37 protein-coding genes and 1 pseudogene (1 of these 38 running past the window's edge) are annotated in these 57,671 nt (G+C 62.4%); 18 read left to right on the top strand and 20 right to left on the bottom strand.

Going from position 1 to position 57,671, the window contains the following annotated elements; all coding sequences use genetic code 11:
- A protein-coding gene (locus B9Z31_RS02425; RefSeq protein WP_100117987.1) for an ABC transporter permease crosses the window boundary here: on the top strand, positions 1-799 show its 3' portion. Its footprint begins 8 nt before the window's first position; the window shows 799 of its 807 coding nt (coding positions 9-807); the start codon falls outside the window, past its left edge; its stop codon occupies positions 797-799.
- 131 nt (positions 800-930) lie between these two features.
- On the opposite strand, the gene B9Z31_RS02420 is transcribed toward B9Z31_RS02425, so the two are convergent.
- A complete protein-coding gene (locus tag B9Z31_RS02420; RefSeq protein WP_100117986.1) occupies positions 931-1,650 on the bottom strand; it encodes an outer membrane protein in 720 nt (239 codons plus the stop codon).
- A 637-nt stretch (positions 1,651-2,287) separates the two neighbouring features.
- On the opposite strand from B9Z31_RS02420, the pseudogene B9Z31_RS02415 reads away from it, so the two are divergent.
- From B9Z31_RS02415 to B9Z31_RS02405, 3 genes and pseudogenes are all read left to right on the top strand, one after another.
- Positions 2,288-3,148 (top strand): annotated as a pseudogene (locus B9Z31_RS02415) (3-hydroxybutyryl-CoA dehydrogenase); the annotation flags it as partial.
- Positions 3,149-3,279: 131 nt separating this feature from the next.
- The gene (locus tag B9Z31_RS02410; protein ID WP_100117984.1) at positions 3,280-4,086 is read left to right on the top strand and encodes a crotonase/enoyl-CoA hydratase family protein; all 807 of its coding nucleotides are present in this window, start codon (positions 3,280-3,282) and stop codon (positions 4,084-4,086) included.
- Between the two features lie 31 nt (positions 4,087-4,117).
- Positions 4,118-5,137: a serine/threonine protein kinase gene (locus tag B9Z31_RS02405; RefSeq protein ID WP_100117983.1), complete on the top strand. Its 1,020-nt coding sequence runs from the start codon at positions 4,118-4,120 to the stop codon at positions 5,135-5,137.
- A 2-nt stretch (positions 5,138-5,139) separates the two neighbouring features.
- Here B9Z31_RS02405 and B9Z31_RS02400 read toward each other — a convergent pair whose 3' ends face one another.
- The 3 genes from B9Z31_RS02400 to B9Z31_RS02390 are packed head-to-tail and all read right to left on the bottom strand — an operon-like array spanning position 5,140 to position 8,324.
- Positions 5,140-6,123: a glucokinase gene (locus tag B9Z31_RS02400; RefSeq protein ID WP_100117982.1), complete on the bottom strand. Its 984-nt coding sequence runs from the start codon at positions 6,121-6,123 to the stop codon at positions 5,140-5,142.
- An 11-nt stretch (positions 6,124-6,134) separates the two neighbouring features.
- Positions 6,135-7,625: a sensor histidine kinase gene (locus B9Z31_RS02395; protein WP_100117981.1), complete on the bottom strand. Its 1,491-nt coding sequence runs from the start codon at positions 7,623-7,625 to the stop codon at positions 6,135-6,137.
- A gap of 30 nt (positions 7,626-7,655) precedes the next feature.
- Positions 7,656-8,324 carry a response regulator transcription factor gene (locus B9Z31_RS02390; RefSeq protein ID WP_100117980.1) on the bottom strand — a complete coding sequence of 223 codons (669 nt, stop codon included), beginning with the start codon at positions 8,322-8,324 and terminating at the stop codon, positions 7,656-7,658.
- Positions 8,325-8,515: 191 nt separating this feature from the next.
- On the opposite strand from B9Z31_RS02390, the gene B9Z31_RS02385 reads away from it, so the two are divergent.
- The 4 genes from B9Z31_RS02385 to B9Z31_RS02370 all read left to right on the top strand — a co-directional run bounded on the left by B9Z31_RS02385 (position 8,516) and on the right by B9Z31_RS02370 (position 12,687).
- Positions 8,516-9,760, top strand: coding sequence for an ABC transporter substrate-binding protein (locus tag B9Z31_RS02385; RefSeq protein ID WP_100117979.1), 1,245 nt, complete (start codon positions 8,516-8,518; stop codon positions 9,758-9,760).
- A 117-nt stretch (positions 9,761-9,877) separates the two neighbouring features.
- Entirely contained in the window at positions 9,878-10,756 is an 879-nt protein-coding gene (locus tag B9Z31_RS02380; RefSeq protein WP_100117978.1) for a carbohydrate ABC transporter permease, read from the top strand.
- Positions 10,753-11,607, top strand: a complete 855-nt coding sequence (locus tag B9Z31_RS02375) for a carbohydrate ABC transporter permease (protein ID WP_100117977.1) — start codon at positions 10,753-10,755, stop codon at positions 11,605-11,607. The genes B9Z31_RS02380 and B9Z31_RS02375 overlap by 4 nt, the downstream gene beginning before the upstream one ends.
- 12 nt (positions 11,608-11,619) lie before the next feature.
- The gene (locus tag B9Z31_RS02370; protein ID WP_100117976.1) at positions 11,620-12,687 is read left to right on the top strand and encodes an ABC transporter ATP-binding protein; all 1,068 of its coding nucleotides are present in this window, start codon (positions 11,620-11,622) and stop codon (positions 12,685-12,687) included.
- A gap of 55 nt (positions 12,688-12,742) precedes the next feature.
- Here the strand turns inward: B9Z31_RS02370 and B9Z31_RS02365 are convergent, their stop codons facing one another.
- Positions 12,743-13,981: an MFS transporter gene (locus B9Z31_RS02365; protein ID WP_100117975.1), complete on the bottom strand. Its 1,239-nt coding sequence runs from the start codon at positions 13,979-13,981 to the stop codon at positions 12,743-12,745.
- A 150-nt stretch (positions 13,982-14,131) separates the two neighbouring features.
- Between B9Z31_RS02365 and B9Z31_RS02360 the strand changes: the two genes are divergently transcribed.
- A complete protein-coding gene (locus tag B9Z31_RS02360) occupies positions 14,132-14,710 on the top strand; it encodes an HD domain-containing protein (RefSeq protein ID WP_100117974.1) in 579 nt (192 codons plus the stop codon).
- Positions 14,711-14,779: 69 nt separating this feature from the next.
- Here the strand turns inward: B9Z31_RS02360 and htpG are convergent, their stop codons facing one another.
- The 3 genes from htpG to B9Z31_RS02345 all read right to left on the bottom strand — a co-directional run bounded on the left by htpG (position 14,780) and on the right by B9Z31_RS02345 (position 18,612).
- Positions 14,780-16,747 carry a molecular chaperone HtpG gene (gene htpG, locus B9Z31_RS02355; RefSeq protein WP_100117973.1) on the bottom strand — a complete coding sequence of 656 codons (1,968 nt, stop codon included), beginning with the start codon at positions 16,745-16,747 and terminating at the stop codon, positions 14,780-14,782.
- An 84-nt stretch (positions 16,748-16,831) separates the two neighbouring features.
- Positions 16,832-17,740 carry a pseudouridine synthase gene (locus B9Z31_RS02350; protein ID WP_100117972.1) on the bottom strand — a complete coding sequence of 303 codons (909 nt, stop codon included), beginning with the start codon at positions 17,738-17,740 and terminating at the stop codon, positions 16,832-16,834.
- 161 nt (positions 17,741-17,901) lie between these two features.
- Positions 17,902-18,612, bottom strand: coding sequence for a Crp/Fnr family transcriptional regulator (locus B9Z31_RS02345; RefSeq protein ID WP_100117971.1), 711 nt, complete (start codon positions 18,610-18,612; stop codon positions 17,902-17,904).
- A 146-nt stretch (positions 18,613-18,758) separates the two neighbouring features.
- On the opposite strand from B9Z31_RS02345, the gene B9Z31_RS02340 reads away from it, so the two are divergent.
- The 8 genes from B9Z31_RS02340 (at position 18,759) to B9Z31_RS02305 (ending at position 28,435) form a co-directional block, all read left to right on the top strand.
- Positions 18,759-20,705, top strand: a complete 1,947-nt coding sequence (locus B9Z31_RS02340; protein ID WP_100117970.1) for a long-chain fatty acid--CoA ligase — start codon at positions 18,759-18,761, stop codon at positions 20,703-20,705.
- Positions 20,706-20,784: 79 nt separating this feature from the next.
- A complete protein-coding gene (locus tag B9Z31_RS02335; RefSeq protein WP_100117969.1) occupies positions 20,785-21,567 on the top strand; it encodes an ABC transporter ATP-binding protein in 783 nt (260 codons plus the stop codon).
- A gap of 12 nt (positions 21,568-21,579) precedes the next feature.
- The gene (locus B9Z31_RS02330) at positions 21,580-22,509 is read left to right on the top strand and encodes a branched-chain amino acid ABC transporter permease (RefSeq protein WP_100117968.1); all 930 of its coding nucleotides are present in this window, start codon (positions 21,580-21,582) and stop codon (positions 22,507-22,509) included.
- An 11-nt stretch (positions 22,510-22,520) separates the two neighbouring features.
- Entirely contained in the window at positions 22,521-23,597 is a 1,077-nt protein-coding gene (locus B9Z31_RS02325; RefSeq protein WP_100117967.1) for a branched-chain amino acid ABC transporter permease, read from the top strand.
- A gap of 62 nt (positions 23,598-23,659) precedes the next feature.
- Positions 23,660-24,997, top strand: coding sequence for an ABC transporter substrate-binding protein (locus tag B9Z31_RS02320; protein WP_100117966.1), 1,338 nt, complete (start codon positions 23,660-23,662; stop codon positions 24,995-24,997).
- Positions 24,998-25,133: 136 nt separating this feature from the next.
- The gene (locus B9Z31_RS02315; protein WP_100117965.1) at positions 25,134-25,943 is read left to right on the top strand and encodes an ABC transporter ATP-binding protein; all 810 of its coding nucleotides are present in this window, start codon (positions 25,134-25,136) and stop codon (positions 25,941-25,943) included.
- A gap of 117 nt (positions 25,944-26,060) precedes the next feature.
- The gene (locus B9Z31_RS02310) at positions 26,061-27,314 is read left to right on the top strand and encodes a phenylacetate--CoA ligase family protein (RefSeq protein WP_100117964.1); all 1,254 of its coding nucleotides are present in this window, start codon (positions 26,061-26,063) and stop codon (positions 27,312-27,314) included.
- A gap of 134 nt (positions 27,315-27,448) precedes the next feature.
- Complete coding sequence (locus tag B9Z31_RS02305; RefSeq protein WP_100117963.1) at positions 27,449-28,435, top strand: tripartite tricarboxylate transporter substrate-binding protein; 987 nt, start codon at positions 27,449-27,451, stop codon at positions 28,433-28,435.
- A gap of 112 nt (positions 28,436-28,547) precedes the next feature.
- Here B9Z31_RS02305 and B9Z31_RS02300 read toward each other — a convergent pair whose 3' ends face one another.
- The 10 genes from B9Z31_RS02300 to B9Z31_RS02255 form a co-directional block, all read right to left on the bottom strand.
- Positions 28,548-30,242 (bottom strand): hybrid sensor histidine kinase/response regulator, encoded by a 1,695-nt coding sequence (locus B9Z31_RS02300; protein ID WP_158235647.1) that lies wholly within the window; start codon positions 30,240-30,242, stop codon positions 28,548-28,550.
- An 88-nt stretch (positions 30,243-30,330) separates the two neighbouring features.
- Positions 30,331-30,981: a LuxR C-terminal-related transcriptional regulator gene (locus B9Z31_RS02295; RefSeq protein ID WP_100117961.1), complete on the bottom strand. Its 651-nt coding sequence runs from the start codon at positions 30,979-30,981 to the stop codon at positions 30,331-30,333.
- 51 nt (positions 30,982-31,032) lie between these two features.
- On the bottom strand, positions 31,033-31,473 hold the full coding sequence (locus tag B9Z31_RS02290; RefSeq protein WP_199174417.1) for a biopolymer transporter ExbD: 441 nt from the start codon (positions 31,471-31,473) through the stop codon (positions 31,033-31,035).
- Between the two features lie 22 nt (positions 31,474-31,495).
- Complete coding sequence (locus B9Z31_RS02285) at positions 31,496-31,924, bottom strand: biopolymer transporter ExbD (RefSeq protein ID WP_100117960.1); 429 nt, start codon at positions 31,922-31,924, stop codon at positions 31,496-31,498.
- Complete coding sequence (locus B9Z31_RS02280) at positions 31,921-32,730, bottom strand: MotA/TolQ/ExbB proton channel family protein (protein ID WP_100117959.1); 810 nt, start codon at positions 32,728-32,730, stop codon at positions 31,921-31,923. Before B9Z31_RS02280 ends, B9Z31_RS02285 begins: the two co-directional genes overlap by 4 nt.
- Positions 32,731-32,806: 76 nt before the next feature.
- On the bottom strand, positions 32,807-33,502 hold the full coding sequence (locus B9Z31_RS02275; RefSeq protein WP_100117958.1) for an energy transducer TonB: 696 nt from the start codon (positions 33,500-33,502) through the stop codon (positions 32,807-32,809).
- Positions 33,503-33,625: 123 nt separating this feature from the next.
- Entirely contained in the window at positions 33,626-34,063 is a 438-nt protein-coding gene (locus B9Z31_RS02270) for a hypothetical protein (RefSeq protein WP_199174416.1), read from the bottom strand.
- Positions 34,060-36,147, bottom strand: coding sequence for an ATP-dependent helicase (locus B9Z31_RS02265; RefSeq protein ID WP_100117957.1), 2,088 nt, complete (start codon positions 36,145-36,147; stop codon positions 34,060-34,062). The genes B9Z31_RS02270 and B9Z31_RS02265 overlap by 4 nt, the downstream gene beginning before the upstream one ends.
- Positions 36,148-36,349: 202 nt before the next feature.
- Positions 36,350-51,466 carry a YDG domain-containing protein gene (locus B9Z31_RS02260; RefSeq protein WP_158235646.1) on the bottom strand — a complete coding sequence of 5,039 codons (15,117 nt, stop codon included), beginning with the start codon at positions 51,464-51,466 and terminating at the stop codon, positions 36,350-36,352.
- 11 nt (positions 51,467-51,477) lie between these two features.
- Entirely contained in the window at positions 51,478-53,079 is a 1,602-nt protein-coding gene (locus tag B9Z31_RS02255) for a ShlB/FhaC/HecB family hemolysin secretion/activation protein (protein WP_158235645.1), read from the bottom strand.
- A gap of 517 nt (positions 53,080-53,596) precedes the next feature.
- Between B9Z31_RS02255 and B9Z31_RS02250 the strand changes: the two genes are divergently transcribed.
- Positions 53,597-54,565: an AEC family transporter gene (locus B9Z31_RS02250; RefSeq protein ID WP_100117954.1), complete on the top strand. Its 969-nt coding sequence runs from the start codon at positions 53,597-53,599 to the stop codon at positions 54,563-54,565.
- Between the two features lie 297 nt (positions 54,566-54,862).
- On the opposite strand, the gene priA is transcribed toward B9Z31_RS02250, so the two are convergent.
- Both priA and B9Z31_RS02240 read right to left on the bottom strand, forming a co-directional pair.
- Positions 54,863-56,968 (bottom strand): primosomal protein N', encoded by a 2,106-nt coding sequence (gene priA / locus B9Z31_RS02245; RefSeq protein ID WP_100117953.1) that lies wholly within the window; start codon positions 56,966-56,968, stop codon positions 54,863-54,865.
- A 398-nt stretch (positions 56,969-57,366) separates the two neighbouring features.
- The coding region (locus B9Z31_RS02240; RefSeq protein WP_304441702.1) for a uroporphyrinogen decarboxylase family protein at positions 57,367-57,671 on the bottom strand (305 nt) is incomplete at its 5' end.

Below are 57,671 nucleotides of genomic sequence, written 5' to 3'. Positions count from 1 at the left end.
AATTCAAAACAACATCTGGGCCGCGCCCCGTCTGTCCATGCGCTGGTGGCCGGTGTTTCTGCGCAATTGGCTGGTCTGGAAAAAGCTCGCCATCCCCAGTTTGGTGGGCAACATCGCCGAGCCGCTCATGTGGCTGGTGGCCTTTGGTTATGGCCTTGGTGCCTTGGTCGGGCAGATCGAGCTGGGCGGCGAAAAAGTGCCTTACATCCTGTACTTGGCCAGCGGCAGCATCTGCATGAGCGCCATGAACGCGGCCACGTTTGAGGCGCTGTACTCCGCGTTCTCGCGCATGCATGTGCAAAAAACCTGGGACGGCATCATGAACGCCCCGGTGCGCCTCGATGACGTGGTGCTGGCCGAAATGCTCTGGGCGGCGTTCAAGGCGCTGTTCACCGTCACGGCCATTTTGGGGGTGATGCTGGCGCTGGGTATCAGCCACAGCTGGAAGCTCTTGGTGGCCTGGCCCGTGTTGCTGGGCGTGGGCATCACCTTCAGCTGCATGGCGCTGATCTTCAACGCGCTGGCCAAAGGCTACGACTTCTTCACTTATTACTTCACCCTGTTCCTCACGCCCATGATGTTCCTCTCGGGCATCTTCTTCCCGCGAGAGCAGTTGCCCAGTTGGGTGCGCGTGATCGCCGATTGGTTGCCGCTGTCGGTGGCGGTAGATTTGGTGCGCCCGCTGTTTTTGGACCGCTGGCCTGACCAAGCGCTGCAGCATGTGCTGGTGCTGGCGGGGTTTGCCGTGGTGTCGTTCTGGATTGCGTTGGCGTTGACGAGGAAGCGGTTCAGGAGTTGAGAGTCAAGATTAGGCTGGAAGCAGACCTTGCAAAAATTCTGCCGACTGGCAGCAGCCGACCCAAAGCAGCCCTTCACAGGTAACAAAAAACCACCCGAAGGTGGTTTGGGAGTGAAGATAAAAGTAGTGAGTTAGAATTTATAAACCAATCCAAGAGTCGCGATTGGATTTAATTGTCCATTAAATTTGTATGGAGCAATGACCTCATTATTATTACGCGTTGTGCCAGATGAAAAGTTACCAGTATTAATTAATCCGACACCTAAGTCTAAAATTAATTCTTGAGAAATATCATACATGAGGCCTATATCAAATTTGTATGCAAGAGCTAACTGTGTACCCCCCTTTGGAGAGTTATAGTTACCCTCATTTACTGTCCCCATAGAGTTAATTGACGGACCAATTCCAGCTCCAATATAAGGATTTAAACCATTATTAAGTGGTAGTGTGTAGTAAACGCTTGCTAAAAAAGTATCTGATTTTAAAGATGCTGAAAATGGTGTTGCATTTGATTGGTTATATGTACCATTGAAACTGTTAAAATCAGTTCCCCATGTTGTTTTGCCAAAATTCACTCTGTAATAGCTTAAATCAGACCTGATGCTATCTGAAAATTTATATCCAATCTTTGCTCCAAATGTCATTTGAGAGTTAGTAGCCACGTTACCCATCTTGCCTGTTGGACAATTACTGCAAACATAACCTGAAGCTCCAGCATAGTCAGAACTTGGAGATGGCTTATTAGCCTGAGTTCCCAAAAAACCTTCTATGTAAAAACCTTTAAAGACACTTTGGGAAAATAACGGACATGTGAATACAGAAAATAGAGCACCAAGTAGAATTTTTTTCATATTATTCCAAAGAATTGAACTGTGTTCGAAATCTAGGGAGATAGGCCTAACAGGATGCAAGGTCAGCTCGAAGAGATGTTCGGATAATCTTACCGAAAATAGCCTGTAGTTTTTAATAGTGGTTTTCCCACCCCTGATTCGTCAACTGAATCCAATAAAACAAGATTTCTTGGAGTAATCTCACGGGCTAATTGGGTGTTTGGCCTGCCCAGCACGATTTGAATGTGCAGCTTAGCCTTTAGAGGGATGCTACCTCTAATAGCCCAAAGTCTCTTACTGGCCGACAGCTGCACCTCCGCTTGCGACGATCGCTGACAACAATCGCTGCAAAGCAGACACCGCCATCTTTAACTGCTGGCCAGCTACTCAACCCACGCCATCTGCCTCAGCAAGCACTGTGTTTCCAAATCGTAGTGCTCCATCGCAAACGCCCACGCCTGAACTCCCAACCTTGCACGCTCAACAGGGTCTTCGCAAAGCGCAACCACTTGCCGTGCCAGCCCTGCCGGGACAAAGAATCCACAAGTTGATGTTCATGGTACGTGGCTTGGTTTTGAACCATCGCATGTCCACCGGGTGTCAGGGAGCTGAGACCTCGCCCCGTTAAGATGGTTATTGAACCCTTTTATCTCGTTTTGAAGGAAAGAACATGAGCATCCAGACCGTAGGCATCATTGGCGCAGGCACCATGGGCAATGGCATCGCACAGGCGTGCGCCGTTTCGGGCATCCAAGTGGTGATGGTCGACATTTCGGACGCGGCCGTGGCCAAAGGCGTGGCCACCGTCGCCAGCAGCCTGGACCGTCTGGTCAAGAAAGAAAAGATCAGCGAAGCCGACAAGGCCGCTGCGCTGGGCCGCATCAAGGGCAGCTCAAGCTACGACGACCTCCAGGGTGCCCAGCTGGTGATCGAAGCCGCCACCGAAAACCACGAACTCAAGGTCAAGATCTTGAAGCAGCTCGACGGCATGCTGGCCCCCAAGGTGCTGATCGCGTCCAACACCTCGTCGATCTCGATCACGCAACTGGCCGCCGCCACGCAGCGTGCGGACCGTTTCATCGGCATGCACTTTTTCAACCCCGTGCCCATGATGGCGCTGGTCGAGATCATCCGTGGCCTGCAAACCAGCGACGCCACGCACGACGCGGTGCACGAGCTGGCGCTGGCGCTGGGCAAGACGCCGATCACGGTGAAGAACGCCCCCGGTTTTGTGGTCAACCGCATCCTGGTGCCCATGATCAACGAAGCCTTCTTCGTGTTGGGCGAAGGCCTGGCCGAAGCCGAAGCCATCGACGCGGGCATGAAGCTCGGCTGCAACCAACCCATTGGCCCGCTGGCGCTGGCCGACATGATCGGCCTCGATGTGTGCCTGGCCGTGATGGAGGTTTACCTCAAGGAGTACGGCGACAGCAAATACCGCCCCAGCCCCTTGCTCAAAGAAATGGTCGCCGCAGGCCGCCTGGGCCGCAAGACTGGGCAGGGCGTTTACAGGTACTGAGCTGTTGACTGCTGGGGCTGGGTGAGCGCGAGCCCCTGCTCGCGAATGTGGGTGCCCTGCTCACCCCTTCGACCACACCAGCATTCGGCTGCAGGGGCAGCCTCCTACAGAAATCCATCAGAGCGAGCGCGATGAACACCACGCACCACCCCGAAGGCCAGATCGACTGCACCGTGCACGGTGCAGTCCTTCAGATTTGCATCAACCGCCCGGCCAAGCGCAACGGCTTCACGCCCAAGATGTACCGCGAGCTGGGCGAGGCCTACACCCGGCTGGACGACGACCCCGCGCTGCGCGTGGGCGTGCTGTGTGCGGCGGGCGACCATTTCACGGCCGGACTCGATTTGCCCACCATTGCGCCGCTGATGCAACGCGGCGAAAAGGCCGTGCCACTGGGCCTGGTGGACCCGCTCAACCTGGGCATGGAGGGCTACCGCCGCCGCACCAAGCCCATGGTGGTGGCGGTGCAGGGCATCACCTACACGCTGGGCATTGAACTCATGCTGGCCGCCGACATCGTGGTGGCGGCCGACGACTGCCGGTTTTCCCAGTTGGAGGTGCAGCGCGGCATCATGGCCACGGGCGGCGCCACGCTGCGCATGGCCGAGCGTGCGGGCTCGGGCAATGCGCTTTTGCATTTGCTGACGGCCGATGTGTTCGACAGCGCCGAGGCGCTGCGCCTGAACTTTGTGCAAAAGGTGGTGCCTGCGGCAGGCTTGCTGGCCGAGGCCCTGCGCATTGCGGGGCAAATTGCCGCGCAAGCGCCTCTGGCAGTGGTGGCCACGCGCCAGAACGTCCTCAAGGCCGTGGAGCACGGCCCACTGGTGGCGATGCACGATTTCATTTCGGTGCAGAAAACGCTGTCCAACAGCGAGGATGCGGCCGAGGGTGTGCGCTCGTTCGTCGAAAAACGGCCGGCCCGCTTCACCGGAAGCTGAGTCGGATCAAGCGCTCGGTCACAATCGACGCATGACCGAACCGAACGCTTTGCACCCCTACGCCGAACTCACCCCGGACCGGGTGATGGACGCTTTGACCGACCTCGGGCTGTGGCCCGATGGCCGCTTGTTGGCGCTCAGTTCTTACGAAAACCGCGTGTACCGTGCCCACCTGGATGAACCGGTCCAAGGGGCATCGGCGGTGGTGCTCAAGTTTTACCGGCCCGGACGCTGGCGCCGAGACCAAATTCAGGAAGAACACGACTTTGCTGCGGAGCTGGTGGCCGCCGAAGTGCCCGTGGTCGCGCCCATGGCCTTGAACGGGCAAACCTTGCACCACACGCCAGGGTTTGACTTTTCGGTCAGCCCTTTGCGCGGCGGCCGAGCGCCTGAGTTGGATGATTTTGACGTGCTGGAGTGGATTGGCCGCTTTCTGGCCCGCATCCACACCGTGGGGGCAGCCAAGCCCTTTGTGCACAGGCCCACGCTCGATGTGCAGACCTTCGCGCTCGAGCCTGCCGAGTGGCTTCAAAAAAACCAAATGATTCCTCTGGAGGTGGAACGCGAATGGCGCGAGGCATTGTTGCCTGCGCTGGCTTTGATCCAAGAAGCCTTTGCCCAGGGCGCAGCAGATAGCCGCCTGATTCGTCTGCATGGCGACTGCCACCCCGGCAACATTTTGTGGACCCCCGCTGAGCTGCCCGGCGGCGGCCCGCACTTTGTGGACCTGGACGACGCCCGCATGGGGCCTGCCGTGCAGGATGTGTGGATGCTGCTCTCGGGTGACCGCGGGCAGCGCACGCAGCAGCTGTCGGCCTTGCTGGACGGCTACGAGCAGGTGCGCGACTTTGACCGCGCTGAGCTGCGCCTGATCGAGCCGCTGCGCACCTTGCGGCTGATCCACTACAGCGCCTGGCTGGCGCGGCGTTGGGAAGACCCGATTTTCCCGATCAACTTTCCGTGGTTTGGCACGCCCGACTATTGGCGCGGTCAGGTGCTCATGCTGCAAGAGCAGGTCGAGCAGATGCAGGAAGCGCCGCTCAGCGTGTGAGCTCAGCGCCTTGCCGGTTGCACGCCCAGCGCCATCGCGCAGCCGATCAAGGCCGGTTGTTCGGCGCGGATGACGTAGGTCGGGATGCGCTTCATGTAGTTCTCGAAGCGGCCTTTGGCTTCAAACGCCGCCCTGAAGCCTGACTGCGCAAAGTAGTCGCCCAAGCGCCCGATCACGCCGCCACCCATGTAAATGCCCCCGCGTGCGCCCAGCGTCACGGCCAGGTTGGCCGCTGCGTTGCCCAGCATGCGGCACATGCGGTCCAGCGCTTCTTCGCAAGCTGCATCTTGCGCGGCCAGCGCGCGTTCGGTCACTTGCGCCGCCACCAGGTTTTCGGCCTCGGTGCCATTGAGTTCACAAATGGCGCGGTACAAGTTCTCAAGACCCATGCCCGAGACCACGCGCTCAACAGAAACATGGGGGTAGCTGCGCCACAAAATGCGCAGGATGTCGGCCTCGCGCGCGCAGGTGGGGGACAGGCTGACATGCCCGCCTTCGCCGGCAATCGGCACCCAGTCACCCCGGCGTGAGCGCACCAGCGAGGACACACCCAGCCCGGTGCCCGGACCGATCAGGCCTTTGGGCGCATCGGGCACCGGCTCGCCCGCGCCGATTTGTTGCAGGTCACTGCCCTGCAAGGCCGGCGCCGCCATGGCCATGGCTTCCCAGTCGTTGAGCATCAAGAGGCTGTCCAGCCCCAACGCCTGACGCGTGGCCTCGATGGAGAACTGCCAGTGGTTGTTGGTCATCTTCAGCGCATCGCCGTCGATGGGGTTGGCAATGGCGATGCAGGCTTGGCGCACCCCGCGCTGGCCCACCTGCTGCAGATAGCTGCTGGCGGCCTCCGCCAAATCGGGGAACTGCCCGGTGGGCAAGGTGACTTCATGCGTGATGGCGGAGCCGTCGCCGTGGACCAAGGCAAAGCGGGCATTGGTGCCGCCGATGTCGCCCAAAAGGCGTGGGCTGGGTGTGGGGTGTGCGTTCATGTGAGAAGGTCTCAAGCAGCAGGGGTTGGCGACAGGGGCCATCGGATGGACACGCACAGGCCGTGGGGCAGCACCTCATCCAGCTGGACCTGACCCTGATGGCGTTCCACGATTTCCTTGACGATGGCCAGGCCCAAGCCGCAGCCCTGTCCGACATCGCTGGCGCGGACAAAGCGCTCAAAGACCCGTTCGCGTTCTGCGCTTGTCAGGCCCGGCCCGGTGTCAGAGACTTGCAACAAGGCATGCGGTGGGGTCTGGGCATTCTCAGCGCGCACTCTGACGGTGACTTGGCTGCCGGTGCCCGCGTATTGCAGTGCGTTGTCGATGAGGTTGCTCAGGGCCTCGCGCACCAGCAGCTCATTGGCTTCGATCCAGACCGGTGCGGTGGCGCTGTCGTCCAGACCCAAGTCGATGTGGGCGCGCAGTGCGCGAGGCACCCATTCGGCGGTCAGTGATTGCGCCATGCGTTGCAGGTCAAATCGTTGGCGGTCGTGTGCCAACACAGATTCGGGCTCTGCCCGCGCCAGTGTCAGCAGCTGGTTGACCAAATGGGCGCTGCGGGTGGCGCTGTCGTGCACGCGCTGCAAGCGCGCCCGCAACTCGGGGTCAGTGGCCAATTGCAGGGCTATTTCGGTTTGGCTCTTCAAGCCGGCCAAAGGCGTGCGCAATTGGTGGGCCGCGTCGCCGATGAAACGCTTTTGTGTGGCCACGGTGTTTTGCACCGCCGCCAACAAGGTGTTGATGGCGGTGGCCAATGACCACAACTCGCGCGGCGCCGAGGCCAGCTGCAAAGGGGCCAGATCGGTGGGCGCGCGGCCTTCCACTTGCTGGCGCAGCCGCGCCAATGGCGACAAGCCCGCGCGAATGCCCAGCCAAACGATCAGCGTCATCAGCAGCACCAAGCTCGACATGGGCAGCAGCATGTCCACCAAAATTCGGCGTGCCAGCTCCTCGCGGTTGGCACTGCTTCTGGCGACTTGCACCAGCATGGTTTGTGGTTTGGCCGCGTCTTCGCCAAAGCGCAGGTAAATGCCCACCAGCCGCAGAGCCTGCCCCTTGGGGGCGTGCAATGCGGCGCGGCCATTCACCGGCATGGTGCCGTCGTAAAAATAGGGGGTGTTCAGCAGAATCTCTTCTTGTTTGTCCTGGACGGGGGGCAGAGGCAGTGACTGGTTACCCAAAATGAACTGGCCGGGAGGCGAGCTGACCATGTACAACTGGCGGTCTGTCGGATCGGCTTCCAGGACATCTTGTGCCGCACGGGGAAAGTCGATCAGCAAGCCATTGCCAATGGGCTTGAGCTGTCTGGCCAAAGACCGGCCCGCCTGCAAAAGGCTGGCATCGATGGCTTGGTTGGCATAACCGGCGGCAAACCGGTAGGTGGCAAAGCCGCCGGCCATCCACAGCACCAACTGGGGCAGCAGCAGCCAGAGCAAAAGCTGGCGCACCAGGGATGCGCCCACTTGCCCTGTGGGCAGGCTGGCTGTGGCGGATGCTGTCATGCCCGGTGTCTCAAGAGGGGTCCCGGCGGGTCACGATGGGGCTTCCATCAAATAGCCCAAGCCCCGCACCGTGCGGATAACCAGTCCCGCGTCTTCGAGTTTGCGGCGCAGCCGGTGGATGTAGACCTCGATCGAATTGCCGCCGCTGGTTTCGCCCCCTTCGGCACTCCAAGCCTGGGTGATTTGCTCTTTGGTCACCACCTGGTCACGTTGGTTGGCCAAAAGTGCCAACAGGGTCCACTCGCGACCACTCAGCTCCAGTGCCATACCCGACACCATGGCGCGGCGTGAGGTGTGGTCCAGCGAGAGTTGTCCCAGCAAGGCCGAGGGCGTGTTGGGTTGGCTGCGCCTGAGCAAGGCCTGCAAACGAGCGACCAACTCTGGAAAGTCAAAGGGCTTGGTCACGTAATCGTCCGCACCGGCTTGCAGTCCCGCCACCCGGTCATCCAGCGCATCTCGCGCAGACAGCAAAAGCACCGGCAAGGCGGGTTGTGTTTGGCGCACATGTTGCAACACGGCCAGGCCATCCATCATGGGCAAGCCAATGTCGAGCACAGCGATGTCAAACCTTTGTTTTTGCAGCAAATAGTCGGCCACGGCCCCATTGGGCGCGTGCTCCACCTCAAAACCAACCCCGCTCAATTGGGTCTGCAGCGCGTCAGCCAGCATGGCATCGTCTTCGGCAAGCAACAATTTCATGCCCGCAAGCTTAATGGATGGTTCAGGCTTTGGCCCTGATTGGGCTTGCTTTGTCATTGGGGTTTAACCTAGTGTTAATTTATTAATGAAATATTAATAATCTGTCTGTCGAGGTCCAAACAGGCCATACCGCCACCTCGCACATTCAAACAGGCCTTATCGGCCACAACCGGGAGACTCTCTTGAAAGCGATGAAATTATTCCAGCGTTCGATCTTGGCCACAGCCGCTGTGTTGGCATTGGCAGCCCATGCCGGTGAAGTCGAAGTTCTGCACTATTGGACCAGTGGTGGCGAAGCCAAATCGGCCGCCGCGCTCAAAGCCACCCTGCAAGCCAAAGGCCATGTCTGGAAAGACTTCGCCGTGGCCGGCGGCGGCGGTGACAACGCCATGACCGTGCTCAAGTCGCGCGTGGTCTCGGGCAATGCCCCGGCTGCCGCCCAGATCAAGGGCCCCGCTTTGCAAGAGTGGGCGGGCGAAGGCGTTTTGGCCAACATCGACGATGTGGCCAAGGCTGAGAAATGGGACAGCTTGCTGCCCCCCGTGGTCGCTAACGTGATGAAGTACAAGGGCAACTACATTGCCGCGCCCGTGAACGTGCACCGTGTGAACTGGCTCTGGGCCAGCAACGCTGCGTTCAAGAAGGCTGGCGCCAAAGTGCCGACCAACTGGGACGAGTTCTTTGTCGCCGCTGAAGCCCTGAAAAAAGCCGGCATCATTCCCGTGGCACACGGGGGCCAAAATTGGCAAGATTTCACCACCTTTGAGAGTGTGGCTTTGGGTGTCGGCGGCGCCGACTTCTACAAAAAGGCTTTGGTCCAGTTGGACCCAGCCACATTGACCGGTGCCACCATGACCAAGGTGCTCGACACCTTCAAAAAGGTCAAGACCTACACCGACAAGAACGCCCCTGGCCGTGACTGGAACCTGGCCACCGCCATGGTCATCAAGGGTGAGGCAGGCATGCAGTTGATGGGGGACTGGGCCAAAGGAGAATTTGTGGCCGCTGGCAAAAAGCCCGGTGCTGACTTCACTTGCGCAGCCGCCCCGGGCACCGCCAAGTCCTTCACGTTCAACGTGGACTCGTTTGCCATGTTCAAGCTGAAGAAAGACGACAACACCAAGGCCCAAAAAGACTTGGCCTCGGCCATCATGTCCACCGACTTCCAGGAAGTGTTCAACCTCAACAAGGGCTCTATCCCGGTTCGCCTGAACATGAATTTGGCCAAGTTTGACGACTGCGCCAAGTTGAGCTCCAACGATTTCGTGGCCACAGCCAAGAGCGGGGGCTTGGTGCCATCGGTGGCGCACGGCATGGCCATTGGTTCGGCCACATCGGGCGCGATCCAAGATGCGGTCAGCCAGTTCTGGAACGACGACAAGATGAGCACGAAAGACGCTCAAACCAAGATCGCTTCGGCCGCCAAGGTCAAGTGAGTCTTTGAGCCGACCCAGGGGTCGGCTCACGCAAGCCACCCGAGTTTGCTGTTCATTGAGCCATCGGGCTGCAGGTCACAAGCTTGCAGCCCGCACGGCCTCCCGATCGGATCACCCATGACTTCATCCTCCCCACAGCAAGCCGCTTGGCTGCCCAAACTGGTCATTGCGCCCAGCTTTTTATTGTCACTGTTGTTCATCTACGGCCTGATGGCCTGGAACGGCTACCTCTCCGTTTCCGCTTCTCGTTTGCTGCCCAACTATGAATTCGTGGGCTTGCAGCACTACAGCGCGTTGCTGGACAGTGACCGCTTTCGCGTGGCCATGACGAACATGGCGGTTTTTGGTTTGTTGTTCATCGGTGGTGCGATGGGGCTGGGCGTCTGGCTCGCCATCTTGCTCGACCAAAAAGTGCGCGGCGAAGGCGTTTTGCGCACGATTTATTTGTACCCCATGGCCATCTTGTTCATCGTGACGGGTACGGCGTGGAAATGGATGCTCAACCCTGGCTTGGGTTTGCAACACCTGATGCACAGCTGGGGTTTCACCGATTTCAAATTTGAATGGCTGGTCGATCAGGACATGGCCATTTACTGTGTGGTCATTGCCGGTGTGTGGCAAAGCGCGGGCTTTGTCATGGCGCTGTTTTTGGCGGCACTGCGCGGCATCGACGACGCCATCATCAAGGCCGCTCAGGTCGATGGCGCGAGTTTGCCCACGATTTACTGGCGCATCATTTTGCCCAGCCTGGGACCGGTGTTTTTCAGTACCTTGCTGGTGGTCGCGCACCTGGCCATCAAGAGCTTTGACCTGGTCATGGCGCTGACGGCTGGCGGCCCCGGCTATGCCACCGATTTGCCCGCCACGTTCATGTATGCCACCGCCTTCACACGCGGGCAGATCGGTGTGGGTGCGGCCAGTGCCACCGTCATGCTGGCCACTGTGGCGGCCATCGTGGTGCCTTACCTGTATTCTGAATTGCGGAGCAAACGATGAACCGCTTGAACTTTCATCGCCTCGTTCTGTGGGCCATGCTGCTGCTGTTCGCTGCTTGGTTTTTGGTGCCGCTGTACGTGATGCTGACCACTTCACTCAAAGACGCCGAACAATTGCGCACAGGCAACTTGTTGAGCTTGCCCACCGCGCCCACGCTGGATGCCTGGTTCAAGGCCTGGGGCAGCGCGTGCACGGGTGTGCAGTGCGAGGGCCTCAAGCCCTTCTTTTGGAATTCGATCGTCATGGTGGTGCCTGCGGTGCTGCTGTCTACCCTGATCGGTTCCCTCAACGGCTATGTGCTCTCCAAGTGGAAGTTTCGTGGCAGCGAAACCCTGTTTGCCTTCATGCTGTTTGGCGTTTTCATGCCCATGCAGGTGGTGCTGCTGCCCATGAGCCAGGTGCTGGGTTGGCTGGGCGTGGCCAGCTCGGTGTGGGGCCTGATGCTGGTGCACGTCGTGGCCGGCATTCCGTCGACCACGCTGTTTTTCCGCAATTACTACATCGGCCTGCCGGACGAGTTGATCAAGGCTGCGCAGTTGGATGGTGCAGGTTTTTGGATGATTTTTCGCCGCATCGTACTGCCGCTGTCGCTGCCCATCTTGGTGGTCACGCTGATCTGGCAGTTCACCAACATCTGGAACGACTTTCTGTACGGTGTGGTGTTCTCGGGTGCGGACAGCAAGCCGATCACCGTGGGCCTGAACAATCTGGCCAACACATCGAGCGCCGTCAAGGAATACAACGTGGACATGGCCGCGGCCTTGATCGCGGCATTGCCCACCCTTTTTGTGTATGTGGTGGCCGGTCAATATTTTGTGCGCGGCCTCACGGCTGGCGCCGTCAAAGGCTAAAGGTAAAACACCATGGGCGCACTCGCCATTCGCAACATCCACAAGACCTACAAGGGGAACGTCCACATCCTCAAAGGCATTGATCTGGAGATCGCTGCCGGTGAATTCTTGATTTTGGTCGGTCCATCTGGCTGCGGCAAATCGACCTTGTTGTCGATGATCGCCGGGCTGGACCACCCCACCAGCGGCAGCATCCACATCGGTGAGCGCGATGTGACCCACTTGCCCAGCAAGGACCGCGACATCGCCATGGTGTTCCAAAGCTATGCGCTCTACCCCAACATGACCGTGGCACAAAACATCGCTTTTGGCCTGGAGATCCGCAAGGTGCCCAAGGCCGAGCGCAAAGCGGCGGTGGATCGCGTCTCGGCCATGCTGCAAATCGGTCACCTGCTCGACCGCAAGCCCGGGCAACTCTCGGGCGGGCAGCGCCAACGCGTGGCCATGGGCCGCGCCCTCGCGCGTGACCCCAAGCTGTTCTTGTTTGACGAGCCGCTGTCCAACCTGGATGCCAAGCTGCGTGTCGAAATGCGCGCCGAAATCAAGCTGCTGCACCAGCGCACCCAAACCACCACGGTGTACGTGACGCACGATCAGGTCGAAGCCATGACCTTGGGTGACCGCATCGCGGTGATGAAAGACGGTTGGGTGCAACAGTTTGGGACGCCCGCCGAAATCTACAACCGCCCTGCCAATCGCTTTGTGGCCGAGTTCATTGGCTCACCCGCCATGAACATGCTGGATGCTCAAAGGGTCGGCACAGCATTGACGGCGCATGGTGTGGAACTGCCCATCACCGATGTGCAAAGCGCCGCTGTGCAAGCGCACGGCCGTGCTGAGCTGGTTTACGGCCTGCGGCCCGAGAGCATTGGATTTGCTGCGCAAGGCTTGCCTGGCAAGCTGTGCATGATCGAGCCCACCGGTCCTGAAACTTATGCCACCGTGGACACCGCCGCGGGCAAGCTGACGGCCCGTGTGCCGGGCGTGCTGCAAGCCGCAGTGGGTGACGCAGTGCACCTGCAGTGGTCGGCAGAGCAGTCGCATGTGTTTGACCGCGCCAGTGGCGTGCGTGTAGGCTGAAGGGCTGGCGGGCTTGAGAGGCCCGCCAGCGCGGCTTGAAACCGCGCCAGCCTGATCAGGGCGCGCCGAGGCGTTCGGCCTTGCGCACCCGCCAAAACAGCCAACTGGCGATGCACAGGTTGAGCAGGTTCCATGCGATGCCGTTCAAAAAGGCGGCATGGTAACTGCCTGTCACATCAAACACCCAGCCCGACATCCAGCCGCCCAAGGCCATGCCCAGCAAAGTGGCCATGATCACCGAGCCCACGCGCGCGCCGGCTTCTTTGGGGTCAAAGTGTTCGCGGATGATGATGGCGTAGGCCGGCACGATGCCGCCTTGAAACAGCCCGAACATGGCCGAGACGATGTACAGCGGCACCATGCCGTCAAATGGCAAAAACATCAGCAGCGCCACGCCCTGCAAAAACGAACCCAGCAGCAAAGTGCGGATGCCCCCGATGCGGTCGCTGATCACACCAAACACCAGCCGACTGACGATGCCGCTGGCCAGCATGAGCGAGAGCATTTCGGCCCCGCGTGCTGCGCCAAAGCCCAGGTCGGAGCAATAGGCCACGATGTGGACTTGCGGCATGGACATGGCCACGCAACAAGCCACGCCCGCAACAAACAACAGGCCTTGGGCGTGCGCGGGCTGCAGACCAAAGGGGCGGCTGCGGTCTACGGGCGAAGCCTTGGCGTTGGCGGGTGCGAGGGTCACCAAGGGCGGGCGTTGGCGCATGCGCGTGGCCAACAGCAGCATGCCCACACCGCAAAAAACACCCAACAAGACATAGGTCTGGCGCCAGCCCAAAGTTTCCACGCCGTGCTGAACAATAGGTGGCCAAATCGTGCCCGCGATGTAGTTGCCGCTGGCACAAATGGCCACGGCAATGCCGCGCCGTCGGTTCCACCACAAGGCGGTGTCGGCCATCAAGGGCGCAAAGGTCGACGAGCTGCCAATCAGGCCCATCAAGCCGTGGGCCAGGCCAAAGGCCCAAATGCTGCCCGACATGCCTGCCCACACAAAGCCCCCACACACCGCCAATGCGCCGACCCACAGCACCGGCATCAGGCCATGGCGGTCCGCCAAACGGCCGGTGATGAGGCCGCCCAGCCCCAGGCAAATCATCATCAGGGTGTAGGGCAGCGACGCATCCGCCCGGCCCACCCCAAACTCGGTTTGCACGGCCGGCAGCACCACCGAGACGATGTACATGCTGCTGTTGCCCAGCACCACCAGGCCCAGCGTGGCCAGCAAGCGCCAAGCGGCCTGGCGGGAATCGATGAGGGAGGGGTCGGCGGGAAGGGTGTGCATGTCTGCAATCTAGCCGATGCGGGGGCCCCCGCTTGTCTTGTGGGTTACTGCATCCGTGCCTGCCTTGGGGGGAGGGGGCTGCAGTCATCTACTCGACAGTTCGCACGCAGCAGGCCCTGTACGCTGGCGCTTTCAGTTGCAGGAGCGACCATGAACGACCGTGCCCAATTCACCCGCATGCAGGACAGCACCCAGCAGGACTGGCAGCTGATCGCTGGCGAGTTCATGCAGTTCACCCAGACGCTGCCCGACAGGGTGATGGCGCACCTGAAGCTGCTGGACGGCGACTACGGCGGCTTTCCGGTGGACCGTTACACCCACTGCCTGCAAACCGCCACCCGGGCTCTGCGCGATGGGCGCGATGACGAGTATGTGGTGTGCGCTTTGCTGCACGACATCGGTGACACTTTAGGCAGCTTCAACCACCCGGACATCGCTGCCGCCATCCTCAAGCCCTTTGTGTCTGAAGCCAATCTTTGGATGGTGCAGAACCACGAGATTTTTCAGGGCTATCACTTCTTTCACCACATCGGCATGGACCGGAACATGCGCGACATGTTCAAAGACCACCCACACTACGCCCGCACCGAAGCGTTCATCGCGCTCTACGACGAACCGGCATTTGATTCGAACTACGACACTTTGCCCATTGAAAGCTTTGAGCCCATGCTGCGCAAGGTGATGGCGCAGCCGGTGAACTCGGTCTACAAGGACGCCTTGAAGGCCTGAATTCAAAGCAGCAAAAAAAGGGGCGGCACCCACAGGTGCCGCCCCTTTTTTTCTGGAGGTGAGCGCCGATCAGCTCAGCAGCGCGTTCACCCGCTTCACATAAGCCGCCGGGTCAGCCGGCAAGCCGCCTTCGGCCAGCAGGGCTTGGTCAAACAGGATGTGGGCCAGGTCGTGGAAGTGGACCGAGCCGTCGAGCTTCTTGACCAGTGCGTGCTCGGGGTTGACCTCGAGCACAGGCTTGACTTCAGGCGCTTGTTGACCGGCTTGCTTGAGCATGCGGGCCAGTTGCATGCTCATGCCGTCGTCGGTCACCACCAAGCAGGCGGGGCTGTCCACCAGGCGGCTGGTCACGCGCACGTCTTCGGCTTTGTCTTTCAGCGCTTCTTTGAGCTTGGCCAGCACGGGCTTGAAGGTTTCGGCCGCGTCTTCGGCGGCTTTCTTTTCTTCGTCGTCTTGCAGCTTGCCCAGGTCAAACGCGCCTTTGGCCACGCTTTGCAGCGGGGTGCCGTCGAACTCGTGCACAAAGTTCAGTGCCCACTCGTCGACACGGTCGGTCATCAGCAGCACCTCGATGCCTTTTTTCTTGAAGACTTCGAGCTGCGGGCTGTTTTTGGCGGCGGCCAGGGTGTCGGCGGTGATGTAGTAAATCGCGTCCTGGCCTTCTTTCATGCGGGCTTTGTAATCGGCAAAGCTCACGCTCACGGTGTCGCTGGTGGTGGACGCGAAACGCAGCAGCTTGGACAAGCGGTCTTTGTTGGCAAAGTCTTCGCCCAGGCCTTCTTTGAGCACCGCGCCGAACTCGGCGTAGAACTTGGCATATTGGCCCAGCTTGGCTTTGTCCTCGTCGCTCAAGACATCGGTGACGCCTTCAGCGCTTTCAGGGGCCTTGTCGTGTTTGGCCAAGTCTTCCAACATCGACAGCACGCGTTTGGTGCAACCTTCGCGGATGGCTTTGACGTCGCGGCTTTCTTGCAGCAGCTCGCGGCTCACGTTCAGGGGCAGGTCGGCAGAGTCCACCACGCCTTTGACAAAGCGCAGGTAGCTGGGCATCAGCGCTTCGGCTTCGTCCATGATGAACACGCGCTTCACATAGAGCTTGATGCCGGCCTTCTTGTCGCGGTTCCACAGGTCTTGCGGGGCTTTGGATGGGATGTAGAGCAGCTGGGTGTATTCGGTGCTGCCTTCCACCCGGTTGTGGGTCCAGGTCAGCGGGGCTTCAAAGTCGCGGCTGATCTGTTTGTAGAAGTCGGCGTACTGCTCGTCGCTGATGTCTTTCTTGGGACGGGTCCACAAGGCACTGGCTTTGTTGATGGTTTCCCACTCGCCGGTCTTGACCATGCCGCCGGGTTTGCGGCCACCGTTTTCGTCGTTCGGGTCGATCAGCTCGCCGTCTTGCCACTCTTCCTTTTCCATCAAGATGGGCAGGCTGATGTGGTCGGAGTATTTACCGACGATTTCCTTGAGCTTCCAGGTGTTGGCGTAGTCCAGCGCCTCTTCGCGCAGGTGCAAGATCACGCTGGTGCCGCGCTCGGCGCGTTGGATGGTCTCGACCTCGAAGTCGCCCGTGCCGCCGCTGATCCAGCGCACGCCTTCGGCCGCGGCCGCGCCTGCACGGCGGGTTTCGACCGTGATTTTTTCGGCCACGATGAAGCCCGAGTAAAAGCCCACGCCGAACTGGCCGATGAGTTGGGCGTCGGATTTTTGGTCGCCGCTCAGCTTGCTCATGAAGTCCTTGGTGCCACTCTTGGCGATCGTGCCCAGGTGGTCAATCGCTTCTTGCGCCGTCATGCCGATGCCGTTGTCGGTGATGGTCAGTGTCTTGGCGGCTTTGTCGAAGGACAGGCGCACTTGCAAATCGGGTGCGTCTTCGTAGAGGGCCGTGTTGTTCAGCGCTTCAAAGCGCAGCTTGTCGCAAGCGTCCGAGGCGTTGGAGATCAGCTCGCGCAGAAAAATCTCTTGGTTGGAGTACAGCGAGTGGGTGACCAGGTGCAGCAGCTGCGCGACTTCGGCCTGAAAGGCATGGGTTTGTTTGCTCATATCGGTTCAACAGGTAAAAAAACAAAAGATCAAGAAACCAAAACGCCCCACAGTTGGGGGCGTCTGGCGGGGTTTCAAGGGGTGTCAGAACGATTCGTTCGGCCCCAGATACCGCCAAGTGCCCGGGGGCATCTGGCCCAGTTGCACGCCGCCCATGCGGATGCGTTTGAGGCCCACCACCTTCAGTCCGACTTGCTCGCACATGCGGCGGATTTGGCGCTTTTTGCCTTCGGTCAGCACAAAGCGCAGCTGCTCGGGGTTTTGCCAGTCCACCTTGGCGGGCTTGAGGGCTTTGCCGTCCAGACTCAGGCCGTGGCGCAGACGATCCAGTTGGGCTTTGGGGAAGACGGCTTGCACGTTGGCGCTGACGCGGTCGAACTCGCCAATGGCAGTGAGCTGGTTGGCCTTGCCCCCATAGGTGGCCGATGCGGCGGCGGCGGCGGCGGTGTTTTCGTGGCCGGTATAGGCCACGCGCACCAAATACTCTTTTTCCATCTCGGAGTCTTCGCCAATCAGCTGACGCGCCACACGGCCGTCTTGCGTCAGCACCAGCAGACCGGTGGAGTCGATGTCCAGCCGTCCTGCGGGGGCCAGGCCTCTCAGGTGGGGCGGCGTGAAGCGCAGTTTGGACGGGTCTCCGCCCCAGTGGCTGCGTGGGTTGATCAGGGTGATGGCCGGTTCATGGCCATCTTCGGCCTGGCCGCTCACATAACCCATGGGCTTGTGCAGCAAGATGGTGACTTGCCGGTCCTGCTGTTGCTCAGCCGCTTTGTCGATGGTGATGCGGTCCGAGAGCGTGACTTGTTGGCCCATGCTGGCAGGCAGGCCGTTGACCATCACCCAGCCTTGCTCGATCCAGGCGTCGGCTTCGCGCCGCGAGCACATGCGCAGCTCGGCCATGCGCTTGTTCAGGCGCGAGGTGCCGCTGGGAGCGGCGGCGTCGCCTTTGCCTTCGGGTCGGGGGGCGCGTTGGAATGCGGGGGGCTGGGTCATGGGTCTGAATGGGCACTGAATGGGCCAAATCGGCCGAGGGCCAATTGTCCCTCTTTTGTGGGAGGCCGCTCCTGCGGCCGAATCGCCAATAGGGCATGGGCTTGGGCGCACTGACTTGAGAGGGCAAACCTTCGCGAGCAGGGGCTCGCTCCCACAGCGGGTTACTGAAATTGCGCGGTGCGCAGCCCTTGCAGGTCCAAAATCCGCAGGCCGCCATATTCGATGCGGATGAGGTGGCGCGCCTGCAAGACCTTGAGGGCCTCGTTCACCCGCTGGCGAGACAGGCCCACCAGGTAGGCCAGCTCTTGCTGCGTGATGCGCAGGACTTCGCCAACGCCTGAGAACAACACCGGATTGAACAAGGCCGCCAGGTGGCGTGCCAGGCGCAGCTCGGGGTTGTTCATGCGGTCCATTTCGCGGGCCGCGATGAACTGACCCAAGCGTTCATTGAGCTGCTGCATGATGAAGCGGTTGAAGCCGAGCGAATGGTCAATCAGCCAATGGAAGGTGTCGACCGGTAAACCCGCCACCACGCTGGCACGCAGCGGCTGGATGTTGTAGCGGTAGATCTCGCGTTTGAGGGCGGTGCCTTCGCCAAACCAGCCGCCGGGGGGCACGCCGGTGAAGGTCATGGTCTGGCCGCTTTCGTTGTCGCTGCTCATTTTGAGCAGGCCCGAAATCACCCCAAACCAATAGGTGACCGGACGCCCCACGCGGCAGACGTAGTCGCCCGGTTGGGGGTCGCTGACCACCAGTTCGGATTCGATTTGCTGGCGCTCGCTGGGGGTCAGCAAAGCCAGCCAGGGGATGCTGGCCAATTCCTCGGCGGTCGGGCTGCGGCGGCGCTGGAAAACGCTGGGTAGGGTGGCCATGGTGGTGTCAGGCTCAGGTCAGTTGTGATAGGGGTCTTCCCTGAATTGTCGTCCAAACGACAACATGGCGTCAAATGAGTGCCTACGATCCGCCCAAGTTCAGTTGTACGCCATGCCGTGCAACCCATTTGGAGACCCGTCAGATCATGCAAACAACGTTTCCCCGTTTGATGCTCAAGCACGCTGCCGAGCGCCCCTTGGCGCCCGCACTGCGCGAGAAGGAATATGGCATTTGGCAAACCACCAGCTGGTCGGATTTGTCCGGCCTGGTGCAGGCGGTGGCCTGTGGCTTGCATCAGGCGGGCTTGCAGCGCGGCGAGCACCTGATCGTGGTGGGCTCGAACCGCCCGCGTCTTTACGCCACCATGCTGGCAGCCCAGTCTCTGGGGGCGATTCCGGTGCCGCTGTACCAAGATGCCGCTGCGGCCGAGTGCGTGTTCCCCATCACCAACGCCGAAGTGCGCTTTGCCGTGGTGGAAGACCAGGAACAGGTCGACAAGATGCTGGAAGTGCGGGAGCAGTGCCCGCAGTTGACGCACATTTTTTACGACGACCCACGCGGTCTGCGCAAGTACACCGAGGACGGTTTGGGCTCGCTTGAAGAGCTGATCGCCGCCGGTGGCGTGTTCGCCAAGCAGCACCCCCAATTCTTCGCTGATGAGGTTGACAAGGCCCAAGTCTCCGATGTCGCGGCCATGTTCTTCACGTCCGGCACCACAGGCAACCCCAAAGGTGTGGTGCACACGCACAGCTCTTTGATCGACCGTGCCGATGCGGGTGCCGAGTTCGACAAGCTGACCAGCGCCGAAGATGTGCTGGCGTACATGCCGCCAGCCTGGATCGGCCAAAACATTTTCAGCTATGCGCAATGGCTGGTGTGCGGTTACGTGGTCAACTGCCCCGAGTCCGCGGCGACCGTGACCATCGACTTGAAAGAGATTGGCCCGACGTACTACTTCGCGCCGCCGCGTGTGTTTGAAGGCATGCTCACCAGCGTGATGATCCGCATGGAAGACGCGGGCCGCTTCAAGCGCAAGCTGTTCCACTATTTCATGGGTGTGGCCAAAAAGGTGGGCCCGGCCTTGATGGATGGCCAGTCGGTCGGCTTGGTCGATCGGCTGGTGTATGGCCTTGGCAACCTGATGGTGTACGGCCCTTTGCGCAACAACATGGGTTTCAGCCGCGTGCGCGTGGCCTATACCGCGGGCGAAGCGATCGGTCCGGATTTGTTCACCTTCTTCCGCTCGATTGGTGTGAACATCAAGCAGCTCTACGGCTCCACCGAAACTGCCGTGTTCGTGTGCCTGCAGCCCGACAACCAAGCCCGTGCCGACACCGTCGGGGTGCCGTGCAAAGGGGTTGAAATCAAGGTGGCTGACAACGGCGAAATCTTGGTCAAGTCGCCCGGCCTGCTCAAGGGTTACTACAAAAACCAAAAAGCCACCGACGAGGTGCTCACGCCCGATGGTTGGTACCACACCAGCGACGCGGGTTTCATCGACAACCACGGCCACTTGAAGATCATCGACCGCGTCAAAGACGTGGGCCGTATCCAGGGCGGTGCCAACGATGGCGCGATGTTTGCGCCCAAGTACGTGGAGAACAAGCTCAAGTTCTTCCCGCACATCAAAGAGGTGGTGGCCTATGGCGACCAGCGCGAAAAAGTGTGCGTGATGCTGAACATCGACTTTGACGCCGTGGGCAACTGGGCCGAGCGCCGCAACCTGCCCTATGCCGGTTACACCGACTTGGCGCAAAAGCCCGAGGTGTACCAGTTGATCCAAGAGTGTGTGGAGAAGGTCAACGCCGATCTGGCCGAAGACGCTTTGCTGGCGGGCAGCCAAGTCTCACGCTTTTTGATCCTCCACAAAGAGCTCGATGCCGACGATGGCGAACTCACCCGCACCAACAAGGTCCGCAGGGGCTTCATTGCCGACAAATACAAACCGCTGGTCGATGGCTTGTACGAAGGCAAATCCGAGCAGTTCATCGAGACGGTGGTGAAGTTCGAAGACGGCCGCACTGGCAGCGTCAGCGCCACGCTCAAGATTTCCGACGCCAAAACATTCACACCCGTGAAGGCAGCAGCATGAGCAAGGCCGGACCGCTCCAAGTTGCGAAGGCCCCCTTGGGGGGCAGCGCAGTACATGAAATGACAAGCGTGGGGGTCAAATGACCAAGAAAATCGGCGACGTCATCCTGGACGTCAGCAACATCAGTTTGCGCTTCGGCGGCGTGAAGGCGCTGACCGACATCTCTTTCAATGTGCGCGAGCACGAAGTGCGGGCCATCATTGGCCCCAACGGCGCGGGCAAAAGCTCGATGCTCAACTGCATCAACGGCGTGTACCAACCGCAAGAGGGCAGCATCACCTTCCGCGGCCAAAAGTTTGGCCACATGAACAGCCGTCAGGTGGCCGAGATGGGCATTGCCCGCACCTTCCAGAACCTGGCACTGTTCAAGGGCATGAGTGTGATCGACAACATCATGACCGGCCGCAACCTGCGCATCAAAAGCAACCTGTTCATGCAGGCCTTGCGCATCGGCCCCGCTCAGCGCGAAGAGGAAGAGCACCGCGAGTTTGTCGAGCACATCATCGACTTTCTGGAAATCCAGGCCTTCCGCAAAACGCCTGTGGGCCAGTTGCCTTATGGCCTGCAAAAGCGCGTGGACTTGGGCCGCGCCCTGGCCATGGAGCCGCAAGTGTTGCTGCTCGACGAGCCCATGGCCGGCATGAACATGGAAGAAAAGCAGGACATGTGCCGCTTCATTCTGGATGTGAACGACGAGTTCGGCTCGACCATCGTGCTGATCGAGCACGACATGGGTGTGGTGATGGACATTTCGGACCGCGTGGTGGTGCTGGACTACGGCAAAAAAATTGGCGACGGAACCCCCGAAGAAGTGCGCAACAACGAAGAAGTGATCAGTGCCTATCTGGGCACCAGCCACTAAGGAGAACTGGACATGGCATTTTTTCTAGAAGCTCTGCTGGGTGGCCTGATGGCCGGCATGCTCTACGCGCTGGTGGCGCTCGGCTTTGTGTTGATTTTCAAGGCTTCGGGCGTGTTCAACTTCGCGCAAGGTGCGATGGTGTTGTTCGCCGCTTTGGCCATGGCCCGGTTTTCCGAATGGATTCCCGGCTGGCTGGGCATTGAAGACAAGTTCTTGGGCAATCTGATCGCCTTTGCGCTGTCTGCGGTCATCATGTTTGCACTGGCGTGGTTGATCGAGCGCTTGGTGCTGCGCCACCTGGTCAACCAAGAGGGTGTGACTTTGCTCATGGCCACCTTGGGCATCACGTATTTCCTGGACGGTCTGGGGCAGACCATCTTTGGCAGCGACATCTACAAGATCGACGTGGGCATGCCCAAAGACCCGGTGTTCCTCTTGGACTCGGTGTTCCCGGGGGGCGTGCTGGTCAATCTGGAGGACGTGTATGCCGCATGCATCGCGGCCTTGTTGGTGGTGGTCTTGTCCTTGTTCTTCCAAAAGACCAGCACTGGCCGAGCCTTGCGGGCTGTGGCCGATGACCACCAAGCCGCTCAATCGATTGGTATTCCGCTCAACCGCATCTGGGTGATTGTGTGGTTTGTGGCCGGACTGACGGCTTTGGTGGCCGGCATCATTTGGGGCTCGAAAATGGGTGTGCAGTTCTCGCTGACCACGGTGGCTTTGCGGGCTTTGCCCGTCATCATTTTGGGTGGCCTGACCTCGGTGCCCGGCGCCATCATTGGTGGCTTGATCATTGGTGTGGGCGAGAAATTGTCCGAGGTCTACCTCGGCCCCATGGTGGGTGGCGGCATTGAGATCTGGTTCGCTTACGTGCTCGCCTTGGTGTTCTTGCTGTTCCGTCCGCAAGGTCTGTTTGGCGAAAAAATCATCGACCGCGTGTAAGGAGACAACACATGTTTTACAGAGAAAACGGTCAGTTCAAGACCTCTTACCGCAGCGACCAGCAGATTTTTGCCATCGCGCAGGACCGCTGGGCGATCCTGGCGCTCATCGCCTTCGCTTTCATTGGCGTCCCCTTCGTCGCCGATGAATACATGTTCCGCGCCATCCTGATTCCCTTCCTCATCTTGTCGCTGGCGGCTTTGGGGGTGAATATCTTGGTGGGCTATTGCGGCCAGATTTCACTGGGCTCTGGGGCCTTCATGGCGGTGGGGGCCTACATGGCCTACAACACCTACATCCGCATCGAGGGCATGCCCCTGATCGTGGCGCTCTTGGCGGGTGGTTTCTTTGCCACCTTGGTGGGCATGTTCTTCGGCATTCCGAGCTTGCGCGTCAAGGGTTTGTATTTGGCCGTGGCCACGCTGGCGGCGCAGTTCTTTTGCGACTGGGCTTTCCTGCGCATTGGCTGGTTCACCAACAACAACGCTTCGGGATCGGTGTCGGTGTCCAACCTGAATGTGTTGGGCTGGTCCATCGACACCCCTTTGCAGAAATACCTGTTTTGCTTGGCCTTTTTGGTGGTGTTTGGTTTGCTGGCCAAAAACCTGGTGCGCTCTGCCATTGGCCGTGAGTGGATGGCCATCCGCGACATGGACGTGGCCGCTGCCGTGATTGGCATCCGTCCCGTTTACGCCAAGCTCAGCGCATTCGCTGTGAGCTCTTTCATCGTCGGTGTGGCCGGCGGTCTGTGGGGCTTTGTGCACCTGGGTTCTTGGGAACCCGCCGCCTTCTCGATTGACCGCTCCTTCCAGTTGTTGTTCATGGTCATCATCGGTGGCATGGGCTCGATCATGGGCAGCTTTTTTGGCGCGGCCTTCATTGTGATCTTGCCGATTTTCCTGAACCAGTTCCTGCCAGCGGTGGGCGATCTGGTGGGCGTGAGCATCTCGACGGCGACTGTCTCGCACGCAGAATTCATGATCTTTGGCGCCCTGATTGTGTGGTTCCTGATCGTGGAGCCGCATGGCCTGGCCAAACTGTGGTCGGTGGCCAAGCAAAAGCTGCGTCTGTGGCCTTTCCCGCACTGATGTGCAGCAATTTCCCGCGTTTTTTACCCCAAGTGCTTCCCTTTTTTAACAGGAGACAAACCATGAAGCTTCGTCAACTCGTCCTTGCCACCACGGTGGCGGCTGCCGGTCTTGCCAGTGCGCTGGTCAGCACCGTGGCCACGGCCCAAACCAAAGAGCAGTTTTTCCCCGTGCTGGTGTACCGCACCGGTGCTTACGCCCCGAACGGCGTGCCCTTCGCCAACGGCTATGTCGACTACCTCAAGCTGGTCAATGCGCGTGGCGGCATCAACGGCGTCAAAGTCAGCTTTGAAGAGTGCGAAACCGGTTACGCCACCGACCGTGGCGTGGAGTGCTATGAGCGCCTGAAAGGCAAGAACGGCGGCGCGACCGTGTTCCAGCCCCTGTCCACCGGCATCACCTTCGCCCTGACTGAAAAAGCCCCTGGCGACAAGATCCCTTTGATCACCGCGGGTTATGGCCGCAGCGAATCGGCTGACGGCGGCGTGTTCAAGTGGAACTTCCCATTGGCCGGCACTTACTGGGTGGCGGGTGACGTCATCGTTCAAGACATCGCCAAAAAATTGGGTGGTGCAGACAAGCTCAAGGGCAAGCACATCGCGCTGGTCTACCACGACAGCCCGTTTGGCAAAGAAGCCATCCCGATCTTGCAAGAGCGCGCCGCCATGCACGGCTTCAAGCTGAGCCTCTTGCCCGTGACCCATCCGGGCGTGGAGCAAAAGTCCACCTGGTTGCAAATTCGCCAAAGCCGCCCTGACTACGTGGTCAACTGGGGCTGGGGTGTGATGAACTCCACCTTGCTCAAAGAAGCGCAAGCCACAGGCTACCCCCGCGAGAAGATCTATGGCGTGTGGTGGGCGGGTGCCGAGCCTGACGTCAAGGACGTGGGCATGGGCGCCAAAGGCTACAACGCCATCACCATGCAGCACGGCACCGAAAAGGGCTCTGCGATCGTGAAGGAAGTCTTGGAGAAACTGCACGCCAAAAACCAAGGCACGGGTCCCAAGGACGAAGTCGGTGAAGTGCTCTACATGCGTGGTTTGTTCAGCGCCATGTTCGCGGTGGAAGGCGTTCGCCAAGCTCAGCAAAAGTACGGCAAAGGCAAAGTCATGACCGGTGAGCAAGCCCGCTGGGGTTATGAAAACCTGGACTTGACGCAGGCCAAGCTCGATGCGTTGGGCTTCAAAGGCGTGTTGCGCCCTGTGTCGACCTCTTGCGCGGACCACATGGGTGCCAACTGGGCCCGTATCCACACCTGGAACGGCAGCAAGTGGGAGTTCTCCAGCGACTGGTACCAGGCCGATGAACAGATCATCAAGCCCATGGTGAAAGCCGCTGCCGACAAGTACGCCGCCGAGAAGAAACTGACACGCCGCACCCCAGCGGATTGCCAGTCCTGATCGGTGAACAGCCCACTGCGCAAGTGGTGGGCTGCAGCTGCACGGTGGTGTGAGCCAGCGGCAGCTGCCAAATGAAACCCTTGCGTGCAGCGGTTCCATTTGGCTTGAACCCCAGAGTTAAGAAAAGGCACAGCCCATGAGCGAGAAAAACATTGTTCTGAACGTCAATGGCATCGAAGTCATTTACAACCACGTCATCTTGGTGCTCAAGGGCGTGTCCTTGCAGGTGCCCGAGCAAGGCATCGTGGCTTTGCTGGGCGGCAACGGCGCCGGCAAGACCACCACGCTGCGCGCGATTTCTAACTTGCTGCAAGGCGAGCGCGGCGCAGTGACCAAGGGCTCGATCGAGCTGCGCGGCGAGCGCATCGAAAACCTCTCGCCTGCCGACTTGGTCAACCGAGGCGTGGTGCAGGTGATGGAAGGGCGTCACTGCTTTGCCCACCTGACCATCGAAGAAAACCTGATGACCGGCAGCTACACCCGAACCGACAAGGGCGAGATCGCGGCCAACCTGGACAAGGTGTACACCTACTTTCCGCGCCTCAAAACCCGCCGCACCTCGCAAGCGGCCTACACCTCGGGTGGTGAGCAGCAAATGTGCGCCATTGGCCGCGCCTTGATGACGAACCCCAGCGTGGTGTTGCTGGACGAGCCCTCCATGGGCTTGGCGCCCCAGATCGTGGAAGAGGTGTTCAACATCGTCAAGGATTTGAACGAGAAGGAAAAAGTCACCTTCCTGATCGCCGAGCAGAACACCAACATGGCGCTCAAGTACGCCGACTACGGCTACATCATGGAGTCGGGTCGCATCGTGATGGACGGCGCAGCAGAAGACCTGCGCACCAACGAAGACGTGAAAGAGTTTTACCTGGGCATGGGCGGTGGCGAGCGCAAGAGCTTCAAGGACGTCAAGAGCTACAAGCGCCGCAAGCGCTGGCTGGCTTAAGGGCCTGGCACCCGCAACCCTCTCCTGTGGGCGCGCGCCCCTGCGCGCGAATGCCTGACCCGCACAACCGTTTTTCGCGCGCAGGGGCGCGCTCCCACACAGATCTGTCCTGCACCCATGACGCATTACGACGCACTCGAAACCCGCAGCCCGCAAGCGCGAGAAGCCGCCCTGATGGCCGCTTTGCCCGCGCAGATCGCGCACGCCCAAAGCAAGGCCCCGGCCTTTGCCGACTTGCTCAAGGGCGTGGATGCCGCCAGCGTCAACAGCCGCGCTGCGCTGGCCCAATTGCCGGTGATCCGCAAATACGAATTGCTGGAGCGTCAAAAAGCTTCGCGTGCCGCGGGTGGCAATGTGTTTGGTGGTTTCAGCACCCTGGGTTTCGGCCCAGGCATGACCCGTGTGTTCGCCAGCCCCGGCACGATTTACGAGCCCGAGGGCACCCGCATGGACTACTGGCGCATGGCGCGCACCATGTTTGCCGCCGGATTTCGCCCGGGCGAGCTGATCCACAACTGCTTCAGCTACCACTTCACGCCTGCGGGCTCCATGATGGAAACCGGTGCCCATGCCTTGGGTTGCACCGTGTTCCCAGGTGGCATTGGCCAGACCGAGCAGCAAGTGGCCGCCATGGCCGAGTTGCAGCCTGCGGGGTACATCGGCACCCCCAGTTTCCTGAAAATCATCCTCGAAAAAGCCGCCGAGATGGGCGTGGCCTTGCCCAGTGTGCGCAAAGCGCTGGTCTCGGGCGAGGCTTTTCCGCCCAGCCTGCGCGACTGGATGACGGCCAAAGGCGTCGATGCCTACCAGTGCTACGCCACGGCCGACGTGGGCCTGATCGCTTACGAAACCGCGGCGCGTGAGGGTTTGGTGCTGGACGAAGGCGTGATCGTGGAGATCGTGCGCCCCGGCACCGGCGACCCGGTGCCCGAGGGCGAGGTGGGCGAGCTGGTCATCACCACGCTCAACCCCGACTACCCCTTGATCCGCTTTGGCACGGGTGACTTGTCGGCCATCTTGCCCGGCACTTGCCCCACCGGACGCACCGGTCAGCGCATCAAAGGCTGGATGGGCCGCGCCGACCAGACCACCAAGATCCGGGGCATGTTTGTCCACCCCGGTCAGGTGGCTGAGATCGTCAAGCGCTTCCCCGAAGTGCGCAAAGCCCGTTTGGTGGTGACTGGCGAGATGGCCAATGACCAAATGGCGCTGCACGTTGAAACTGGCGCCTTGTCGGACGAGGCTTTGAAAGCCCGCGTGTCGGAAGCCGTGCGCGATGTGACCAAACTGCGCGGCGAAGTGCACTTGGTGGCCGCTGGCAGCTTGGCCAATGATGGCAAGGTGATCGAGGACGCCAGAAGCTACCAGTGAGTTGGACCGGGCCCCCCGGTGGCGGCAAGGCCTTGAAGCACAGGGGAAATTAGGGAAAGCGTCTAAGTACTTTCCGCCATGTCAAACCCTAACTTTGGTTCTAGACTCTCTCTATTAATTTTGAGGGTTTAGACATGAAAAAACTGTTTGCATTGGCCGCCATGGCGGCTGTTTCGGCGGGGGCTTTTGCCCAAGCTTATCCCGGCACCAAGCCGATTTCCATCGTGGTGCCCTTCACAGCGGGTGGCCCGACCGACCGCGTCGCACGTGATTTGGCCGAAGCCATGCGCAAGCAGATTCCTGGCAGCAACTTCGTCGTGGAAAACGCTGCTGGCGCAGGCGGCACGATTGGCGCGACCAAGGTGGCCAAAGCGGCACCCGACGGCCACACACTTTTGCTGTTCCACATCGGCATGGCCGCCACGCCTGCCCTGTACCGCAAAATTGCTTACAAGCCGCTGGAGGACTTCGAATTTTTGGGCATGGTCAATGACGTGCCCATGACCCTGATCGGCAAGCCCCAGTTGCCCGCCAACACCTACCGTGACTTTGAAAACTACATCCGCGCCAACGCAGGCAAGTTGAACATCGCCCACGCAGGCTTGGGTTCTGCCTCGCACATTTGTGGCTTGCTGTGGCAGTCCAACCTGCAAACCAAGGACGCGATGACCACCATCCCCTTTGGCGGCACCGCACCCGCCATGACCGCCCTGATCGGTGGCCAGGTGGATGTGATGTGTGACCAGACCACCAACACGGTCGCGCAAATTGAAGGTGGGCGTGTCAAGGCTTTTGCAGTCACCACCGCCAAGCCTTTGTCGGGTCACCCCGTGCTCAAGCACTACCCCAGTTTGCAAGAAATGGGTCTGAAAAATTTTGACCTGACCATCTGGCACGGCTTTTATGCCCCCAAAGGCACACCTGCTGCGATCACCAAAACGCTGAACGACGCCCTGAAGAGGGTTTTGAAAGACCCTGAATTCATCAAGAAAAACCAAGATTTGGGCGCCTTGGTGGTGACCGACAAGCGTTCTGACCCGGCTGAGCACAAGAAGTTTGTGGCGGCCGAGATGGTCAAGATCAAAGCAGCGGTGGACGCTGCCGGCAAGTACGCCGACTGATCTGGGGTTTGACCCAAGCCAAAGCCGCTCTTCGGAGCGGCTTTTTCTTTGGCCGCGACACCGGGTGTGGCCACCGCACAGCCCCATGGCCGAAGAACCCCCCGCAGTCGGGTCACATGTGGGCCGCTATGAATTTTTCGATGGTGTGGATGTCAATGGGTTTGTACATGACATCGATGTTGTGCTGGCTGAATAAATCCAAATGCTGGGGGGATGTGTCGGCGGTCACGATGCAGGCCGGGATGTCTTGGTTGAATTCTTCGCGCAATTGCTGGATGAAGTAAAGCCCATCTTTGGGGCCCAGCCGGAAGTCGCTCAAGATGAAATCCAAGGGGGGGAGCGAAGCCAAGCAGGCGTGGAAAGCGGTCTCTTCGTAGGGCACGATGTGGATGGTGTATCCGGCTTGCGTGAAGTACTGCAAATAGGCCTGCAAGAGTGCTTCGTCGTTTTCCAAGATGCCCAAATGGCCCTTGGAGGCCTGGCCATCGCGCGGGTGTGGCACGCGTCCGTCGGCCTCGCGGCTGGCCAGTGGGGGCTGCAGATGCGTGGCGGCTTGAGCGGGAAGGACGGCAAACCGGGTGTGGACGGTGAACACCGAGCCTTGGCCCACTTCGGATTGGACATGGCAGTGTCCGTTGATTTTTTTCACGATCCTGTTCACGATGGCCAGGCCCAGGCCCAGTCCATCGCACTGTGCGCGTGAATGGTCGGAGCGGAAAAATTCGTTGTAGATCAAGGGCAAATCCGCTTCAGGAATGCCGCAACCCGTGTCTTTGACGGAAAAGCTCAGCCCATCCGTGCTGGCCTCAAAAGCCACCTCGATGTGCCCTTGGTCGGTGTATTGGATCGCGTTGGCCAGCAAGTTCCTCAAAATTTGCTCGACCAAATGCGCGTCGCCTTGCACCTGTTGTTTCACGCCCCGGAAAGACAATTTGATTTTCTTTTCGGCGCACAGGTCGCTGAAGCTGTCCTCCAAGCTGTGAACGATCTCCACCAGATGGAAGGCCCGTTCCCGAACCGCCAGATGGGCATCGAGCTTGCTGATGTCCAGCAGCGTATTGAACATGCGGTTCAACACCGTGATGCTTTTGCGCATCCTGTTGAAGATGGCGCCATCACTTTCACTCAGCTGGCGGTTGTCAATCATGTCAACGAAGATGTTGATGGACTGCATGGGTTGCCGCAGATCATGGCTGGCGGTGGCAATGAACTCGGACTTGGCCAAGTTGGCGGCCATGGAGGCATTTTTTTCTTCGGTCAATTGCGCGATGAGGGCATCGTTTTTCAAGCGCAATGCAAATGACTTTTCCCATGATTTGGAAAAGATGAAGGCCATCTTGAGTGCCAAATAAAAAGCCACCATGGAGCCCAGCGCGATCGGCCACACCACTTCACTGAAATGGGCCGTGATGAAAACGAGCTCCGGTACTTTCAGGGGCAAGACAAAAGCAAAAAAAGTCTTCCAATTGACGCAATACCCCACCATCCCGACAAACAGCACCGTGAGGCTGATGATCTGATAGAGCAAATAGCTCACCATGTCACTGGGTTGCACAAAAACAAACCAGCCCAGCCCCCACATCAGGGTCACCAAACCGATGGCCAAGTTCAAGACCCGACCGTCCTGGGCGGGATGGGGTAAAGCCCGAATGGCGCGGAGCAGGACATACCGGGTGATGACCGCCACCGTCATGGCTGCAAACCAAGCCGCGAAGGGCAGGGGCGCCGTATCGTCCCAATACAAAGGGATGCACAGGATCGGCGCCAATACGGTGGCGATGGTGCTCGTCTTGGAGTAATCGAGCATGTACCGCAATTTCTCAATCGCAATCAGTGTCCGATCTTGGGGCCCTTCCTCATGGGGTGCTGGTGGATGTGCAGAAGGGTTCATGCCATCACGAGGCGAGCGGTGTCACCGAAGGGAGCAAGAGCTTTTGGGCTTTCAAGACCGCTTGGGTTCGGTTGAAGACGCGCAACTCTTTGAAAATTTGGTTGATGTGAATCTTGACGGTTTGCTCTTTGATCTCCAGCAAGTCGGCAATGATCTTGTTCGGGTGCCCCATGGAAATCAAGGTCAACACCTCCAGTTGCCGCTGCGTGAGCCGGTATTCAAGGGCATCGTTCGAGGCGCCTTGCGCTTGGTGCCATTGCGTGCCGTTGTAGAGGGCTTTGAGCCTTTTGAAGATGACCGCTGAGGTGTTGTTCTTGGATAAAAAGAGGGCCGCGCCAGCGGAGACGGTGCGTGGCTCCCAGATGTCCGCGTCCAAACCCGAAATGGACACGACGTGCGCCACATTCGGTTTGCTCCTGAACACCTTGATGCTGGCCAAACCGCTCAAGCCCGGCATCAACATGTCCAACAAAACAATCCAGGATTGGGGGGACTCGTCCACCAGGGTCATGCCCTCGCTGACGTTGATGGCGGTTTTGACGTCCACGCCCAAGGGGGCAAACTCTTTGGCCAAAGCCTCGCCTAGGGCTTCGCGGTAAACGGGGTGGTCGTCAATGATGAGCAGGGCAGGCTGGCGGTTGGCTGAATCGTTCATACGTCTGCCGATGCTACCCCGGTGATCGCCAATATCAATGGAACTAAGGTTTTAGAGGGGCGCTTGATCCGCAAATTGCTCGGTGCCCACAATGCCCAATTTCGTCAGGCCGGCACGTTGGGCCCCGGCCAGCACCGACGCGATCACTTCATAGGGGGCTTTGGCGTGCGAGCGGATGTGCAGCTCGGGCTGGGGTTGCAAGGCCGATGCCTCGGCCAGCTTGGCCTGCAGTGCAGGTCGATCCGCCAATGGCTGACCGTTCCAAAGCACCGTGGCTTTGGCATCGATGTCGATCTTGACCACGACGGGCTCGCTCTTTGGGGGCGCGCTGGTGGCCACGGGCATGTCCAGATTCACCGAATGCAACTGCGCCGGAATGGTGATGATCAGCATGATGATCAGCACCAGCATCACGTCGATCAGCGGCGTGGTGTTGATGTCCATCATCACCTCGGTTTCGTCGCCGCTGCCGGTGCCCAAATTCATGGCCATGGGGGTGTCCTTTGTCGGTGCTTCAAGGCCTGGGGTCGGTGATGAAACCCACCTGGGTGATGCCCGCACGTTGCACGGCATACATGACACGGCCCACCGACTCGAATGCGCTTTTCGCATCACCTCGGATCTGCACATCGGGTTGGGGCTTCATGGCGGCCAACTTCTGCAGCCGCGCATTCAGGTCCTTGCTGGACTGCATGGGGGTGTCGTAGAGGTAGATCTGACCGGCCTGATTGACCGAAATGATCACCGTCTCGGGCTTGGCTTCGCGCACCACGTTCTGTTCTTGGGGCAGATCCACCTGGATGGAGGTGGTGACCACGGGGATGGTGATCAAGAAAATGATGAGCAGCACCAGCATCACATCCACCAAAGGCGTGGTGTTGATGGTGCCGATGACCTCGTCATCGTCTGGCGTGGCCAGCGTGGGGCCGAGGTTCATGCTCATGGCTTGGGGGCCGATGCCAGCAGCACCGCGTGCAAGTCCGCACCAAAGGCGTTGACTTCTTCCATGCCGGATTTGTTGCGGCGTACCAACCAGTTGTAGCCCAGCACCGCAGGCACCGCCACGGCCAAGCCGATGGCCGTCATGATGAGCGCTTCGCCGACAGGGCCGGCCACTTTGTCGATGCTGGCCTGGCCAGACATGCCGATCTTGACCAGCGCATGGTAGATGCCCCACACCGTGCCAAACAAGCCGACAAAGGGGGCGGTGGAGCCCACCGTCGCCAACACCGCCAAACCGTCTTGCTGGCGGCTTTGCACGGTGCCCATGGCCCGCTGGATGCTCATGGTCACCCAGGTGTTGAAGTCCACGCTGCCCAGCAAGCCCTCGTGTTTGGCGGCACCTTCCAGGCCTTTTTCGGCAATGAAACGGAAGGGGCTGTCCGCTTCCAGGGCGTCGGCCGCTTGCCGCACCGAGCCTGCAGACCAGAAGTTGGCTTGTGCTGTTTGGGCAAATCGGTGCAGTTTGGATTGCGCCGAGAACTTGGTGAAGATCACATACCAGCTGCCCATGCTCATGAGCACCAAAATCAACAGCGTGCCTTTGGCCACGGCATCGCCTTGGGCCCACAGAGCGCCCAGGCCGTAGGGGTTGGCTTCAGCTGGGGCGGCTTGGGCCGCTGCCAGGCTGGCGTTGGCCACAGGGCTTGGCGCTGCTGGCGCATCGGGTGCAGCCGAGCTGTGTCCTGCGAAGAAAAGGCTGGCGCAGACCAAGATGCCCAGCAGGCTGTGTTTCAGGGTGGTGAACATTTAGGCGTTTCCTTGGAATTTCTATCCATCAAGGGTGAATCGGAGTGTAAGTTGGTGAGGGGTGAGGGGTGAGGGCTCATTCCAAGCGCCAAACGTATTGGATGGTGGTCCAAGCCTGCTCGGGTTTGCCATCGACCGTGGCGGGCTTGAACCGGCATTTCGCCAAACCCGCCCGCGCGGCTTCATCCAGGCGTTTGTAGCCGGAGCTCTTGGCCACTTCAGATTGAATGACTTGGCCATCGGTGCCCACCAAGAAGCGCAAACCGACGGTGCCTTCTTCCTCCATGCGCCGTGATGCGGTGGGGTAGTCGGGTTTGTCGCATTGGGCCATGTTGACACCGGCGGTGGTGCGCGCAGGGGCTTTGGCTGGTGCCGCAGGGGCCGCTGCAGGGGGCGCCGGTGTTGGCGCAGGCGCTGCAGGAGCGGCCAATGGCGGGGTGGGGCTGACCGCCACGATGGCGTTGGCCGGTGCCGCCGCCATGGGGATGACCGCTGGCGGCACATAAGCGGGCGGTGTGGGTGTGGGTGGTGGGGCAGTCTTGGGCGCAGGGGGTGGCGCAGGGGGTGGCGCAGGGGGGGGCGGCGGTGGCGGCAACTCGGCCCGTTTTTCTTCCAACAACAGCGCCTGCACGACCACCGGCATCTTTTGCATGACGGTTCGCGCCAATCCGGCTTGAATGGCCCAAAACAGCAAAGCATGCAACAGCACCACCGCAGCCAAGCCCAGCCATTTGCGCTGGGAGGGTGCTTGGAGGTAGGTGCTGTGGGACATGGTGAACGGGGGGCGGGAGCCGGGCGCTGACAAAGGGTGGGTCGGGTGTTGGGCCCTGTATTTTGCGTGAGAAGGCCCCGGTTTGCGGCTTAAAACACCGCATGAGCGGTGGTTTTTAAGTGCTCAGGGTTGTCTTTGCAGTCGAAACGCTTGCCCGGTTTGATCTTTCTCAAACCTTTGCCCTTGGATCAGGCGGCCGCAGTGTCCCGGCGTGGGGCGTCCCAGCCAAGTGGCCGCAATTCGAACACCGTCGTGGGATTCTTCCAGGGTGAATTCGCCCTCGTCCAAATCGGCCACCACGGCATGGCGTTGTTGTCCTTGCCTAAGTTCACCCTTGAGGCTGCCTTCATGCTCGGGGTGGGGACCCAAATGCAAGTGCAAGGGGCTTGTCGCGCCAGCCAGTTGCACCTGCCATGGGCCAAACAGCATGTCGGCACGAAGGTCTGCGCCAGAAGGGCAGCTGGGCGGCACGGGTGAGTGGGCACAAGCGCAGGCGGCGAGCGTGAGCCCCACGGACAAGGTGATGCGCCAAAGGCGAAAGGCGGGCCAGGGTGTTTTCATGGGGGGGCTTGCGCCGCCGCGTCGGCCGCGCGCTTGGCAAATTCGGCCCGCAAGGCCTTGAGTTTTTCGCGCGGGTCTTCTTTCACGGTGTTTTCGTCCAAACGCATCTCGGCGATGAAGCGGCTGGGCAGGGCGGCCACGGTCTCTCGCCCTTTTTTGCGGCGTTGGGTCCAGCTCACCGCCAAACTGCGTTGTGCACGGGTGATGCCCACGTACATCAAGCGGCGCTCTTCTTGCAGGCGCAGCAAAATGCCTTCTTGGTTGGCCCCGGCGGTGGTGTCGTCCTCGCCCAGTTTGAAGGGCAGCAAGCCCTCGTTCACGCCCACCAGCGTGACGTGCGGCCACTCCAGCCCCTTGGAGGCATGCAAGGTGGAGAGCGTGACCACGTTTTGGTCTTTTTCGCGCTCGCTCAGGGTGGAAATCAAGGAGATGGTCTGTGCCACCTCCAGCAGGTTTTTGGTGTCGGTGGCCTCGGTGCCGATTTGTGCACCGGTCACGTCCTCGATCTCGCCCCCGCACCGCCCGGCCATCCAGTCGCAAAACTCCAGCACATGGGTCCAGCGGGCCGAGGCCACTTTCTCATTGTCCTCGCCGTCGTACAGGTGCGACTCGTAGCCGATCTCTTGGAGCCATTCGAGCAAAAACGCCAGCGCGTCCCTTTTGCCCAAGGTTTGCCGGGCGCGGTGCTCCAGGTCGTTGATGTAGCGGCCAAACTCGTGCAAACCGGTGACCGCGCGTGAATTGACCGCGCTGGGCAGGCTGCCCGCAAACAAGGCCTCGAACAAACTCAGTTTGTACTGCGTGGCAAAGGTGCCGAGCTGGCCCAGCGTCTGGTGGCCAATGCCGCGTTTGGGGCTGGTGATGGCGCGCAAAAACGCCGGATCGTCGTCGTTGTTGATCCACAGGCGAAACCAGGCGCACAGGTCTTTGATTTCGGCCTTGTCAAAAAAGCTCTGCCCACCCGACACCTTGTAGGGAATATTGGCGCGGCGCAGCGCCTGCTCAAAGGGGCGGGCCATGTGGTTGGCGCGGTACAGGATGGCAAAGTCCTTGAACTCGCGGTGTTTGGACGGGTTGAGCTGCCCCCCCCGGATCGACTGGATGCGGGCAATGGCGCGGTCGGCCTCGTGCTCTTCGTTGACGGCATCGATGACGCGCACCGGTTCGCCCTCACCCAGTTCTGAAAACAGCGTTTTGGGGAACAGCTTGGGGTTGGGCTGGATCACATGGTTGGCGGCCCGCAAAATGGCGCTGGTGGAGCGGTAGTTCTGCTCCAGCTTGATGACTTTCAGATTTGGAAAGTCCACAGGCAGGCGCTTCAAGTTGTCCAGCGTCGCGCCGCGCCAGCCGTAGATCGACTGGTCGTCGTCGCCCACTGCCGTGAAGCGCGCGCGCTCGCCCACCAGGTGCTTGAGCACTTCGTATTGGGTGGCGTTGGTGTCCTGGTATTCGTCCACCAGCACATGGCCCATCTTGGCCTGCCAGCGCTCGCGCACCTCGGGGAAATCGGCCAGCAGTTTCAGGGGCATGCCGATCAGGTCGTCAAAGTCCACGCTTTGGTAAGCCGTCAGCCGCTCTTGGTACAGCGCCATGATGCGGGCGATCACGCGGGCGTTGTCGTCGGGCGCTTGGGCTGCGGCCTGCTCGGCGTTGAGGCCCATGTTTTTCCACAGGCTGATGGTCCACTGCCATTGGCGGGCGGTGGCCGCGTCGGTGGTGCCGCCGCAGTCTTTCAAGATGCTGGTCACGTCGTCCGCGTCCATGATGCTGAACTGGGGTTTGAGGCCCAGCACCGCACCGTCTTCGCGCATGATGCGCACCCCCAGGGCGTGGAAGGTGCAGACCGTCACATCTTTGGCGGCCTTGCCGATCAGCTGCTTGGCCCGCTCGCGCATCTCGGCAGCGGCCTTGTTGGTGAAGGTGATGGCCGCGATGCGCTTGGGCTCCAGCCCCGCTTCGATCAAGCGCGCGATCTTGTGCGTGATCACCCGCGTCTTGCCCGAGCCCGCCCCGGCCAACACCAGGCAAGGGCCGGAGACAAAGTTCACGGCTTCGAGTTGGGCGTTGTTGAGTCCGGCTGACATGGGGCGGTGGGCGTTCGGGGCAAAGCGGGCCATCATAGCGGGTGCGCTGCACTGTGGGACGCCACCCGCGCCGAGCGTTCTCAGAAAAACAGCACCAGGCCTGCCATCAGGCAAGCCGGGTGCTGTGTGTGGCCGGCATGCCAGAAAGCCGGAAGGCCTGAGCGGCACTGGCATGCCAAGTGCGCTCAGGTCCACCGATCACTCATTCCGAATTCAACAACTCGATCTGCATCGCGTATCGCCCACGCTGAACAAGCACCCGCAAGGGCAAGCCATCAGACGGCACCATCCGCGCACGGAAACGCAAGGCCTGCGCATCGAAAGACAGCCATGCGGGCAGCGCCGAACCATCGGGCAAGCTGGCCAGAGCGGCGGTCTCTGCATTGCCCAAGGAAGCCATGGGCACAGCGAAACTGAACCCCGCTTCGCTCACCAGCAGTTCACGCGGCAAATAGACACGCATCACACCCGGCGCCTCGGGGCTCGACGCCCGCTGCACCCAGACGCGCCCACCCGAAGTGCCTGCGTCGCCGAAGCTCACAGGCAGGTCACGGTCACCCAGCGCTGTCGCGGTGCCTGCGGCTGTGACCGCCGCATCCGGGGCACCATTCGGACCACCAGATGCGCCAGAGCCAGAGCCAGAGCCAGCACCCGCACCCGCACCCGCACCTGCACCTGCACCTGCACCTGCACCTGCACCTGCACCTGCACCTGCACCTGCACCTGCGCCTGCGCCGCCGGGGGCGCCCACACCACCCGATGTCGGAGGGGGCATGATGCTCAGGGCGGTGATGCTGCCGACCGCGGGAACCCGCGTGACCTGATAGTTGTTCCCCTCATTGCCATCGGCGATGCTGTAGTCGGTCACGACCAGGTTGCGCGCGCCCACGGCACTGCTGTCGAAAGCCTGGACCAGGCCACTGAGGCTGTCCCCAGCGCTCAGGCGACTGGCCGTGGGAATCAGGGCGGACCGGTTGGTTCCGTCAAAAGTCTTGCTGTCGCTTTGGGCAGTCAGCACCAGCGGTTGAGGCGTGATCGTGCCGTTGCTGCCCATGAAGCTGCCGCCACCGACGATGAAGTAGTTGCCCGCGTCTGCGCCTTGCAGTGCCACCTGGTTGACGGTGTAGTTCAACTGAGTCCCCGCATGGCGGCTGGCATAGTTGCCATTGGCCGTGACCGTCACCGCATCGCCCGCCTCCAGGCCAGACCCACCGCCACTGCCAGCCAATGCGAGGCTCACGCCGTTCATGGTGGTGGTGCCGTCATAGGTCTTGCTGTAGCCGCTGCTGGTGGACGCCACCAGTGCCTTGGGCGTGACCCCCAGTTGACCGATCAGGGTGATGGTGTCACTGAAGTTTTGGCTGTTCTCGGTGACCGCCCCCAAGACCCCGAGGGTGTAGCTGCCCACGCGCAACATTTGCGCACCCGACAGGCTGGCATGCAGCGGCGCCAACGTGAAAGTGGCGCGGCCACCCGCGCCATCCTGGACCGTCACGACGTTGCCAGCGGCAATGGCGCGGTCTGCGAGCGTGATCACCTGCTGGGTGGTCTGGTCATAGTAGGTCGCGCTGGCCAGGCTGTAGCTGGCCGCCGTGCCGTAAGCTGTGGAAGCGTTGTTCACGCGCACCAGCAATTGGTTGGCTGGCACGACCGTGTAGTCGCCTGCCACATAGCTCAGGGTGTAGTTGGCCGCCGTACCGCCCGAGGGCAAGAGCACGCCACGGAAGACGCCCGCGGTGTTGACCGCGCTGTTGCTGCGGCTCACCGAGGGCAAGCTGCCCAGCACACCACTGGTTTCGCCGTTCACAAACCCACTGTAGCTCACACCCGCATAGCCGACGGCGTCGTTCGTGGTGACAAACTTGGCGTCATCGTTGGCGCGCACGGTGAGTGGGGCCTTGGCCACCGTGGCGGTGGTGCTGGCACTCGTGCTGGCGAGCTGGTAGTTGCTGGCCAGACCGCCGCCTGCGCCATGGAGCAAGCTGTAGCCGCTGGCGGTGGCGATGCGGCTGCCCGCGTTGGCACTGTCGAACACGGCCAGGCCATGGTTCAGTCCCAGCGTCTCGCTGCCGATGCCCGTCCCCACCGAGCCCCAATTCGTGACGGTGGTGCTGGTCGTGCCGTCGTAGGTCTTGTCGGCCACTTGCAGGCCTGTGACCGTCAGCACCTTGGGGGTGATGCTGGCGGCGATGCTCGCGCTGGACGAAGACAACACATAGTCACTGGCCGCCGAGCCCCAACTGCCCTGAATGGCCGTGATCGCCTGGCCTGAAAACGTGACCCCCACCCGTGTGGCCTGCGTGACATTGGGGCTGTCGTACGCTGCCGAGGTGTAGCTCAAGCTCGCGCCCGTATCGCCGCCCAGCAGGCCCGTGAAGGCCCAGCTCGACGTGAAGCCACTCGGTGCATCGGTGCGGCCGTCGTAGGCCTTGCTCACGCCGGTGTTGGTCAGGCTGGCGATCAGCGTGCGCGGCGTGATGCTGGCGCTTGCCGGGGCGATGGTCGGCGCCGTGAAGCTGTAATCGCTTCTGCGACTGCCCCATGACGAGGCGACGAAGCCAAAGTCAGCGTTGCCGCTGGCCACCATCTGGTTCGCCCCCTGCACGCGCGCGCTGTTGTACGCCAGGCTCAGGCCCGAGGTGTCCAACACCAGACTGTCACCAGCGATGGCCCCTTGGACCGTACCGCTCACGTTGGCGCCGTTGGCACTGGTGGTGCCATCGTAAGTCTTGCTCAGTGCGCCACCGATGCTGGCATTCGCCGTCAGGGCCTTGGGTGTGATGCTGCCCGCCACCACCGCGATGCTGGGCACCGTGAAGCTGTAGTCGCTGGCCACGCTGGCGTTGCTGCTGCCCGCCACCGTGAAGCCGGCATTGCCCGTGGCCCCAATGCTGCTGGCCCCGGCCACATGGGCGTCGTTGTACGCCAGGCTCAGACCCGAGGTGTCGAGGCTGAGCGTGTCGCCGCTGACCGCGCCCGCCACGCTGCCCGTCACCACCGCATTCGTGGCCACGTTCGTGCCGTCGTACACCTTGCTGGTGGCACCTGTGATCGCTGCGCTGGCCGTGATGGCCTTGGGCGTGACCGTGACTGGGGCATGGGCCACATTGAGCGTGGGCAGCGCGTAGTTGGCTGCGAGGCCCCCGTTGCTGCCATCGGTCAAAGTGATCGCACCCACGTATTTGCCTGCACTGGCCACGTGCGCGTCGCTGGCGGTGGCTCCCGTGTAGCCCAGTGTCTCGCTCCCCACCAAGCCGCCGAAGCTGACCACGCCCGCCAGACTGCGGCTGCCGTCGTAGGTCTTGCTGGCCGACAGCGTCAGCGCCTTGGGCGCAATGGTGGCCGAGGTGGTGGCGCTGGTGCTGCTGAGCAGGTAGTTGTTGGCCAGTCCACCGCCCGCGCCGTCGCCCAGGCTGTAGCCGCTGGCTGTCACGGTCTGGTGGCCCGCGTTGGCGCTGCCAAAGGCGGCGCTGCCGCGATGGAGCGTCAGCGTCTCGCTGCCCACGCCCGTGCTCACACCGCCCCATTGGCTGACCGAGACCGAGGTGTTGCCGTCGTAGGTCTTGCCCACGGCCGCCAGGCCTGTGACCGTCACGCTCTTGGGTGTGATGCTGGCCGCCACATCGGCCGCAGCCGTCAACAGCAGGTAGTCCGAAGCCACCGAAGCGCGGCTGCCCGTCACACCGGCCACCGACAAGCCCGAGACCGTGATCCGATGGGCCGAGCCCACGTTGGCGCTGTTGTAGGCGATGCCGGTGTGGGCCAAGGCCACGTCCGTGTCGCCCGCCACCAGTCCCGCCAGGCTCCAGCCCGGTGCAAAGCCGGTGGGCGCGGCCGTGCTGCCGTCGTAGGTCTTGCTCACGCCCGTGTTGCCCAGGCTGGCCGTGATGGTCTTGGGTGTGATGCTGGCCGCCACCGCCGAAATGCTCGGCGCTGTGAAGCTGTAGTCACTGGCCACGCTGGCGTTGCTGCTGCCCGCGATCGTGAAGCCCGCGCTGCCGCTGGCCGCGATCTGGCTCGCCCCCAGCACGTGCGCGTTGTTGTAGGCCAGGCTCAGGCCCGAGGTGTCGAGACTGAGCGTGTCGCCGCTGACCGCGCCCGCCACGCTGCCCGTCACCGCAGCACCCGTGGCCACGTTCGTGCCGTCGTACGTCTTGCTGGTGGTGCCCGTGATCGCCGCGCTGGCCGTGATGGCCTTGGGCGTGACCGTCACCGGCGCATGGGCCACATTGAGCGTGGGCAGCATGTAGTTGGCCGCCAGGCCCCCGTTGCTGCCATCGGTCAAGGTGATGGCATTCACGTGCTTGCCTGCACTGGCCACGTGCGCGTCGCTGGCCATGGCGCCTGTGTAGCCCAGTGTCTCGCTGCCCACCAAGCCGCCGAAGCTGACGGCGCCCGCCAGACTGCGGCTGCCGTCGTAGGTCTTGCTGGCCGACAGCGTCAGCGCCTTGGCCATGATCTGACCATTGCTGCCCGACAGGCTGCTGCTGGTGAGGCCGTAGTTGGCCGCGTCCGCCCCCGACAGCGTCAGGTTGCTCACCGTGTAGCCCAGGTTGCTGCCTGCGTTCTTGCTGGCAAAAGCACCGCTGCCCGCCACCGAGACCGCATCGCCCGCCAGCACCGCGCTGCTGGGCACGGCACTGCCCGTCAGGCCCAGCGTGAGGCCATTCATGGCGGTGCCCGCGTCATAGGTCTTGTTCAGTCCACCCGTGAGGGTGGCGTCCAGCCCCTTGGGCGTGACGGTGTGCGCGCCCACCACGTTGATGGTGTTGCTGAAGTTTTGGCTGTTTTGCGTTTGCACGCCCGCCGCGCCAAGCTGGTAGCTGCCCACGCGCAATTGCTGCGCGCCAGAGACCTGCGCGCTCTGGGGCGTGAGTGTGAAGCTGGCCGAGCCGCTCGCGCCGTCGATGACGGTGACCGCGTTGTTTGCGCCCACGCTCACATTGCTCAGTGTCACCACTTGGTTGTTGCTGCCCAAATACCGCGCACTCGCCACGCTGTAGGTGGTCGCGGTGCCGTACACGCTCGAGGCGTTGTTCACGGTCACCAGCAACTGGTTGGCCGGCACGATCGTGTACGTGCCGCTGGTGTAGCTGATGCTGTAGTTGCCCGAACTCAGGCCCGTGGGCATGAGCACGCCGCTGTAGGTGCCAGCGGTATGGACGGCGCTGTTGCTGCGCGTGATGACCGGGGTGCCGCTCAGCACCGCGGCCGTCTCGCCGTTGACCAAACCGCTGTAGCTCACGCCCGCATAGTTCGCGCCATCGTTCATGGTGACGAACTTCGCGTCTTGGTTGGCGGTCACCGTCAGCGACGTGGGTGTGATCGTGGCCGTGGTCGTGGCGCTGGTGCTCGAGAGCTGGTAGTTGCTGGCCAGTCCCGTGCCGTTGCCCAGTGTGTAGCCTGTGGCCGTCACTGTTTGTGCCTGTGGCACGCCGCCCGAGAGCTGCACATTCGCGTTGGCAAAGCTGGCCGATTGGCCCAGCACGGTCAGCGTCTCGCTGCCCACGCCCGTGCTCACGCCACCCCACTGGGTGACGCTCGCGGCCACCGTGCCGTCGTAGCGCTTGTCACTGGCCACCAGGCCTGTGACCGTCACGCTCTTGGGTGTGATGCTGGCCGCCACGCTCGCGCTGGTGGCCGTGAGTTGGTAGTCCGAGACCACCGAGCTGTTCGAACCCGTGATGCCCGACAAGGTCAGACCCGTCACCGTCAGCTGGCTCGCGCCCACCACGTTGGCGCTGTTGTAGGCCACGCCTGTGCCCGCCACGCTGGCGCCCGTGTCGCTGGGCACCAATCCCGCCAGACTCCAGCTGGGGGCAAAACCCGTGGGCGCGGCCGTGCTGCCGTCGTAGGTCTTGCTCACACCCGTGTTGCTCAGGCTGGCCGTCAGGGCCTTGGGCGTGATGCTGGCCGCCACCGCCGCGATGCTCGGCCCCGTGAAGCTGTAGTCGCTGGCCACGCTGGCGTTGCTGCTGCCCGCGATCGTGAAGCCCGCGCTGCCGCTGGTCGCGATGGTGCTGGCCCCCAACACCCGCGCGCTGTTGTACGCCAGGCTCAGGCCCGAGGTGTCGAGGCTGAGCGTGTCGCCGCTGATGCCGCCGGTGACCGTGCCGCTCACGCTGGCGCCGCTGGCACTCGTCGTGCCGTCGTACGTCTTGCTCGTGGTGCCCGTGATCGCCGCGCTGGCCGTGAGGGCCTTGGGCGTGATGCTGGCCGCCACCGCTGAGATGCTCGGCGCAGTGAAGCTGTAGTCGCTGGCTACACTGGCGTTGCTGCTGCCCGCGATCGCGAAGCCCGCGCTGCCGCTGGCACTGATGGCCGTGGCCGTGGCCACGTGGGCACTGTTGTAGGCCAGGTTCACCCCCGTCAGGCTGAAACTGTCACCCGAAAGGCCGCCGCCAAAGCTGCTGCTCACGCTCGCCCCGCTGACACCCGTGCTGCCGTCGTAGGTCTTGTTCAGCGTGCCTGTGATCGTGCTCGTGGCCGTCAGGGCGCGTGCCGTGATGCTGCCCGCCACCGCCGAAATGCTGGGGCCCGTGAAGCTGTAGTCGCTGGCCACGCTGGCGTTGCTGCTGCCCGCGATCGTGAAGCCCGCGCTGCCACTGGCCGCAATGGTGCTGGCCCCCAACACCCGCGCGCTGTTGTACGCCAGGCTCAGGCCCGAGGTGTCGAGGCTGAGCGTGTCGCCGCTGATGCCGCCGGTGACCGTGCCGCTCACGCTGGCGCCGCTGGCGCTCGTCGTGCCGTCGTACGTCTTGCTCGTGGTGCCCGTGATCGCCGCGCTGGCCGTGAGGGCCTTGGGCGTGATGCTGGCCGACACCGCCGAGATGCTCGGCGCTGTGAAGCTGTAGTCCGTGGCCACCGAGCCTCTGGTGCTGCTGGACACCGCCAAGCCCGCGCTGCCGCTGGCCGCGATCTGGCTGGCCCCCACCACGTGCGCGTTGTTGTAGGCCAAGCTCAAGCCGGTGAGCGCCAGGCTGTCGCCCACGATCTGACCGCTGAAGGCCGTGTTCAGGTTCGCACCGGTGGCGCTCAGCGTGCCGTCGTAGGTCTTGCTGGTGGTGCCGGTGATGGCGCTGCTGGCCGTCAGGGCGCGTGCCGTGATGCTGCCCGACACCGCCGCGATGCTCGGCGTTGTGAAGCTGTAGTCGCTGGCCACGCTGGCGTGGCTGCTGCCCGCGATCGTGAAGCCCGCGTTGCCGCTGGCCGCGATGGTGCTGGCCCCCAACACCCGCGCGCTGTTGAACGCCAGGCTCAGGCCCGAGGTGTCGAGGCTGAGCGTGTCGCCGCTGATGCCGCCGGTGACCGTGCCGCTCACGCTGGCGCCGCTGGCACTCGTCGTGCCGTCGTACGTCTTGCTCGTGGTGCCCGTGATCGCCGCACTGGCCGTGATGGCCTTGGGCGTGATGCTGGCCGCCACGGCCGCGATGCTCGGCGCTGTGAAGCTGTAGTCGCTGGCCACACTGGCGTTGCTGCTGCCCGCGATCGCGAAGCCCGCGCTGCCGCTGGCACTGATGGCCGTGGCCGTGGCCACGTGGGCACTGTTGTAGGCCAGGCTGATCCCCGTCAGGGTGAAGCTGTCGCCCGAAAGGCCGCCGCCAAAGCTGCTGCTCACGCTCGCCCCGCTGACACCCGTGCTGCCGTCGTAGGTCTTGTTCAGCGTGCCTGTGATCGTGCTCACGGCCGTCAGCGCGCGCGGTGTGATGCTGCCCGCCACCGCCGCAATGCTCGGCCCGGTGAAGCTGTAGTCGCTGGCCACGCTGGCGTTGCTGCTGCCCGCGATGGTGAAGCCCGCGCTGCCACTGGCCGCGATGGTGTTGGCGCTCAGGACACGCGCACTGTTGTAGTTCAGGCTCAGACCACTGCTGTTGAGCGTGATGGTGTCGCCGCCCAAAGCACCGTAAACCGTCCCCGTGACGGCAGCGCCCGTGGCCAATGTGCTGCCATCGTAGGTCTTGATCACCGTGCCCGAAATGCTTGCCGTGGCCGTCAGCGCGCGCGCTGTGATGCTGCCCGCCACCGCCGCGATGCTCGGCACGGTGAAGCTGTAGTCACTGGCCACGCTGGCGTTGCTGCTGCCCGTGATCGCGAAGCCCGTGCTGCCGCTGGCTGCGATCTGGCTCGCCCCCACCACGTGCGCGTTGTTGTAGGCCAGGCTCAGGCCCGAGGTGTCGAGGCTGAGCGTGTCGCCGCTGACTGCGCCCGCCACGCTGCCCGTCACCGCAGCACCCGTGGCCACGTTCGTGCCGTCGTACGCTTTGCTGGTGGTGCCCGTGATCGCCGCACTGGCCGTGATGGCCTTGGGCGTGACCGTGACTGGGGCATTGGCTGCATTGAGCGTGGGCAGCGCGTAGTTGGCCGCCAGGCCCCCGTTGCTGCCATCGGTCAAGGTGATCGCCGCCACGTATTTGCCTGCACTGGCCACGTGCGCATCGCTGGCCATGGCGCCTGTGTAGCCCAGTGTCTCGCTTCCCACCAAGCCGCCGAAGCTGACAGTGCCCGCCAGACTGCGGGTGCCGTCGTAGGTCTTGCTGGCCGACAGCGTCAGCGCTTTTTGCGCAATGGCCAAGGTGCCATTGCTGAAAGTGATCGCGTAATTGCCCGAAGTCAGGCCCTGTGGCGTCAGGGTGTAGCTGCCCGCGTTTTGAGCGCCCTGGCCAGAGCCGGCGTAGCTGAGCGTACCGCCCAGCACGCCAGCGTTCTCGCTGTTCACAAAGCCGCTGTAAGCCACCCCGTTGCCGCCGCTGTAAGCCTGGCCATCGTAGGTCTTGCTGGCGTTGTTGGCGGTGATGCTCAAGGCCGCTTGGGCAATGCTGGCCGTGGTGCTGCCGGTGGTCGAGGCCAGGGTGTAGTTGGCCGCGTCGGTGTTGCTCAGGCTCACCGCGCTGACGTTCACCGCCTTGCCATTGCCAGCGCTCGCGTCGGCAAAACTGGCGCTGCGGGCGATCGTCAACACATCGCTGGCCACGCGGTTGTCGCTGGTGGTGACCGTGGCACCGGTCTGGCCATCGTAGGTTTTGTTGACACCCGTGAAGGCGAGCGTCAAGGTTTTGGTGTTGACCGTGAGCGTGCCCGAGGTGGTGCTGGCGCTGACCGCATAACCGAGCTGGCTCGTGGTGGCGCCGCCCGTGGCCGAAAGGGTGTGGGCGGTACCCGCCGTGTAATGGCCCGAGGTCGAGGTGCTGCCACTGACCGACACGGTGGGGGTGGTTGCGCTGGCGAAGGCCTGCGCGTAGGTGTCGCCGTTGACGCCGCCCGTGACAGAGAAAGTGTGGGTCAGGGCGTCCCCGTAGGTGATGGTCTGGTTGTTCACCACGCGCGTGAGCGTGGGCTGCTCGCGGTAGACCGCGTTGAGCCCCGTGCTCAGGGCCAGCGTGTAATGGCCCGTGGCCTCGTCGCTGCCGTAGCGGAAACGCCCCGTGCCCGTGCCCACCAAGGTGCTCAGACCGTTGCTGCCACCGACACTGCCGGTGTAGAGCGTGGCGGTGCCGCCTGCCCCCACCGACACGGTGCCACTGCCGCCGACGACCAGGTTGCCCCCCGTGCTGGTGAGCGCGGCTGCCGTGCTGCCCGCGTTGAGTGTGAGTGCCGTGGCCGTGGCGTTGCTGGTGCCCACGGCTTGCGACAGCGTGAGGTCGCCAGTGCGGGTGGCGATGTTGACCACACCGCTGGCCGAAATCCCGTGGGTCGTGCCCACGGTGCCCAAGGTCAGGGCGCTGTTGTTGACAAAGGTCAGGCCACTGACGCCACTGGCAGCCAGCGTGCCCACCGCATGGCCCGTGCTGTCGAGCGTGACGTTGCCTCCACTGAGCAAGAGCATGTTGGCCGACAGCGCGCCACTGGCACCATCGCTCACATGGCCCGAACTGGCCAGCGTGATGGTCTGCGAGCCTGAAGCGGTCAGGGCCGCGTTGAGGGTGATGTCACCGCCCAGCACCGTGATGGGGCCGGCCACCGTGGCGGCATTGGCCACCGTGATGGCGGCCGTGTTGCCCACCTTGCCCAGGGTCAAACCACCCAAGCTGCTGTCGAAAGACCAAGCTGCCGTGCTGAATGCGGAAGTGAAGCGGCTGCCTGTGGGCTGGACCACCAAGGTGCCGGCCCCCGTGAAGCTGCTCGAGCCGGTGCTGGGCGCGTCGTTTTGCAGCACCAGGCTGCCGCTGCCCACGGTGGTGACGCCGCTGTAGCTGGCATTGGCCGTGAGCGTGAAGGTGCCGCTGCCCGACTTGGTCAGCCCGCCGCTGCCGCTGATCACACCGCCGTAGCTGGTGCTCGTGTTGTCACCCCCTATGGTCAGCGTGCCCGCGCCCAGCGTCAGGTTGCCGCCCGTGCTGCCGCCACCGGCCAGAGAGCCAATGGCCACGCTGTGGCCGTTGAGGTCCAGCGTGGCACCGGCCACGTTGGCCAGCGTCACCGCCGAGTTGCTGCCAAATGCCGTGCTGCTGCCCGCCTGCAGCGTTCCGCCGCTGACGGTGGTGGTGCCGGTGTAGCTGTTGTTGCCCGACAAAATTTGCGTGCCCGTGCCCTGCTTGACCACGCTGCCCGCAGCATTGAAGTTGCTGATGTTGCCGCTGAAGGTGGCCGAACCGTTGTTGGCCCCCAGAGTGATGGAGCCGTTGGTTCCGGTGTAACCCACTTGGACCGAGCCGGCCCCCGTGAGCTTGTCCATGAAGACAACGCCCGAGTTGACGTCCAGCGTGGCGCCCGAGGCGACGTGGATGTCGGAGAGGTTGTTCGTCCAGACATCGTTGCCGAAGGCGCTGGCCGAGAAGGTGCCGGCCTGCAAGTCGATCAGGGCGCCCGCACTCAGGCTGTAGGTGGCCACGGGTGTGCCGTTGGAGACTGCGCCAGCGCCAGTCTTGCGCAGCGTGCCTGAGCCGGAATACGTCACCGCGCCGGTGGTGCCGATGACCGTGGTGCCGGTGGCGATGCTGTATTCGAGCACCGCGCCTGAGGCGATGCTGTAAGCGGACGAGCCTTGCGTGCTGGTGATGGTCAGGTTGCCATTGCCGATGGCGGTGCTGCCACTGTAGGTGTTGCTGCCTGTCAATGTCTGCGTGCCCGTGCCGCTCTTGGCCAGCCCGCCCGTGCCGCTGATCACACCACCATAACTGGTGCTGGTGTTGTCACCACCCGTGGTGAGCGTGCCCGCGCCCAGCGTCAGGTTGCCGCCCGTGCTGCCGCCACCGGCCAGCGAGCCAATGGCCACGCTGTGGCCGTTGAGGTCCAGCGTGGCACCGGCCACGTTGGCCAGCGTCACCGCCGAGTTGCTGCCAAATGCCGTGCTGCTGCCCGCTTGCAGAGTGCCCGCATTGACCGTGGTGGTGCCGGTGTAGGTGTTGTTGCCTGAGAGCACCGTGGTGCCCGTGCCGGACTGGCTGAGCGCGCCCGCACCGCTGATCGCGTTGGTCACGGTGAGCGCATCGCTGCGGTTGAACTGCAGCGTGGCGCCGGTGTCGATGCCCACCGCCCCCGTGCCCAGCGTGCCCGCCGTCCCGCCCGCGCCCACCTGCAGCGTTCCGCCGCTGACGGTGGTGGTGCCGGTGTAGCTGTTGTTGCCCGACAAAATTTGCGTGCCCGTGCCCTGCTTGAGCACGTTGCCCGCAGCATTGAAGTTGCTGATGGCGCCGCTGAAGGTGGCCGAACCGTTGTTGACCCCCAGGGTGATGGAGCCGATGGGGCCGATGAAACCCACCAGAATTGATCCTGCCCCCGTGAGCTTGTCCATGAAGACAATGCCCGAGTTGACGTCCAGTGTGGCGCCCGAGGCGACGTGGATGTCCGAGCGGTTGTTCGTCCAGATGTCGTTGCCCGAATAGCTGGCCGAGAAGGTGCCGGCCTGCAAGTCGATCAGACCGCCCGCACTCAGGCTGTAGGTGGCCACGTGCGTGCCGTTGATGAGTTCTCCAGCGCCAGTCTTGCGCAGCGTGCCCGAGCCGGAATACGTCACCGCGCCGGTGGTGCCGATGACCGATCCGGCGGCGATGCTGTATTCGAGCACCGCGCCCGAGGCGATGCTGTAAGCCGAGGAGCTTTGCATGCTGGAGAGGGTGAGGCTGCCATTGCCGATGGTGGTGGTGCCAAGGTAGGCGTTGCTGGCCGTCAAAGTCAGCGTGCCCGTCCCGCTCTTGGTCAGCCCGCCGCTGCCGCTGACCACACCCGCAAACGTTGTGCTGGTGTTGTTGCCACCCGTGGTGAGGGTGCCCGCGCCCAGCGTCAGGTTGCCGCCCGTGCTGCCGCCACCGGCCAGAGAGCCAATGGCCACGCTTTGGCCGTTGAGGTCCAGCGTGGCACCGGCCACGTTGGCCAGCGTCACCGCCGAGTTGCTGCCAAATGCCGTGCTGCTGCCCGCCTGCAGCGTTCCGCCGCTGACGGTGGTGGTGCCGGTGTAGCTGTTGTTGCCCGACAAAATTTGCGTGCCCGTGCCCTGCTTGACCACGCTGCCCGCAGCATTGAAGTTGCTGATGTTGCCGCTGAAGGTGGCCGAACCGTTGTTGGCCCCCAGGGTGATGGAGCCGTTGGTTCCGGTGTAACCCACTTGGACCGAGCCAGCCCCCGTGAGCTTGTCCATGAAGACAAGGCCCGAGTTGACGTCCAGCGTGGCGCCCGAGGCGACGTGGATGTCGGACAGGTTGTTCGTCCAGACATCGTTGCCGAAGGCGCTGGCCGAGAAGGTGCCGGCCTGCAAGTCGATCAGACCGCCCGCACTCAGGCTGTAGGTGGCCACGGGTGTGCCGTTGGAGACTGCGCCAGCGCCAGTCTTGCGCAGCGTGCCTGCGCCGGAATACGTCACCGCGCCGGTGGTGCCGATGACCGTGGTGCCGGTGGCGATGCTGTATTCGAGCACCGCGCCCGAGGCGATGCTGTAAGAGGACGAGCCTTGTGTGCTGGTGATGGTGAGCTTGCCATCGTCGATGGCGGTGCTGCCACTGTAGGTGTTGCTGGCCGACAAAGTCATGGTGCCGGCACCCGCTTTGGTCAGGCTGCTGGCCTGGGCCGTGCCCCAGGCGGTGGCGCTGCTGTTGACCAGCTTGGCGCTGACCGACAGGTCGACCGCCGCCGCCCCGTCGCTGACGTTGAAGGTGCTGCCCGTGACCGAGGAGCCCGAACCCAGCTGCACGTTTTGACCGGAAATGGTCGAGGTGGTGCTGCCATTGACGGTGACTGCGCCGGCCAAGGCCCAGGCAAATGGGCCCGTCAGGTTACCAAAAGCGTCGCCCCCGGTGGAGGTCAAGGTGCCGCCGCTGAGCGTGAGCGGCCCCAGGCGGCTGAAGAAGTTGCCGCTGTTGGTCAGGGTGCCGCCTGCGTTGAGGGTGATGGGCGTCACCACCGCTGTGGTGTGGAAGCCAAACACATTGTGGGCCCCGAGGCTCAGTGTGCCCCCGTTGTTGACGGTGATGGCATGGCCCGCGTTGTTGGCCAGGCTGCTGTTGACCGCCAGAGTTCCCCCATTGACCGTGAGCCCGCCTGTGAAGGTGTTGACGGCTGTGAGCGTGGACGTGCCTGTGCCGATTTTGGTGAGGCTGCCCGTGCCGCTGATGGCGCCCGAGTAGACGCCGTCAGCGGCCATGTTGAAAGTCAACGCACCACCGTTGGTGTTGATCGCACCTGCGCCGCTGATGGTGTTGCCGGCCTCGAGGGTCAAGGCCAGTGCGCCACTGCTGGACGTGATGGGGCTGTTGATGACGATGTTGTTGGCCGCCGTCAGCGTCAGCGAGGCCGCACTTCCCGACGTTTTGCTGATATCGCTGCTGACGGTGATGTTGCCCACATCAGCCCCAGCCGAGCCCACCGCGCCCGTGGTGATGCTCACATGGGTGCCCGCATTCAGGCTGTTTTGGATGTCGCTGGCCAGGATCGTGCTCGTGGCGCCCGCGCTGTAGTTGCTACTGTAGGCGGTGCCGCTGGCGCTGCTGCTGGCAATCGTGATGTTGTAAGGGTCGAGCAGCCACTCGCCGCCATGACCCTTGTCGGCACTGGCGTTGACCCTGACACCCCGCGTGTCGAGCACGTGGCCCGAGGTCTCGATGCGGCCGCCGTCGCCACCTTGCGCGCCAGCGCGCGCGCTGATGCTGCCTTGGGCCACGGTCAGACCGTCGGCTCGGCGCACATCACTCCAGAGCACGACCTTGCCGCCGTCGCCCATGCGCGTGGCACTGGCGTCAATGCGGGCGTCCGGGTTCAGGGTGACGGTGGTGGCCTGCGGCAAACTGCCGCTGCCTTGCCAGTCGCCGCCGACCAACACGGTGCCGCCGCCCGTGGCGCCGGTGGCGTCGATGGCGCTGCCCGCAGGCAGCGTGATGTGCTCGCCCGTTACCGTGACGCTGCCGCCTTGCGCTTGCGCGCTGCTGGCCTGGATGCTGCCGCCTGCGCTGACGCTGTGGCTCGATTCGAGCACGATGCGCCCGCCGCGTTCGCTCAGGCTGTTGGCCGCCAGCTGGCCGGTGTTGACCACACTGGCTTCGAGCTGCGCTGCGGCCTTGGCCGACAGCACCATCCAGCCCTCGGGCGCCAGCACCGCTTGGCCGTTGTCGACCAGGGCGCGCACGGTGGCGGGCGTGACCTCGATGCTGGCCAGGCGGCTGCCCTGGAGGTTGAGCTGGAAAGTTTCGCCAGCGGCGAGTGCGACCGCCCCCATTTGCGCGAGCACCACGCCCTGGTTGCGCACCTCGGGGGCCAGCAAGGCCGCGTAGCCGCCCAAAGCGGTCTGGATCTGGCCTTCGTTGACGATGGCCCCGGTGGCACCGTGGCGTGCAAAGCGGTAGTGGCCCGCCATGAAGTCGGCGGTGCTGATGCTGTGCGTGGTGGCGGTGAAGCTGCCCACGTCCACGCTCGCGCTGGGCGCGAAATACAGGCCGCTGGGGTTGGTGAAGAACACCTGGCCGGGCGCGGTGATGCGCCCGTAGATCTGGCTGGGGTTGGCGTCGAGCACGCGGTTGAGCACGGCGGCGCTGGAACTCGGCTGGGCAAAGTGGACGGTGGCCGCGCTGCCCAGGTTGAAGGTGTTCCACTGGATGATGGCCGCGTTGCTCGTCTGCTTGACGTTGAGCACGGTTGGCCCCGCCGACTGGATGCTGGCCTGGCCGGCCACGACCTGCCCGCCCGTGGGCAATTGGTGGGCGGCAGGCGGTGCGGCCAGCACCAGGCCCGCGCCGGCCATGGCCGCCACCAGGGCTTTCAGTCCGGTGCCCAGGCCGCAGACCACCGCTTTGCACACACTGTGTGAACGGCTGGTGCCGTGCGCCGAAGCGATTTCGGAGACGGCCACAAACGTGCGCGTCGATTCATTCCAGACCACCCGGTAATGTTTGTTCATGCTGACACCCGTCAAAAACTGTAAATGGCTGTGACCCAGAGGCGGTCTCGCAGCAAGGTCCCATCTTGGTCCTTGCCCCCGGTGCTTGGACGCGGGTTGGCCTGCAGGCGGCGCGCCCATGTGGCCTTGACGAACCAGCCCTCGGCAGGACGCCACTGCATGCCCAGACCCGCCCCTTGCAGGCGGTAACGGTTGGGTTGGGTGGCGCCGCTGAACTGGTCATCGATCTGGACGCTCACCTGGCCGTGGTCATAGAAGCCGAACAGGGTCTTGGCGCTGTCCAGTTGCCACTGCAGCTCGGCGCTGCTGAGGCTGCCCTGGGCACCCCCGGCCTCGTTGACCGGGAAGGCCCGCACGCTGTCGGGCCCGCCGATGTAGAACTTTTCAGAGGAGTCGAGGTTTTTGTTGGCCCATTGCTGGTTGTGGCTCAGCTGCAGGGTCAGGCGCGAAGTCAGGTACTGAGCGCGCGACAGCGTCGCGCGCAGCTTGCTGAACTGGCCATCGGTGCGCGGGCCTTGCGCATCGGTGGACTGGCTGGGCGAGCCGTTCAGGTTCAGGCGCCCGGCGGTCAGCGCCAGCGAGCCCGTGGTGTGCCCACCCCCGCCCAACCAGGTGTTGCTTTGCCGCCCCTGCAGCGTCACGCTGGCCGATTGCGAGCTGTAGCGCGAGTTGGTCTGGCCACTGGCAAGGTTGTCCATGGCTTTGCGGTCGGCGTTGAGCACCAGCGTCAGGCTGCGGTTGTGCTCACGCACCCAAGGATAGGATGCGTCCAAGCCCAGGCTGTCGACCGTGCCCGAGGCGTTCAGCGCCACATATTCGGGCGCGATCAGGCGGTAGCTGTAGCAGCCAAGAGAAGCGCCGATGCGCCAGCCCAAATCACCCACCGGCAGGCCGACACCGAGCCGCGCACTGTCACTGCCCTGGGTTTTCATGAAAGCCATGTTCCACTGGTCGCCCGCGCGCAGCGGATTGCGCCACTCGATGAGCGCGTTCAGGCGCTCGACCCCTGTGGCGCGTGCGCCGCCGTTGTCGGCCAGCCCATCCACGGCCCACAAAGGCTTGTCACTCAGGACCACATCCAGGTCGGTGGTGCCAGGGGTCTGGCCTTTCTTGAAGACGGGGGGCGCGACACTCAGGCCCAACAGTTCGCTGCTGATTTGCTGCGCACGCGCCACATGGTCGGCATTGAGCGGCTGACCCGGCGCCAGCAGGCGCTCGAAGTAGCGCTGCGCCTGTGCCTGCGGTCCGCGCAATTCGCTGGGGGCATTGAACCGCAACAGCCCCAGTTGGGCTTCATCCACGCGGATCAGCACATCGCCCGAGGTGATGTCTTGCGCAGGCAAATAGGCCGTGACGATCCAGCCGTCTTCGCGGTAGCGCTGTGCGACGGTCTGCGCGGCCTGCTCGAGCTGGGTCAGGTCCAGCTGACGGTTCAAAAACGGTTGCAGCACGGCTGCCAGTTGCGCCGCGCTGAGCAAGCGGTTGCCCTCGACGCGCAAACCACGCACCAGCACCTGCGGGCCTTGGCCTTGCGTTGCCTGCCGGGTTGAGGCCTCGGGCTGCAGCGGCGGTGCAGGCCGCTCCCATGCCTCCAGTTTGGGCGGCTGCGGCATGAGGGAGCCCGCATCGGGCCGCACGATTTGCGCCCCAGCAGCAGCCGCACTGCAGATGAGAAGAACACCAATGACTGGGTTTCTGAATCCCTTTGGCCGGGTGTCCACAGCTTGAGCGCTGGGGGTGAATGGCCTTGTTGTTTGTTGAGCCGATGCCAAGGGGTGAGGCATCTTCAAATGAATTTTCAGCATATGAAGGAATGAAGTCTTTTGGATAAAAAACCAAAAACGCGCACTTAATGTTAATTTTATCCATAACATCAAAATAATCAATATAAATAACTGAAAATTGAAAAACATCAGGCGGGCATGCCCAAGGCAGGGTGCCCCAGCAGGCGCAAGGCGCACTCGGCCGCACCCCGCCCGCATGCACGAGCGCCGTGCGCACAGAGACCCGCCACAGGCACCCTGCGGCCATTGAAAGTCTGTGCCACGCGCTGACCAGCCCCGGCTTGCTTGTCCACCCCGAGACTGTCTTGGGCCGGTTGATCTACTGGTTTACCCCGACAATCGGAGCATGTTTGAAATCTTGCGTGTCACCTTTCCCTTCTTTGCACTGGTTTTGTGCGGTTACGTGGCCGCACGGTGGCGGTTTTTGCCCTTGGCGGCCATTCCTGGTTTGAATGGCTTTGTGCTGTTCTTTGCCTTGCCGTGCATGCTGTTCCGTTTCGGGGCCGACACGCCGATTGCGCAGTTGCTCGATGCCGGGGTGTTTTTCTCTTATTTGTTTTGCGCTTTGGTGATGGTGGCGTTCAGCATCGCCATCAGCTTGAACCCGCGCATCCGCTGGAACGATGCCTCTTTGGGGGCTTTGGTGGCCGCTTTCCCCAACACCGGGTTCATGGGTGTGCCCTTGCTGGTGGCCTTGCTTGGGGCGCAGGCGGTGGGCCCGGCCATTGTGACCATCGTGGTGGATTTGGTGATCACTTCTTCGCTGTGCGTGGCTTTGTCGCGCATGGACGCCGCAGGTGAGCACGGCGCGGCGGTGGCGGCGCGCAAGGCGCTGGCCGGGGTGTTGCGCAATCCCATGCCTTGGGCCATCAGCTTGGGCGCAGCGTTTTCATTTTGGAACCTGGTTTTGTGGGGCCCGGTGAACAAAACCGTGGGCTTGTTGGCCGACTCGGCTTCTCCCGTGGCCTTGTTCACCATTGGTGCGGTTTTGGCCCGCTCGCAAATGCTGGCCCATGAGCGCACGCATGGCCCCTTGCGCTTGGGTGATTATTTGCCGATCGCCTTGGCCAAGCTGGTGCTGCACCCGGTGTTGGTCTTGCTGGTGGGGTTGACGGCCATCCAATGGGGCGTGCCGATCGAGCCTTTGGCACTGCAAGTGATGGTCTTGGTGGCCGCCCTGCCCAGTGCCAGCAATGTGTCGCTGCTGGCGGAGCGCTTGGGGGCTGACAACGGGCGCATCGCCCGCATCATTTTGGTCACCACCGCGGCCGCTTTTTGGACCTTCTCTGGGGCAGTGGCCTTTTTCAAAGCCTGACCCCACGCCCTGGTGTCTTGGCTTGGTTTTTGAGGGGGGCTCACTCCCTCAGTGGCGTTGGCCTTTCTGGTTTTTTGTGGGAGGCCGCCCCCGCGGCCGAATGCTGGATGTGCCAGAGCGGCCCTTCGCGAGCAGGGGCTCGCTCCCACGGGGAGCGTTGGCTTGTTGGGTTTTTGTGGGAGGCCGCCCCTGCAGCCGAATGCTGAAAGTGCCAGAGCGGCCCTTCGCGACCAGGGGCTCGCTCCCACGTGGGGCGTTGGCTTTTGTTTTTTGTGGGAGGCCGCCCCTGCAGCCGAATCAAATGGCCTGTGGGTCCACGTCCACCAGCCAGCGGATGACGCCTTTGTGTTCGGCTTGGCTGCGCACTTGGTGCAGCACGGCGTGCAGGTGCCACAGCATTTTTTGCAGTGCCATGCGGTTGGGGCTCTCCAGCAGCATTTGGGCGCGCTCCACATCGGCCACGCGCTGCATGCTCATGGGCACGGCGGGGTAGACGCTCACTTGCAAGACCAAGTCGGCGGTCGCCGGGTCGGCGCTCAGTTGCGCCTCCAGCGTTTCGCGTGCGGCATTCAACAGCGCTTGGGCGGCTTCTTGGGTGCGGGCATCGGCGCGCAGCAGCGCTTGGTGGCTGATGGGCGGCAGTTCAGCGGCGGTGCGCTCGGCCAACTCGCTCGCAGCAAAGGCCGGGTAGTCGTGTTTTTTGAGCGCTTCGAACAGCGCATGGGTGGGGTGAAAGGTCTGCACCCACATCTCGCTGGTGGCGCTTTGGGCGGCATCGCGCCCAGCGCGGCCAGCGGCCTGCATGAGCAGCGCAAACAAGCGTTCAGGCGCGCGAAAGTCACTCGAAAACAGCGCCGTGTCCGGGTTGACCGCGGCGACCAAGGTGATGCGCCGGAAGTCGTGTCCTTTCGCAATCATTTGCGTGCCAATCAAGACATCCACTTCGCCCGAGTGGACTTGGGCCAATTGGCTCTCGAGTGCACCTTTGAGGCGGGTGGTGTCTGCGTCGATGCGCGCAATGCGCACCGGGGTGCCGTCGGGGCGCAAGACGTGCGCCAGCAATTCGCCCAAGTGCTCTTCGAGCTGCTCGGTGCCCCGGCCAATCGGGGCGATGTCGGCGTTGCCGCACTCGGGGCAGGCGCGGGGCACGCGCTCGGTCAATCCGCAGTGGTGGCAGCGCAGGGTGCGGTCAATTTTGTGGAACACCCGGAACGCGCTGCAGTGTTGGCACTCGCTTTTCCAGCCGCAATCGGCGCAGTGCAGCACCGGGGCATAACCCCGGCGGTTGAGCAGCAGCATGCACTGCTCGCCGCGCTGCACCCGCTCTTGGATGGCGGCCACCAGCGGGGCCGACAGCACGGTGCGGCGCGGCTGTTTGTTCATGTCCACGCGGCGCACTTTGGGCAGCAGTCCCGTGCCCATGCGCGAGGGCATCAGCAGCCGTTCATAGCGTCCTCCGGAATCGTCGGCTTCGGCCGGGCGGCTGTGGTGCCAGCTCTCGAGGGACGGCGTGGCCGAGGCCAGCAACACGGGGGCCTTGTGCAGGCGAGCGCGGTACACCGCCAAGTCGCGCGCCGAATAGCGTGCGCCTTCCTGTTGTTTGTAGCTGGGGTCGTGTTCTTCGTCGACCACGATGAGTTGCAGGTGGGGCATGGACGCAAAAATGGCCATGCGCGTGCCCAGCACGATGCGGGCATGGCCTGCGTGCGCGGCCAGCCAGCCTTTCAAGCGCTGTGCGGGTGTCATGCCGCTGTGCATGGACACCACGGCCTCGCTGCCAAAGCGGGCTTGTACCCGCTCTTCCAGCTGGGGCGTGAGGTTGATCTCGGGCACCATGAGCAGCGCCTGGGCTTGGGGATCGGTGGCCAGCATGCGTTCCACGGCCTGCAAATACACCTCCGTCTTGCCACTGCCGGTGCTGCCAAACAGCAAAAAGGGGCCCGTGCCTTGGGCCATTTGCGCCAGCACAGTGCTTTGTTCTGTTGAAAGTTGGGGGCCCGGCGAGGTTTGCACCGTACGCGTGGTGTTTTGCTTTTTGAGGCGGCGCGCCAGTTGCTCGGACGTCAGGTCCCGCAGCTGCGGGGGCAAGGCCGACAAAGCCACCTCGCCCAAAGAGCGTTGGTAATACTGGGCGGCAAATTGCACCAGTTGGCGCCAGTGCAGGTCCAGTGGCGGCAATCCCTCCAGCACCCCCAGCACATCGCGCACGCTGGCTTCGGGCATGTCATCCGGTGCCTGATCACGGATCGCCCAGACCACGCCCAGCACTTCGCGTGGGCCAAAAGGCACGCGGACCAACACACCCGGCTGCACCAAAAAGGGGCAGCGGTAGGTCAACAAACCCCCTACCTGGGTGTGGGCGGGGGTCTGGACGGCAACATCGATCCAGCAGGGTGTGCTCACAGGGTTTCCGGTGATGGGCGGTGAATTTGACGGCACTGGAGGTTAGCTGATTTCTTGAAACAAGATGTAAGTCGTTGATTTTTCAGCGCTTTGGGTTTGATTCACGAAATCTGTGGATAACTTTGTTGAGAACTCGGCCTGGATGCGCTGGAAGCCTTGAAAATCAAGCCTTCCAACAAATTGCCCGTCCAATGTGCAAGATAAAAAAATCAATCGAATCAACGACTTACAGTTTGGGCTGACGGTCTGTTTTGCTGCTGTGCAGCAAGCCCGCATTGGCGCAATGGCTTTTCACTTTTGTGCATAAGTCAAGCGCCGAAAGCCAAATATTTTGCAAATAAAGGCTTTGAATGGTCTTTTTTCTATGCTAAGGGCTGGCCGCCCAGCCCGTGCCATGCTCACTTTTGGCGCATCGCCCGCGAGTGGCTGTGCACCGCCTCGACCAGTGCGGTCACATGCTCGGGCGGGGTGTATTGGCTGATGCCGTGGCCCAGGTTGAAGATGTGCGTGGGGCCGGTGGTGCTGCGGTCGGTGTGCGGCGTGCCAAAGCTGTCCAGCACGCGGTGCACTTCGGTGGCGATCTGCGCGGGGGGCGCAAACAAAATATTGGGGTCGATGTTGCCTTGCAGCGCTTTGCCGGGGCCACCGACGGGGCCACCCACTTGGGCGCGGGCGCGGCCCAGGTTCATGGTCCAGTCCAGGC

The sequence above is a fragment of the Limnohabitans sp. G3-2 genome, from assembly GCF_002778275.1.
GTDB lineage: Bacteria > Pseudomonadota > Gammaproteobacteria > Burkholderiales > Burkholderiaceae_C > Limnohabitans_A.
Note: the sequence above shows the minus strand (reverse complement) of the source record. Positions and strands in the feature narration are given on the sequence as shown.

Bases quoted from the DNA above. Each gene is read 5' to 3' on its own strand.
- B9Z31_RS02420 (WP_100117986.1), bottom strand. From the start codon at position 1,650: ATGAAAAAAATTCTACTTGGTGCTCTATTTTCTGTATTCACATGTCCG.
- B9Z31_RS02410 (WP_100117984.1), top strand. From the start codon at position 3,280: ATGAACACCACGCACCACCCCGAAGGCCAGATCGACTGCACCGTGCAC.
- B9Z31_RS02405 (WP_100117983.1), top strand. From the start codon at position 4,118: ATGACCGAACCGAACGCTTTGCACCCCTACGCCGAACTCACCCCGGAC.
- B9Z31_RS02400 (WP_100117982.1), bottom strand. From the start codon at position 6,123: ATGAACGCACACCCCACACCCAGCCCACGCCTTTTGGGCGACATCGGC.
- B9Z31_RS02395 (WP_100117981.1), bottom strand. From the start codon at position 7,625: ATGACAGCATCCGCCACAGCCAGCCTGCCCACAGGGCAAGTGGGCGCA.
- B9Z31_RS02390 (WP_100117980.1), bottom strand. From the start codon at position 8,324: ATGAAATTGTTGCTTGCCGAAGACGATGCCATGCTGGCTGACGCGCTG.
- B9Z31_RS02385 (WP_100117979.1), top strand. From the start codon at position 8,516: ATGAAATTATTCCAGCGTTCGATCTTGGCCACAGCCGCTGTGTTGGCA.
- B9Z31_RS02380 (WP_100117978.1), top strand. From the start codon at position 9,878: ATGACTTCATCCTCCCCACAGCAAGCCGCTTGGCTGCCCAAACTGGTC.
- B9Z31_RS02375 (WP_100117977.1), top strand. From the start codon at position 10,753: ATGAACCGCTTGAACTTTCATCGCCTCGTTCTGTGGGCCATGCTGCTG.
- B9Z31_RS02370 (WP_100117976.1), top strand. From the start codon at position 11,620: ATGGGCGCACTCGCCATTCGCAACATCCACAAGACCTACAAGGGGAAC.
- B9Z31_RS02365 (WP_100117975.1), bottom strand. From the start codon at position 13,981: ATGCACACCCTTCCCGCCGACCCCTCCCTCATCGATTCCCGCCAGGCC.
- B9Z31_RS02360 (WP_100117974.1), top strand. From the start codon at position 14,132: ATGAACGACCGTGCCCAATTCACCCGCATGCAGGACAGCACCCAGCAG.
- htpG (WP_100117973.1), bottom strand. From the start codon at position 16,747: ATGAGCAAACAAACCCATGCCTTTCAGGCCGAAGTCGCGCAGCTGCTG.
- B9Z31_RS02350 (WP_100117972.1), bottom strand. From the start codon at position 17,740: ATGACCCAGCCCCCCGCATTCCAACGCGCCCCCCGACCCGAAGGCAAA.
- B9Z31_RS02345 (WP_100117971.1), bottom strand. From the start codon at position 18,612: ATGGCCACCCTACCCAGCGTTTTCCAGCGCCGCCGCAGCCCGACCGCC.
- B9Z31_RS02340 (WP_100117970.1), top strand. From the start codon at position 18,759: ATGCAAACAACGTTTCCCCGTTTGATGCTCAAGCACGCTGCCGAGCGC.
- B9Z31_RS02335 (WP_100117969.1), top strand. From the start codon at position 20,785: ATGACCAAGAAAATCGGCGACGTCATCCTGGACGTCAGCAACATCAGT.
- B9Z31_RS02330 (WP_100117968.1), top strand. From the start codon at position 21,580: ATGGCATTTTTTCTAGAAGCTCTGCTGGGTGGCCTGATGGCCGGCATG.
- B9Z31_RS02325 (WP_100117967.1), top strand. From the start codon at position 22,521: ATGTTTTACAGAGAAAACGGTCAGTTCAAGACCTCTTACCGCAGCGAC.
- B9Z31_RS02320 (WP_100117966.1), top strand. From the start codon at position 23,660: ATGAAGCTTCGTCAACTCGTCCTTGCCACCACGGTGGCGGCTGCCGGT.
- B9Z31_RS02315 (WP_100117965.1), top strand. From the start codon at position 25,134: ATGAGCGAGAAAAACATTGTTCTGAACGTCAATGGCATCGAAGTCATT.
- B9Z31_RS02310 (WP_100117964.1), top strand. From the start codon at position 26,061: ATGACGCATTACGACGCACTCGAAACCCGCAGCCCGCAAGCGCGAGAA.
- B9Z31_RS02305 (WP_100117963.1), top strand. From the start codon at position 27,449: ATGAAAAAACTGTTTGCATTGGCCGCCATGGCGGCTGTTTCGGCGGGG.
- B9Z31_RS02300 (WP_158235647.1), bottom strand. From the start codon at position 30,242: ATGCTCGATTACTCCAAGACGAGCACCATCGCCACCGTATTGGCGCCG.
- B9Z31_RS02295 (WP_100117961.1), bottom strand. From the start codon at position 30,981: ATGAACGATTCAGCCAACCGCCAGCCTGCCCTGCTCATCATTGACGAC.
- B9Z31_RS02290 (WP_199174417.1), bottom strand. From the start codon at position 31,473: ATGGCCATGAATTTGGGCACCGGCAGCGGCGACGAAACCGAGGTGATG.
- B9Z31_RS02285 (WP_100117960.1), bottom strand. From the start codon at position 31,924: ATGAGCATGAACCTCGGCCCCACGCTGGCCACGCCAGACGATGACGAG.
- B9Z31_RS02280 (WP_100117959.1), bottom strand. From the start codon at position 32,730: ATGTTCACCACCCTGAAACACAGCCTGCTGGGCATCTTGGTCTGCGCC.
- B9Z31_RS02275 (WP_100117958.1), bottom strand. From the start codon at position 33,502: ATGTCCCACAGCACCTACCTCCAAGCACCCTCCCAGCGCAAATGGCTG.
- B9Z31_RS02270 (WP_199174416.1), bottom strand. From the start codon at position 34,063: ATGAAAACACCCTGGCCCGCCTTTCGCCTTTGGCGCATCACCTTGTCC.
- B9Z31_RS02265 (WP_100117957.1), bottom strand. From the start codon at position 36,147: ATGTCAGCCGGACTCAACAACGCCCAACTCGAAGCCGTGAACTTTGTC.
- B9Z31_RS02260 (WP_158235646.1), bottom strand. From the start codon at position 51,466: ATGAACAAACATTACCGGGTGGTCTGGAATGAATCGACGCGCACGTTT.
- B9Z31_RS02255 (WP_158235645.1), bottom strand. From the start codon at position 53,079: ATGCCGCAGCCGCCCAAACTGGAGGCATGGGAGCGGCCTGCACCGCCG.
- B9Z31_RS02250 (WP_100117954.1), top strand. From the start codon at position 53,597: ATGTTTGAAATCTTGCGTGTCACCTTTCCCTTCTTTGCACTGGTTTTG.